This window comes from Roseimaritima sediminicola, assembly GCF_009618275.1.
GTDB classification, from domain to species: Bacteria; Planctomycetota; Planctomycetia; order Pirellulales; family Pirellulaceae; genus Roseimaritima; species Roseimaritima sediminicola.
The window spans coordinates 1-57,671 of sequence record NZ_WIAD01000007.1 but is presented as its reverse complement, the minus strand read 5'-3'; the positions used below and the strand labels follow the sequence as shown (position 1 = coordinate 57,671).

Here is a 57,671-nt window from a genome sequence, read left to right as displayed (position 1 = left end):
GGCAGTTCGTTGGTGACCACGATGCGCACGCGGTCGCCTTGATTGACTTCGATCGTAGGCCCCGGCATGCTGCCGTTGTATCCGTACACATTCATGAAATAGCCGGGCAGGAACTCACGCTGGACGGCCTGCGGAACCAAGTGAAATTCCTTGACACCGTCGACCATCTTCCAGGGCAGCTTGGTCAGGTCGGGAGCTTCGAAGGGTGCGGGGCCCGCGGCAGCCGGCCGGAAGCCTGGCATCATTTTGCCCAGGTAGTAGGGCGAATCGGGATCGTTGCCTCGAGAGGGTTTAAAGCGGCTGAAGCCCTCCATTTCGGCTTCGACCTCGGTTCCTTCGGGAAGATCCGGGGCGGCATTCGGCTGGCCCACCGGCTCGGGCGCCTTGGGATCCTCGGGCAGGGGCTGGTTCTGCTGTTGCGCGGCGTCCTGGGCGAGAGCGTTACCGGCCACACTAACCGCAGCGGCGATGCTGCCGACTTTCAAGAACTGGCGTCGATCATCACGGTTGCTCATCTCGTTCTCTCGGGTTCGCGTTACTTTAGGTCGGCCCCACGCAGGCGGAGGGCGTTGCCGATGACCGACACGCTGCTGAAGCTCATCGCGGCGGCGGCCAACATCGGGCTGAGCAGCCAACCGAAGACGGGGTACAGCAAACCGGCTGCGATCGGCACGCCCAGCGCGTTGTAGACGAAGGCGAAGAACAGGTTTTGGCGAATGTTTCGCATGGTTTTGCGGGACAGTTTGACCGAGCCGGCCACACCGCGCAGGTCGCCTCCCACCAGGGTCACGCCGGCCGATTCCATCGCGACACCGGTGCCGGTGCCCATTGCGATCCCCACGTTCGCTTCGGCCAATGCCGGTGCGTCATTGATGCCGTCACCGGCCATGGCCACCACTTTGCCCTGGTCCTTCAGGTCCCGAACGAATTGATGTTTCTGTTCCGGCGTGACGCCGGCTTCGAAGCGATCGATGTTCAATTGGCGGGCCACCGCGCGGGCCGTGGGTTCGGCGTCGCCGGTCAACATCACCACTTCCAGTCCCAACCCATGCAGGGTCTGCACAGCGCTGGGTGTCGAGGCTTTGATGGGGTCACTGATCGCGATCATCGCGGCCAGTTTGCCATCGACCGCCACAAACACGGCCGTCGCTCCGTCGCTTTGGTGCTCGCCGGCACGCTCGGTCGCGTCGCCGGGGACGGGGATTTCGTGTTCCTCCAGGAGGCCAGCTTTACCGATCAGGAGCTCGCGACCCTGCACGCGGCCGCGAACGCCGCCTCCGGTGATGCTGTCGAACGCTTCCGCGTCGAATGTGGCGACGTCGTCTGTCGAGGTCGATTCGTGGTACCGAACCACCGCGCGGGCCAGCGGATGTTCGCTGTGTTTCTCGACCGCCGCCGCCCAGGCCATCACGTCGGCTTGGCTGTGCTGGCCCAAGGCTTCCACGGCGGTCACTTCGGGCCGGCCCTCCGTCAGTGTGCCCGTTTTATCGACGACGACCGTATCGACGTTTTCCATCACTTCCAGCACTTCCGCGTTCTTGATCAGCACGCCCTCCTTGGCGCCGCGGCCCACTCCGACCATCACCGACATCGGCGTGGCCAGGCCCAGAGCGCACGGGCAGGCGATGATCAGCACCGCCACAGCCGCCACGAAAGCATGCGCCAGTCGCGGCTCCGGCCCGAACAGAGACCAACCGATGAAGGCTAGAATCGCGGTCACAATGACCGCCGGTACAAAGTACTGTGCGACCACATCGACCAGTTTTTGAATCGGAGCTTGGCTGCGTTGGGCGTCGGCGACCATCTGGACGATCCGGCTGAGCACGGTTTCGTTGCCGACGCCGGTCGCTTCGATCACCAACGAACCGGTCTGATTCAACGTCCCGCCGGTCACGGCGTCGCCTTCGGATTTGGTGACGGGAACGGGTTCGCCGGTCAGCATGGATTCGTCGATGCTGCTGCTGCCGCTTTTCACACGACCGTCGACCGGAACTTTCTCGCCGGGACGCACGCGCAGTGAATCGCCGACCTGGACCGCATCCAAGGCGACCTCCTGTTCCTGGCCATCGGGCTCGATGCGGTGCGCCACGTCGGGCGTCAACTGCATCAGCTCGCGGATCGCTCCGCCGGTCTGTTGACGTGCTCGCAGCTCCAGGACCTGTCCCAGCAGGACCAGCGTTACGATTACCGCCGCGGCCTCGAAGTACAACGGCGCGACACCGTCTTCGTAGAAGGCCCGGGGAATCCAGTCGGGAAACAGCACCACGAACACGCTGAAGGCATAGGCCGCCAGGGTGCCCACGGCGATCAGCGAAAACATATTCAGATTCATGCTGCGAAAGCTCTTCGCGCCCCGCACCAACAACGGCAGGCCGCAGTAAAAGACAACCGGCGTGGCCAGCAGCAGCTGCGTCCAGCCAAAGGCCGCGGGCGAGAGCCAATCGGCGACCGACAAGCCGATCATCGGCCCCATGGCCACGACCAACAGCGGTAACGAAAGGACCGCACCGATCCAGAACCGCCGCTTCATGTCGGTGTACTGAGGATCATCACCGTGGTCCGCCATATCGACGAACTTCGGCTCCAAGTCCATGCCGCAGATCGGGCAATCGCCGGGCCCCACCTGCTCGATTTCGGGGTGCATCGGGCAGGTGTAGATCGCATCGGGATCCGCCGGATGATCTCCCGCTCTGGACGCCGAATGGCCGCTGCAGCAACCACCGCTTTCGGCCCCGCTGTCCGCCGCTTTCGCGGCTTCGCGCTGGGCGGCTTTGGCCAGCACGCCCGCGGGGTCCGCCTCGAACTTTTTCTGGCATCCTGCACAGCAGAAGTAGTAGCTCTGTCCCTCGTGCTCGCTGGACAGGCTGCCCGCCACTTCGACAGTCATGCCGCAAACCGGATCGGTGGCCTTCGGCTGAGCGGTTGGCAGGTCGAAGGAAGGGTTTTCAGAAGTAGCCATGAATCTCTCGAAAGGCATCCGGACAGAAAGGCAGCTGCAAGAATACCCTCTACCGGTATGCAAGTATTGTGCCAACTCCATTGTACAGCGAGCGGTAGCGGTGCTCGTTACAATGGACCGCTTCTCGACCCCGCAAATCGGAAGTCATCCGTCCGCAGGCAAACCATTTCGTATCCGCAGGCCAACTCAATGAATACGACGCCGATATTCACGCAGACTGGGCGAGTGCACTCCTTTGTTGGCCGGCGGACGCTTCTCCCGGGGGCCGTTTGCCTGGCGGTAGCGTTCTTCGGTTTGGCCTGCCCTTCGCTTCTGAACGCCGACGAATTGCGCTACGCCATCTCGCCGGATCAGCTGGTTGCCTACGAGGTCACCATTACGATTGAAAAACCGACCGAGCGTATATCGAGGACTATCGTGAACGGACAAAAGCGTCGGCGCCGACCAACCCTTTTGAATGACCAGCGATGAACCAAGATCCCGACCAATCCGAACACGACAGCGCGAACGACCGGACGCTGATGGCCGAGGAACGGACCTTCAGCGCCTGGGTACGCACGGGGCTGACCTCGATGGCCACCGGGTTGGGGATCGTCAAACTGCTGCCTCAGGCGGAAGCGTCCTGGGCGATGAAAGCCCTGGGCGTGGTGCTGATCGCCGTGGGCGGACTGGCCTTCGCGTTCGGTTTCGCCGGCTATCGGCGCGGCCGCAAGCACTGGTCGGGAGCCCACGGCCGAGCGGTGCCGCTGTGGATGCTGAGCGTGTTCAGCGTGCTGTTGATCGCGGCCACCGTGTTGGCCTTTCTGGCGTTGTTACCCAACTGAGCGGCGTTGTCGTCTCGCTAGACCGTTTGTCCTTCCGAGGAAAGCTGCGAGCGGGATACGTCGATACAGGTTAATCCTTCCGCTTCGGCGACCTGGATGGTTCTCGCGTTGGCATCCTGCAGGCAGTGGATGGCAAACGGTCGGCTGTAGGTGGGCTGTAAGCCGGTCGAGAAAGCGAGGGATTGTCGCTGGGCAGGCGAGAAACGAGCGAGCAATTTGTCCAGTCCGGCCAGGGGATCATCCAGACCGATCAAAGCGACGCGGTGGCCACGATGCAACAGCCCGGTGAGCCGTTCGACCAACGGTGCTGACATCGGTGGGCAGTCGCCGCGCCATCGCAGCGGCGAGCCGGGTAGCGAAAAGCGGGACAACCGGCCGTCGCTGCGAACCGGACGCAAGGTCAATCCGCCCAGCGCCAGCGCGGTTCGCGCCACGGCCGTTGCCATTGCCCCATAGGCTCGGAACTGGGGCGTGCGAAGCACCAGGAATCGCGTGACGATGTCTTCCCCGCCGCGACTGCTGTACTCCGGTCCGCCGCACATCGTGCGGCTGATCGCCACCCGCTGGCGATCGATGGGGAAATAATTGATCGAGTCGCGGTTAGCGGCCGAGCCGGGCAAGCGGGTCGGCGCCCAGCGACACAGCTCCGTCGCCACACGCGGATCGATTCCCGCCGACTTGGCGACCAGTTGATACCCTCGGATGCCCGGGCGGCAGGACGACGCGTAGATCGCTTGTTCGACTTCGATACCTGGCATAACTCAGCCCAGAGGCGGACAACGCGGATGCAAACAACGCGTTCTTACAGACAAAACCTACGCGACCAGCCAACGCAGCGGTTCGATGACTCCTTGCGGCTGGATGTGCAGCGGAAATCCCTCGCGACGTCCGCGGTCGTCCAGCATCGTCCCGGAGTTGCCCGCAACGCTGGCGGCAAAGAAGGCATGCTTGTCGAAGGTCCGTTTGCAGAACTCAGCCAAGCGCGGCGTGTTGTTGGCAGCGAAACGCTCGGGGGCTTCGGTGGCTTCGGGACACGCGTCGCTTTTTGTAAATACCACGGCCAATGCAGGCGGCGGGGCCGAGGATTGTTTGCCGGCGCCAAAGGCATGGGTTTCGGCGATGTAGGAAGCCAACTTCAGGGCGAACAGGTCTTCGCTGGAGCCGGCGTCACGTACGCGCAGCGAATCGCACAACAACATCACACCGGCGGATTTCAATACCGTGTGGCGGACGGCGGGATAGGTCCCCGGGTGCTCGATCTCCATCGCGATGGCTTCGCCCGCCAAGTCGGGCGAGATCAGATCGAGGTAGCGACGCGAGGACTTTTGCTGATGGGTCAATTGGCAATGCACCCATTTCCAGGTCTCGGCTTCGGCCGGTGTCTTTTCGGGATACCGACGATGTTCCAGCGCGTTGACCACCTGTTCCTGCAGAGCAATCGTGAACGGGCTGGTCGTCGTCCCGCGAAAGGATTCCTGGGCATTACTCAAAATGTCTAGCAGCAGTCCCAGATAGACCGTCTTGCCGGCTCCGCTGGCCCCCAGGACCGATAAAAACGATTTGTCGCCGCTCCGCGAGGCGACCGTTCGCGACAAACTTGCAGGGGTCAGACATCGTGAACAATAGCTGTGATCGTCGGCCAAACGCTGGTCGCAGCAGGCACAGTAGACGGTGATCGGCGGACAACCGCCGGCAAGCTGTTCGGGCGTGGTGATCATGGTGACTTGAGCAACGAACGAGTATTGAAAGGATCTAACGGTGGCCTATGCCACAAAGTAGCTCGGCTGTCCCAGCCGAGAGGTTGGTCGTTCACGGCTGAGACAGCCGTGCTACTATCCACAGGCTGGAAGCCTATGCCACAAAGTAACTCGGCTGTCCCAGCCGAGAGGTTGGTCGGTCACGGCTGAGACAGCCGCGCTACTATTCACAGGCTGGAAGCCTATGCCACTGGCAGGGCGGCGGACTCCAGGCAGCAGCGAAAACCGACGTTCGCCGCTCGGTAGGTCATCGGGTGTCCGCTGCGGAACCGGCAGGTGGCCTGAGAGGCAAAGTACGTGTCGAACGCGCCGCCGCGCACTTCGGCCAGGGTTTCGTTGCCGCGGACGCTGGTCTGCGCGTCGGCTTCGAAGGTCAGTTCCGTATCGGTCCATTCCCAGACATTGCCGATCAATTGAGCGATCCCGTTGGGGGTGTCGCCGTCGGCGAACGCGTCGACGGCAACGGTTTGCCGCTGGCCGCTGGACCAGAGATTCGCACGCTGCGGTTCGAAGGCGTGCCCCCAGGGGTAGCGGCAACTGTCGGCCGGATCGCTTTGATCGAACCAGCTGGCCGCGTGCTGCCACTGCAGCGCGGAGGGCAATCGTTTACCGGCCCAGCGGGCGTAGGCGTTCGCTTCGTGCCAGCAGATGCCGACGACCGGGTGATTTAAAAGATCCTGCGGCGGCCGCCCATCGATCCAGAAGCGTGGCCCCTGGTGGTCGGTTGTGTCGACGAAGCGCAACAGCAGCGGCAGCATCTCGGCCGGCCAGTACTGAGGGTCTTGGTAGCCGCCGTCGTCGACAAAGCGGGCGTACTGGGCATTGGTGACGCAGTGTCGATCCAGGTACATCTCGGCCACGGATATCGCTTCGCCCTGAACCGACTCGATCGTGAACACTCCATCGTGGCAGGAGACCCACGGGCAATCCAACACCACACGGCCGGCCGGTACAAATGCCATCTTGTGTTCGAGCATCTGCCAAGCACAACGGGTCGAGACCTCGTCGAAGACCACGCTCTCTGGATGAGCCAGCACCTGGCAATACCGCCCGTCGCGAATCAAACGACGGCTGTCCGGCGGCGCGGCCGATAGGTCCGGCTCGGTACCGTTCGGCGACGAGACCGATTCGGCGGTGGCCCGCCGCGAACCCACGGCGTTGGCGATTAAAGTTGCGAGCGACAAGGAAGCTGACTCCCGAAATGGGTGAGATCGATCTAGGGTTTTTCTTGGTTTGGTTTGGTTTGGTCGGCAGCATCGGATGCGGGCGGAAGACTTCGAACGCAACAAGCGTCAAGGACGCAGCGGCGATGATCGCGGCCTCAGACCGAACAGGGACCGCAACCGGGGCGGAGGATCGGCTGTCCTGGGGGCTTGGCAGGGGGCAAAGACGCGCTCGCTCAATCGCTCCGGTGCCGCCGCTGGCGACTCGGCCGCGGGGGTGGTTGCCGGCCTATCGACGGGCTCCGCCGTCCCCGCTGGCGGAGTCGCCTCGTTTTGCGCCGGGTACGGTGTTGGTGCTGCGGGATTCGCGTTCGCCGCGAGGGACTCGGCACCGGCCGTTTCCGCAGCCACGGTCCGCGCCGGCCGCGAGTGGCCCTCGCCGGCCTGTGGCAGTTTGGCTCGCTCCTGCAACAGTTCCCGCTGTTGCTTCTCCAGTTCCAGCCAGCCTCTGGAAAGCTGCTCGGCCTCTGCCTGCAGCCGAGCGTACTGCGTCTGCAGGGCATGACTGGCTTCATCGCCACCGCCACAGTGGGGACAGTGGGGATCCGGCGAGTGGCCAGAGGCGTCTGTTTCGGAAGGAGAGTTCACTGGGACGGACCCTACTGCAAGCGATTCCAGAGACGGGACAAGCGGCCGGACAAGGAGGCTTCGCGACGGACCGAGTCCGCCGCCGATTCCTGCTGGTGGATCTCGCGAAGATGCTCGCGGAGGGCATGGATGCGTGTTGCGGCTTCCTTGTCGGCACCGGTTTGCGTTTTGGGCAGGCTTTCGAAGTCGGCCAGTTTGCTGGAGACCTCGAAGCGGAGCCGAGACAGTTCGGCATGCTGCTTGGCCAATTCGGCCCGCTCCTCGCGCAGCCGGGTGTCTTCGGTGGTCGATGCACTGGCCAGTTTCCGGTTCAGTTCGGCGTTTTGTTTTTCCAACGCCAGAACTTGGAGCTGCAATTGTTGGTTCGTGGCCTGCAGTTCTTCCAAGGTATGGGTATCGGCTGCGGCGGCGCCGCCTTCGGTGGCGACGCGGTGCAGTTTTCGCTGCAACTGGTGCACCTGCTGTTCGCCCGTCTGCAGCCGCGCTTTCAACGATTCGGTTTCGGCCAGGTGTTCCTGTTCTCGTTGGCCGACGCGTTTCTCGATGTCGCCCACCCAGGCTTCCAGCTGCGCCCGTTCCTCCTGCTCGAATCGATTGGCCAACTCGGCCGCTTGCAACATCTCTTCCAGAATGGCGACGCGTTCGTCACTGCGGTTCGCCTCGTCGATCAATTCTTCCATGCGCCGCAGGCATGCGTCGGGCTCGTCCCGCTCCGCGGACGACTCGTTTGATAGTGGGTCGCTGGAAAACGAATGCTCTGCGTCCCAAGCCGCTTCGGCGTCCGAGTGATCGCGGTCGCCGGGCTGCGGATGGGGGCGATGCTGTGCCTCCTGGGCCGCCAGGGCGGCTTGCAGGTGCGCAACTTCGGCTCGCAACAGATCCACGGTCTCGCGATCGAACATCTCGTCCTCGTCGGAGGCCATGGCGTCGAATTCCGAGTCGAGCATCGAGATGTCCAGATCCAAGTCCGGCGTGAGACTGTCCGGCGTGAGGTCGGCGAGGTTCTCCTCGGGGGCTGCTTCGTCCGCAGTGGCTTCGGCCGCTGCGGCGGCCGGTCCGGCGTCGCCCGGGCTCGGACGTGCCTCGGTTGGCGTCTGCACGCTGCGGTTGACGGTGATGCGATAGGGCCCCACCTCCAGACAGTCGTCGGCCTCCAGGACGTGTTCGCCATCGACCGTTTGGCCATTGACGCGAGTTCCGCAGGCATGCATCCATTCTTGAACCGTCAGGCAGCCGTCCTGATACGTGATACGGCAGTGGATCTCGGCGATCTCCGGGCCGCGCAGGCGAAGACCACATTGATGGGACGCGCCGATAAAGACGCCCGTGTTCGGCTGCAAGGCGACCGAACGTTGTTCACCGGCCGGCCCGGTAGCGAAGAGCTGAAGGGCTGCGGCGGACTGTGAATCCAGCGGAGCCGTGTGCGGAATCGAACTCATGCTTTCCCTCCTACCAGTGCGGCTGGCGCCTGTTGCGCTGGAGCCTGTTGGACTGACACCTGCTGGGCTGGCGGCTGTTGGGCTGGAGCCTGTTGAGGGGGTTTGGTGGTTTGCACGGCTTCCAGCAGGTCCGTTGCTGTGCAGGGCTGCGGTAGCACGATGTCGGGAACGAAGCCCAAACGTTGTTGCCACAGGTCGTCCGACATCTGCCGCGGGTCTTCGATCATCGCGATACGCGTGATGCGGGCGAAGGCTTCGGGGTGTCGCTCGGCCATCTGATGCATCAGTTGGCAGACTTCGGGAACATCCGCGGCGAACACCAGGTGTCTCGGCGGATTGCGTTTGAAGACCAGTTGCAGCGCCAAGCGGTCGCGTACGACTTTGCCGCGGTGCGTCGAATCGGCTTTGTCCAGCGACGCACGCAGCGTCCGAGCCCGGGCAGCGTCCGGTTCGAACACGACGAATGGCGTGCCACTGCTCGCCGATTGCGGCTGAACCAGATCAGCCTGGACAAAAGCCTGCAGGACTTGTGTGACCTCTTCCCGTTGCCAGCCCAAGGCGGCGACCAGTTCATCGACGCTGCGCGGCTCGGCCAGTGACTGCAGCAGTTTCAGATGTCGCGCGCCCAGTCCCGAACGATCCAGGTTCTGGCCGCGGATCGCGACACGGGCGTAACGTCGATCCTCGGTCGCCGTCTCCTGGACGTTGCCGGCGATCAGTTCACCCTCGACCAATAGCGCCAACAAGCTGATTTCCAGCGGTAGGTTCTGATGAAGGGTATTGGTGCTGGGAGTCGTTTCAAAGCGGAAGGCGTCCAGTTTTTTGGAGAACGCCAGGCGGACCAACATGGCGGCTTGGAACCGCAGCAGCTTGCTCATCAGCCGCGGATCCAAAACCTTTTGATCTAGTAATTGAACAAAGCCGTCCACCTCGGCGCAGCTTCGTCCGCCAATGGTCATCTTCAGGACGGGCGCGAGCGTGGCCAGGGACGCGGGCAACTGGCCGGCGATCGCCTCGATTTGTTCGCTGCTCAAACCCGTTGCGTAGACCGCTTGAATGCGTCCCCGACCGAGATGAAACCGCAATCGCACCCGGTCCGCTTCCACTTCCAGCGTGCCGGTTTTCTGACCGTTATTGAGAAAATCCAACAGCTCCCGAATGCCAAAGCAGGCCAACGATCCGGACAGTGCCGCTTCGCCCGTCTGATGGATGACCTCCGGAACCGCCGTGCCTGCGGCCTGGGAGGTTACGATCATCGCGGCCGTATCCAGGGCGTTACCGACCGTCGTGCGAAGCAGTTCCTCGGTGTAAGGTTTGGGCAACATGTCGACCACGTTGTCCATCTCCACGTACTCGGCATACGCCTTTTTACGCAGAGTGGAACTGACGACCACCGGCACCTGACACAGCTCGGGCGTATCGACCAACTGGCGACAGACCTCGTATCCGGTGGTCCCGGGCAGTTGATGATCCAACAGGATCAGATCGGGCAGAATCTCTTTGGCGATCTCCAGGCCCTCCTCGGCATTGGCCGCCAGGACGACATGGTAGCCGGCCGGACTGAGGTGCGTATCGACAAGCTTGCGAATCGTCGAGCTGTCGTCGATGACAAGAATGGTCTTTTCGCTCATACGGTCACTCCAGCGGGTTTCGGATTGAGAGGTTGGGGGGGCGCCAGGCGATTCTCTTGCGAGAGCGACTGAACGGTGGCGTGCAGGTCTTCGGCGCGCAAGGGTTTGGGCAGGTACGCCGCCGCCCCTCGGCGTCGGGCTTCGGCGCAGATGGCAGCGTCCTGCCGGCTGCTGATCACCACGACTGGGGTGCCGCGGTGGCGGTCCATCGCCGCAACGGCTGACAACAGTGCCAGCCCGTCGACACGAGGCATTTCCATATCTGTGAAAACCGCGGCCACCGAAGTGGTCCGTAGCAGCGCCAACGCTTCTTCGCCGTCGGACGCCTCGAGAATGTCCCAGCCGTAGTCTCGCAGCGCACGAACGGTGCACCGTCGAGCGCTTTGCGAATCGTCGACGACCAGAATCGTGCGCTCTCGGTGACGGGCGATCGAGCCGAGCGCAGTGCTGCCGGCTGGACTGACGGTGTCGCGGCCGTGGTTGCGGTCCGGCACCGGCGAACCCGTCGCGGTTTTTGGCAAGCGGTGTGGGTCGACCAACAGCATCACCTCGCCCTGGCCGGACAGGGTGGCTCCCACGCAGAACGGATGCGTCTGCAGCAGGGGCGGCAGCGGGCGAACCACGACTTCCTCAGGACCGACGACCTGATCGACCAATACATTGACTCCGTCTGCGGGCACTTCCCCCGCCTCGCGGACGTCGCTGTGCGCCGCAGGGCTGCGGTTCAGCCGGATCGTTTGGGCGGCCAGTTTCGGCGTGGTGGAACCGGAATCGAGCAAGCCGGAAAAAACGATGGAGCTGGCCGTTCGCTGCGCGGTCGTCGTTTCGCCGGCTCCGCCAACCGCATGGGTGGGAAACGCAAACCGTTGGCCGCTGGACTGGAAGACCATGACGTGCTGGATCAACGAGGGCAACGGAAAGCGGAGGCGAATCGAAGTGCCTTGGCCGGCGACCGAGTCGATCTCTAACCAGCCTCGCATCCGCCGCAACGTATCGGCCACGACATCCATGCCCACGCCTCGGCCAGCCATCTGATCGGCGGTGTCGCGGGTGGAGAAACCGGGGTGAAAGATCAACTGGGCCAGTTGCTGATGCGAGGGATTCGCATTGCCCGCGAGAAGGCCCGCCTCGGTGGCTCGACGACGGATCGCCGCATAGTCCAGCCCTCCGCCGTCGTCCTCGACGTCGATCGAAAACAGGTCGGGACCGGCCGTGGCGGTCAACGTGATCGTCCCGGTCGCCGATTTACCCGCCGCAGTGCGCCGGTCCGGCGATTCGATGCCGTGACAGACCGCGTTTCGCACCACGTGCAGCAGCGGCTCGTACAGACGTTGCTGCAACGACCGTTCGACGCAGGCCTCCGTACCCAGCAGACGCAGTTGAACCTTCTTGCTTTCGCTGTGCGACGCATCGCGAACGACGCGCTGTAGTCTCTGGAACAAGCCTTCGATCGGCGAGCGACGCAGGGCGACCAGCTCCTGACGGAACTGGCCAATGAACTGAGTGATCGCACTGTTTTGTTCGGCCAGCGGTCGACTGCAATGCTGTATCGCCTGAGCGATCTCGAGCACATCGCTGGCAACTTCCGACATCTGCAGTGCCCCGGCGGCAGCGTCGCAGCGGTGCTGGTCGCCCAGGACCCGCAGTTTGGAGACACACCCCACCAAGCTCCGATGCGCCTCCTGGAGCACGGCGGTTTGCGATTGCCGGCGGTTTTGCAGCATGACCAGTTCGGCCAGCATGTCCATCAGACGGTTCAACTGGGACGTTTGCACTCGCACGACTGACTCGCCGGATTCGTTCACACCGGAGGGCGTTTCGCTGCCACTGCCCCCCGGGACGCTTTGACGACTGGGCGTTTCGCGGCCGCTGGGCGTTTCGCGGCCGCTGGGCGTTTCGTGGCGGTTGGGCGTTTCGCGGCGGTTGGGTGATGGTTCGCCTGTCGGATCGGCGGGTTCCGGGTGTCGTACCGCCGGAGGTGCAGGTTCGGCGCGGCAGTGGGGCGAGGGTGTGGCGGCATCCGTGCCATGGTGGGATGCATCCTGCCATAGACTGCGTCGTACTTCGTCAAACTGCTGCAGCAGACTGTCGACATCCGCTGGGGTTCCCTGCTGTTGGTGGTCGCGGAGCGTGTCTTCGGTGCGGTGCAGTTGGTCGGCCAAAGCTTCCAGCCCCACACTGCCGGCGGCGCCCTTCAGCGTGTGCAACTCCCGACAGATCTGTTGCTGCGGCGCGGTGCCGCCCGGATCCGACTCCAATTGCAGCAGCGCCTGCTCGATCGTGGCAAGACAAGACGCGGCGTCATCCAGGAATGCGGTTCGCAGTTCGGTGTCCAGACTTTGCAGCGCGAGTTGAACCTGGTGTGCGTCGGCGGTCGGCGGTGTGGGATGATCCGGGACGGGCGGCGTCAACTGTCCCAGCATCGCTTGGATCTGTTCCGCGCTGGGGGCTTGGACGTCGTCACCGGTTGCGTCGCCGTCGTCCCACAGGCCCTCAAAAGAGCCTTCACCGACGGTCGGGTCGTCGTCGTCCCACTGCACCGATTGCCATGCGTCTTCGCTCGGGTCGATCATGAAGGCGCTCCTACGGCTATCGGGGCCGAACTCGAAACCACCGCCCCGGCCCGCGCCGGCGGTTCGACATCAATCGCCCCAGACGACGGTTCCGGGTCGGCTGGCAGAATCAATTCCTGCCGAGGATCGCAGGCGAGAAAACGTTGGCTGGCCGCTTGCAGCTCCGCCGGCGGTTTGCTCAGCGTACGCAGCGTCCACCCCAACCGGTCCGCATTGTTCCGCTGGGACTTGGCGACCTGTGACAACTCCTCGACTTTCCGCAGGACGTCTTCCAGCAGGGTCTGTTGCCCGGCCGCGTGTTGCTTCAAGCGTTCGCAGTCGGTACGTTCCGTTTGAACGTCGCGAAGTCCTGTTTCGATAGCCGCGCCCAAGCGTTCGGCCAACTCGGCATGGCTTTGCAGGCGTGCTTGATTGCGGCGGAGCCCCTCACCGGCTTCGCCCGTGATCAACTGCATGGTATCGATCAGGCTGGTGATCTCGGTGACGGCGCTGCTGGAGCGTTCGGCCAGTTTGCGCACTTCGTCGGCGACGATGGCGAACCCGCGACCGTGCTCGCCGGCTCGGATCGCTTCGATCGACGCGTTCAGCGCCAACAGTTCGGTGCGCGAGGTGACATCGGTGATGGTGTCCAGCAAACCGCTGATCTGCTGGACGGGGTCGCACAGTGCGCGCAGCTTTTGTGCGCCGCCCTTGGCGTCACCGGCGGCTTGGGTTAGCCCCTGGGTCAGCCGGCCGGTCATCTCCAGACAGTGCTCCGCGGAGCTTTCACGTCGGCCGATCGACTCGTAGTGCTCGTTTGCGGACTGTTCGATCGTCTGAACCGCTGCGGACAGGTTTTCGACATAGGTGCCGGTTTTGACCACGGCGTGCCCGTGACGCTCGGTGGTGTCGGCGATCTGTCCGATCGCTGCTTGCGCCTCGTCGGCGTGTTGTTCCAGCGACTGAAGATGGTTGTGCAACGTGCGTCCCAAACCGGCCAGAACGCCGCGCATCTGTTGGCTCAGCGGCGAGTCGTCGCCCGCTCGACGATCCAATAATTGCAGGACGGTTTGAATCTCGTGGGTTTGTTTTCGGGTCTCCGCTGCGATCTGTTCCCAGCGTCGCGATTCATCGGCGATCCGTTGGGTGTGCTGGTCGAAATCGTTCATACCGGTTCGCGCCGGGGCGTATTCGCCGTCGGCGTCTGCGACAGCCCGCAGCGCACCGGCCGCACGCTGCAAGCGAATCGCCAACAACCAACACGGAACGCTCGCGCCCAGGACCGCCATTCCCACCAAGGCGTTTGCCCAGCGATCGTTCATCAGAACCGATCCAGCAACGGCCACCGATGCCGATAGCAGGCTGAGGCTACAGCACAGCAGGGACAAAGTTTTTGTGTTCAATTAATCGCTCCCTGCAACATGGCTGATTCCGCTGGCGGCGTGGATGCCGCCGACCAGTGACGCCGCAAAAGTGTCTCGGCGTGGCGGTACAACGTCGTCGGGTCCAGCACGTTCACGATGCGGTCCTCGTACATGGCCGTCGCCAGAACCAGACCGGCCAAGTGGTCCTCGGCTGCGGCCCCGCCGATCGCCAGGGTTTCCAGCGCAGCGATTCCGGGCGCTTCGGCGATTCGGATGCCCCAGGTGTGTGGAACGTCCAGGACGATGATTCGATTCTCGGGATCTGTAACCGGTCGCGGCTCCGCCGACAGGAGTGCATCGATGGCCAGGACCGGCACAAACTGGCTGCGAATATGTCCCATGCCAATCACCACCGATGCGCACTGCGGAACCGCAACCAGCGGCGGCGCCACGGTGATCTCCTGAACCGCTGTCGCCGGCATGGCATACCAGTTGCCTCCGGCTGAGAAGACGCAGTGTTTGGCAGCCGGCGGAACGGATCGGGCCGAAGCGACGCCAGCGATGCTTGTAGCCGCATTCACGAAACGTTCTCCAGTTGCCTTACGGAGGCGGGACGAAACGACCCGAGCAAGGCGCGAACGGTCTCGACCAATTGCTGCTCGCAGACAGGTTTGGGCAGGTAGGCGCCCAGTTCACTACCGAGTGCATCCAGGTGCTGCGCCGTATCGCGAGTCAAAAACACAATCGGCAGCGGGCGCCGGCCGAGGTTGGCCGCGAGAATCTGCTGACAGGCTTCGTAACCGTCCATTTCCGGCATCTGGATATCCAGGATTACCAGCTCCGGTGCATGCTGGCGAAACTGGGCGACGGCCGCTACGCCGTTGTCGGCCGTGACGACTTGAAAGCCGGCGGCGACCAGAGCTCGTCGGACAAGCGTCCGGACCGTGCCGCTATCGTCGGCGACCAGGATGGTTGCAGATGCCATGAGAAGCTCCTCTCGATCGAGGCAATGGATCGACTCCACTACACCAATCAAACGGTGGGTGTCACCGTGACCCAATCCGCGATTCGGTCCCAGCGTAAGAAAAGATGTTCGTCGTCCCCGTGAGAAGAGCCGCGAGCGGCGCGTCCAGCTGAAATATGGGTTACCTAGGGGCCGAGTCAAGCAACTTGCGTAAAGAATTGTGGGACCACCGTCGGCCGCACGACCGCGGCCGGAAAACCGCCAGAAGACTTGTCACACCCTGTGGGCCCGGAGCCACGCAAGCGGATTTCATCGAGTATGATTGCAGTACCCACATAGCATCACCGAACCCGCCTTTTGGGCGGCTCCTCGCCCACCACACCGCTGCAACCGCATGACGTTTTTCAAACTATCCTGCCCAGGCTGTAACAAGTCGCTGAAGGTCTCTGAGAATTTGGCTGGCAAGAGCCGTGCCTGCCCGTACTGCCGCGAAACGGTTCGCATTCCCGACGCCGTACCGGTCGAAAGCGAACCGGTCTTCCCCGGAATCGATGTCGCCGAGCCAAACACCGCTCGCAACCGAACCAAACGCGTTGCCGCGACGGGCGACAAAGCAAGCGCGACCTCGCGCAGCGATTCGGCGGTCACCGCGCCGGTGGTCGTGACTGAAACCGACGGCCCCAAGCCGACCAAGCAGGCCAAACAACCGGTTCGCAGCCGGCGACCGCAAAAGAGCTGGTTCAGCAGCAGCAGCGAATCGGCCAGCAGTGACGTCAGCTTGGTGCTGAGCTTTCTGATCGGTGCCGTGGCGACGCTGCTGTGGTACGGCCTGACGTTTCCGCTGCGGGAAACCATGTTCGGGCAACTGTTCTGGCAGCGGGGTCCGATTCCCTTTCCCACAACCTTGCTGCTGTTTTGGGCGGTGGCCATCCTGGTGCTGAAGTGGTTGAACCTGAAGAAGCAAAAGGACGCCATGCTGTTGGATGTGTTGCCGACCGAGATCTCTGCCGAGATCACCGTCGGCTCCATCGACCGCTTCATCGAGCACATCAACCAGTTGCCCGGAGCCAGTAGCGATACGTTCCTGGTCAACCGCGTGGTCCGCGGGATCGAACACTTTCGGGTTCGCAAAAGCGCGGCGGAAACCGTCACCATGATGGAATCCCAATCGGCCATCGATAACAACAACCTGGCCGGCAGCTATTCGATCCTCAAAGTTTTTATCTGGTCGCTGCCCATTCTGGGATTCATCGGTACCGTGATGGGGGTCAGCTCCGCCGTGGCGAGCCTGGCATCCAGCCTGACCGATGGCGGTAGCCTGGATGCGATGAAGGTGGCACTGCGGGATGTGTTCGCCGGCTTGGGGACGGCGTTTGACACCACCCTATTGGCGTTGATCATGAGCATGTTGGTCAAGATCCCCACGTCGGCCCTGCAGAAGAGCGAAGAAGATCTGATTACCAGCGTGGATGAGTACTGCAATGAGAACCTGCTGCGGCGGTTGAACGACGGCCGTGAGGGCGGGGCCCAGCGCGGCGACCAGGCCGCGACCGATTCGGCCGCCTTCCGCGAAGCGGTCGAACAGGCGCTCGGTACCCACCATGCCGAAATGGAACAGTGGTTAGAGAAATTGGACGCGATCGGTGGCGGACTGACCGAACAGGTCGCCAGCGGTTGGGACCAGGTAAACCGCCGGATCGAGAAACAACAAGAGAAACACGTTCGGGTGTTGCACGAACAACAACTGGACCAACAGGCGCGGCTGCAGGCCCAACTGGATCAAATGGCCAACGCCGCCGACAAGATCCAACAAACCCTGAACGGACTGGCCGAACAGACCGTCCAGCTGCAGTCGGCCGTCAACGATACCTTCTCGCAAACCGGTCAAACGCTGTCGACGCACCTGGACGGCGTCGAGAACGGACTGTCCCGACTGGGAACGGTGCTGAGCCAGCTGGGCGAACAGCAAGTCGTAATCCAGCAGGTCGCCAGCGAACCGCCCTCTCGCCGCGGCGGGTGGTTCGGTGCCAAACGCTCGCGAAACGGACGGGGGCACTGACCATGGCGCGACGAGCACGAGCGAACGATGACGACATTTCGCTGTTTCCCTTTCTCAGCATCATCGCCAGCGTGATCGGTGTGCTGACCATGATGATCGCGACCCTGGCGCTTGCCCAAACCGACAATCCCGATATCGCTCAGATCGAACAGTACCAGGCGGCCCAGAAACAGGTGCAGCAGCTGGAAGAGAAGATCGAGACGCTGCAGCGAGAAATCGCGGTTTCCAACAACACGGGCCTGCAGCTGCGTGAAGAAAAGCAACTGCTGGACATGACCCTGGAAGAGCTGGAAGAATTGCTGGCCGAACAGGAGGCGATCGACCAACAGTTGGCCGAACAGGAAGCCATCAAAGTGGTCATACCCGAGATCAAACCCCGCGACCGAGAGACGGTCGCGGAGATGCAGACCCAGCTGCAAGAGCTTCGCGAACAACTCGCCCAGCTGGAAAAGCGTGCCGAGGACGCCGTATCCGCCAGCCAGACCGATGTCACGGTCCTGCCGCAGGGCAGCGGACTGGATTTTGTTCCCCATTTTGTCGAGTGCGACGAGGGGTCGCTGGTCCTGCATCATCTGCAGCCCCCCAAACGCATTCGCGCCGCCGAGATGACCAAGGACGAAGATTTTCTCGCCCTCCTGGAGCAAACCCTGAACGGCAAAGACGATACGATCGTATTCCTCGTCCGCAGCGATGCGTTAAACGTCTATCGCGCGGCTCGCAAACTGTGTCGTGACCGCGATATCCGTAACGGAAAAATCCCGGTCGTCGGCGAGGGCCGAATCGACCTGAGCGCCTTTGGCCGCGACGAATCCTCCACCGCACCGCCCGCCGAAGAGGATTCGCAATGACCCGACGACCCAGCGAAGCCGATGACGACGGCGGTTTGGACGCCTTGCTCGATACCATGACCAACGTGGTAGGGATTCTGGTATTGGTCCTGATCGTGACGCAGATGAGCGTGGCCGACGTGGTGACTCGCGTCACTGCGGAAGTGGAGGTGAACGAAGAAAAGATCGCTGACGTCCAGCAACAGTTGCAACGCAAACGGGCCGAAGTGGACGAGTTGAATCAGATCCTCGTCGACCCGCTGGATATCGACCCCGAGGCCCAGCGAGAAGAACTCCGCCGCAGCAAAGCCCTGCTGGAGCGTCGCAAACGATTGCTGGAACAAAGCAAGCAGCAGAAGAACCAGCATGCCCAGCGGATCGCGGCCGAGCGCGAGATGGCCGAGCAGAAAAGCCAACAACTGAAACAGTTGTCAACCGAACGCGAGACGCTGTCGAAGCAGATTACCGAATCGCTGGAAAAGAAAGCCCAGCTGGAGTCCGTGCTGGAGGAAGCCAGCGCCGCGCCGCCAGCGGAAGACGTGCAGGTCAGCATCCCCAATCCGCGACCCGCGCCGCCGGGAGCGAAGGAGGTCGTGTTTGTTTGCTCGGAGAATCAGATCTTTCCGGTCAATGCCGAACTTTTTCGCCAGCGTGCTCAGGCTCGAGCCAAAACGATCATCGCCCGCGGCCGGTTGGACTTGAATCCCCAGCAAGGAATCGACCCGGAGAAATTCACCGCGGCCTACGAGCGGTTGAAGGATCGAGACGACTTCTTCGATGTCGAGTACTACGTCCAGTCCGAGACCTGGCCCAGATTGCGTTTGATTCCTCGAGAAGGTCGCGGGGCCACCACGGCGATGCTGGCCACGCCCCGATCTGATTTTCGCCAACGCGTGCTCAGCCAATTAAATCCCAGCCAGTACTACGCCCGCTTCTTCGTCCTTCCCGACAGCTTCGAAATCTATCTGGACGCCCGCAGCCTGTTCACCAAGCAGGGGTTCCTGGCCGGTTGGGAACCGCAGAACGAGGATTGGCTTTACACCACGGGTATCGGAGGCGGAATCCGTTTGGGACCGCCACCCCCGCCGCCGACAGACCCACCCGACCCCAACGCTCCCAAGCCCAAGCCGCCTTCGGTGATCGACTGATCTGCTGCGCTCGGTAGATTTAGCGGCGGCTATGCCCATCCCCGCCGACGCTAACGCATGCCCGCTGCGATCAAATCGTCCAGCTCCGCTTCACTGGTCATCGCTCGCAGTTTGGCGACCGCCCGCAGTTCCAATTGCCGCACCCGTTCGGTACTGATTCCCAGCCCCGCCGCGATCCGTCGCAAGGTGTGCGGCTGGCGGACCGATCCCACCGCGTAACGGCAACGGATAATCCACTGCTCGCGGTCGTCCAATCGGTCGATCATATCGAGCATCCGTTGCCGCAGACGCTGCCAGCACCGTTCGTACTGGGCCGACGAAGCGCTGCGTTCGTCCTGCACATAGGCCCATTCGCCGGGCTCTTCGATTTGCCTGGCCTGTTGCCGGCGGGCAAACCGAACGCGTTGGTACAGAGCCCGCGCGATGGAGCGATAAGCATACGTGCTGAAGCGAAACCCACGACGATAGTCAAAATGCTCCACCGCGTTGATCAACGTCTCGATGCCATCGCTGAGCAGTTCATCGAAAGGCAGCGAAGCGGTGGCGTAGCGTTTCACCAGGGCCATGACCAACCGCATATTCGCTTCGACGATCTCGTTGCGAAGCGTTTGGCTGTGGGCGAGCAGGGCCAGGACGTGCGCGTTGCGATCCGCGTCGGTCGAGTCGTCCGGATCCGTCTGCAGCACGCGGCCGGCGAGAAACTTGGCGTAATTCATCTCCCGGAACAGCTCGGTTTCCCGCTCGGGGTCCAGCGGCGGCGCATCTCCGAGGGCTGTGTGCGAAGCTCTGGGCCCGCTGGCCTCGCCGTGGGAAGAGGTTGCCGGCAGCGGGCTGTCCAGCGAGCCATCGAAGAATTCGGGGCTGAAGACAAAGGCGATCGGCGGGACCGTCCCCGCGTCCGTTCGGCCGGAGACGTTCGCGGCAGCCATTTTCGAGCGTGCCGGGGGGCTCTCTGCACGGCTCTCTGCGCGGTTCTCCGCACCCCCGGGCCGCAGCGGTCTGCTCGGGCGGCAACGGGAGCGACTGGCCGGCCGTTGCATCCGATTCGATTGGCGGGTCGAGGTCGAAATCATGGCGGGCTCCCCTTCAACAGGCAAAAAACGTCCAAAACGGTCATCCGGCGAGGAGTCAACCGCACGCGGCGGGCCAAAACAACCCAGAAAACGTCAAAAACGTTCAATCCGATGCCAGCAGCCTGCTCGGCCGACGCCCGTGGGTTCACGGCCCGTCGATGGATTCGAGAACGCACTGTTTAGGTGAGCCGCTTGGGCGATAGCCCGGTTTTCTTTGGGCGATCGCCCCGGTTTTGCGGTGACGAAACCGAGGCTAGCCTCTACACGGCTCAATAAATCGACGGGCGGTTCAAGCGCGGGACGGGCCCAAAGACCGTCGGTTTGGTTCTGCAAATCGAAGTTTCGAACGAGAAATCGGCTTGCCGCTCCGCTAGGATGACCCTGCGAGACCGGCACTAAATCATTCATTTCGTTCAGGAGCATGCCTGGAGATGCGCGAGCAATTAACTCCCAAACAGGTGGCCCGGGCGCTGGAGGTGAGCGAATCGTCGGTCAAGCGGTGGTGCGACCGCGGCTTGATTCCCACCCAGTACACCGCCGGCGGGCATCGGCGGATCGCCCTTTCGGATCTGCTCGTCCGCGTTCGTGACGGGCGGTACCGTTTGGTCCATCCCGAGGCACTTGGTCTGCCACCGACCAGCGGCCGGTCGCTGGGGGGCCGTCAGCGCGCCGGCCAGCGGATCGGCGAGGCGCTGCTCGAAGGAGCCGAGCAGCGCTGCCGGCAGATCGTGTTCGACCTGGTCCTGGCCGACCAGCCGTTGGCGGCCATCTGCGATGAGGTTTTGGCCGAGGCCCTGTGCGAGATCGGGCACCGCTGGGAACAGGGCGAGGCCGAGGTGTATCAGGAGCGCCGGGCGTGTGAAATCGTCCTGCGGATCCTGCACGAGTTGCGGACGATGATTCCGGCCCCGCCGGAGGACGCTCCCGAGGCGCTCGGTGGGACGATGGCCGGCGACCGATACGTGCTGGGAACGACGATGGCGGAGCTGGTCCTGCGCGAGGCGGGCTGGAAAGCGATCTCGCTGGGCGACAACCTGCCGGCGAGCACCTTGGCCGCGGCCCTGCAAACGCATCGGCCCAGCCTGTTCTGGTTGAGCTGTTCGCATATCCCGGACGAGACGGCTTTCTTACAGGCCTACCAGTCGCTGTACCAGAGCCACGGCCAGCGGGCCGCGTTCGTCGTCGGCGGCAACGCTTTGACCGAATCGCTGCGTGGGCAAATGCAATACGCCAGCTACTGCGACAAGATGCAACACCTGGCCAGCTTTGCCAACTCGCTGCAGAGGATGAGCAATCGTATCAGCGGTGAGAAGCACGACGAATCCCAAAACCCAACCCTGGAAAACTGATGGTCGATGTTCCCGAGATCCGCATCCGGACCCTCCGCGACTGCGCTCCGGCGGCCGATGGGCAATTCGTCCTTTACTGGATGATTGCTTATCGCCGAGGCCGCCACAATTATGCTTTGCAGCGCGCCGTGCAGTGGGCCCGGAAATTAAAACGGCCCTTGGTCATTCTGGAGGGTTTACAGTGTGACTATCGCTGGGCTTGCGACCGATTTTCGGCAAGATCCGCTACATGAGCAGCGACAATACTCGCAAGAAGCTTCGGATGAGCCGGTATTTGGAACGGTTTGGTCCGTAGCTCGCCCTCACCAACCAAAGCCTGGCGCGATCAGCTACGGTTGGCGGGACGTTTGGGGAGGACCCATTCGGGGCGGGGGAAATGGCAGGTGTAGCCGTTCGGGATCCGTTCGAGATAATCCTGGTGCTCGGGTTCGGCTTCCCAGAAATCACCCACCGGTTCGACCTCCGTCACCACCTTGCCGGGCCAGTGTCCGGACGCTTCCACGTCGTCGATAGTCTCCAGAGCGACTTCCCGCTGGGCCTGGTCGGTGTAATAGATCGCCGAGCGGTACGAGGTGCCGCGATCGTTGCCCTGGCGATTGGGCGTGGTCGGATCGTGGATCTGAAAGAAGAACTCCAGCAGTTCGCGGTAGCTGATCTGCTGGGGATCAAACTCCACCTCGATGCCTTCGGCGTGGGTGCCGTGATTGCGATAGGTTGCATGGGGCACATCGCCGCCGGTGTAGCCGACGCGGGTCTTCAAAACCCCCGGCAGCTTGCGGATCAGATCCTGCATGCCCCAGAAACAACCACCGGCCAGTACCGCGCGTTGCGTCGTCATCTTCGAACTCCTTACCAGGACTGGATCATTTGATTCAGCCAGAAAGCCAGGGCGGCCACCAGCAACGTGCCCACAAAGGGAAGAATGATCATCGCGTTGAGTTCCAACTTGCTTGGACTCGGTTCTTGGTGCGTCACGGCGACTGTTCCTTGGACAGAATGAGAAAGCAGAAAACCAAACGGTACAGGGCGGGGCGGCGGTCTGGCAGACGGCCCGCCACAAGCGCCATTTTAGAATTGACCGCGTTTCTGTGCAGGGGTTCGCGCCGCGATTCGGCCGAGCCCCCCCCGGTGGGGATTTACCACGGATCGGCCTGTCGATTGCTTGGCCCGTCGATTGCTTGGCCCGTCGATTGCTTGGCCCGTCGATTGCTTGGCCCGTCGATTGCTATACCGCTGGCCGCATGTGAATCGGTGACCTACGTTTAAGCTCGGTCGGCAAGTTCGGTTGACTTCCCCGCCGGGGTCTTGTACCAAACGCAGACGCGACTTGCGGTTCGCAATGCAACAGAAGGAATCAGGGATCTTAAAATCGGAATCTAACACCATCGACGCCTCCAATCTTCAACGTCCCGAGACCGTTCCGCTGCCGCTGCAGCCGATCGATCGGCTGCTGCGGCCGGTGGCCCGGATCTTGCATGTCGAAGCGACCAGCGGGATTTTTCTGATCATCTGCACGGCGATCGCCCTGGCGGCGGCGAATTCGCCGTACCGCGAAGCCTATTTGGCATTCTGGGAGCAGACGGTCACGCTGGCGTTCGGAGATTTTTCGTTCCAGCACAGCCTGCACCACATCATCAACGACGCGTTGATGGCGATCTTTTTCTTCGTGATCGGGCTGGAGGTCAAACGAGAACTGGTTCATGGCTCGCTGGCCGACCTCCGGCAAGCCTCGCTGCCGATCGCGGCGGCGATCGGCGGGATGGTGGTGCCGGCGGGACTGTACCTGTCGCTGCAGTATGGGGAACCCGGCCAGCGCGGCTGGGGGATTCCGATGGCGACCGACATTGCCTTTGTGGTCGGTTGTTTGGCGTTGCTGGGGTCGCGCGTGCCGCACAGTTTGCGGGTCATGCTGCTGACGCTGGCCATTGTCGACGATATCGGTGCCATTTTGGTGATCGCCATCGGCTACACCGAATCGCTGGACCTTCGCTATCTGCTGTTGGCCGGCGTCGCGATCACGGTCGTCCAGCTGTTTTCGCGGTTGGGCGTACGCCGCTTTCCGCCCTACATCCTGATGGGAGCCATCGGTTGGTATGGACTGCACGAGTCGGGTGTGCATGCGACCTTGACCGGAGTGATCCTGGGATTGATGACGCCGGCCCGCTCGGTTCTGGTGCCGGAGCGTTTTCGCGAATACTTGCAGTACAAACAGGATGACTTCATCGAGGAGCGCTGGGTTAAACGCAAACACCGGGCCGCGTTGGTCAAGGAAGTGCAGAAACTGACGCGGGAGACGGTCTCGCCGCTGGAGTATCTGGAGATCACGCTGCATCCCTGGAGTGCTTATGTGATCATGCCCGTCTTCGCTTTGGCCAATGCGGGGGTGGTGATTCAACCGGAGCATATCAGCGATTCGGTGGCGGCCGCCGTGATGTTGGGCCTGGTCGTTGGCAAACCGCTCGGGATCGTGCTCTTCAGCTGGGTGGTGATCCGGATGGGTTTGGCGCGGTTGCCCCGCGGGCTGTCCTGGCCGATGTTGATCTCGGGCAGTTTCCTGGCGGGCATCGGGTTCACGATGGCCCTGTTTATCGATGGATTGGCGTTCCGAGGTCAGAGCATGGATACGGCCAAGGTCGGCGTTCTGATCGGTTCGGCACTTAGCGCGATCCTCGGGATGGGGCTGCTGTTCTGGACCTCGGTCCTGCACCGCCGCCACCGCGAGCAGGCCGAGGCGGAAGCCGCCAAAGCGGTGGATACAGCGGAATAAATCCGCCGGCCGGGTCAAGCCAATACATCGCCGATGACGTGACCTTCGACGTTGGTCAATCGGCGCTCGATCCCGTTGTGCTTGAAGGTCAGCCGCTCGTGATCCAGGCCCAGCAGATGGAGGATCGTGGCGTTGAAGTCGTACAGAGGATGCACGTCCTGGACGGCGGCCCGGCCCAGTTCGTCGGTCAGGCCGTGGCTGACACCCGCCTTGACCCCCGCTCCGGCCAGCCAGCAGGTAAATCCGTTGGGGTTATGGTCGCGGCCCTGCGAGCCTTTCTGGAAAAACGGCATCCGCCCGAACTCGGTGCACCACACCACCAACGTATCTTCCAGCATGCCGCGCTGTTTTAAATCCTTGATCAACGCGGCCACCGGTTGATCGAGAATCGCGGCATGTCGATCGTACTGCTGTTTCAATTTATTGTGGCCGTCCCAGTTCAACTCGCCTCCGCTGGCATAGGCGCCGTTGAACAACTGCACGAACCGCACGCCGCGTTCGACCAGGCGCCGGGCAAGGATGCAGTTCTTGGCAAAGGCGGCCCGCAGCGGTTGCGTGGTATCATCGGCACCGTAGGCCTTGAGGACGTGCGCCGGTTCGTCGTCCAACGCCGTGACTTCGGGAACACTTAATTGCATCCGAGCGGCCAACTCGTAACTGGCGATCCGTGCGGCCAGTTTGCTGTCGCCGGGGTTCTGTTCCAGATGCCGCCCATTCATCCGCCGCAGCCAGTCGCGGGCCGCCGTGTCGCGCCCCGCCGGGCCGGCACCGCGGAGGTGACGGATCGGTTCACGAGAGCTCATCATCACGCCCTGGAACGCCGCGGGCAGAAAACCGGCGCCCCAGTTATTGGCTCCGTTCTGCGGGACGCCCCGGGGGTCGGGGATGGCCACGTAGGCGGGTAGATTCTGATTCTCGGTTCCCAGCGCGTAACTGACCCAGGCGCCCAGACTGGGGAACCCGTCCAGTTGAAACCCGGTGGAGAGGAAATTTTCGGCCGGCCCGTGCGTGTTGCTGGTGCTGGTCAGGGAATGGACGAATGCCAGGTCGTCGGTCAGTTCCGCAAGATGCGGGATCATGTCGCTGACCCATTTACCGGACTGGCCGTGCTGGCGAAAACGATATTGGGGCCGCGCCAAATTGCCCGCGGGGCCTTGGAACGTAACGGCCGGACCGCCGGGCATCGGTTTGCCGTCCAGCCGAATTAATTCAGGTTTGTAGTCCCAGGTCTCCAGTTGACTGACCGCCCCGGCACAGAACACAACGATCACGTTCTTGGCCTTGCCGCCGTAATGCCCGCTACGGGCGGCGAACGGTTTTTCCGGATCGACCTGGACGCTGGCCCCGAGCGACTGCTGTTGGTTCAGCAATTCCAACAGCGCGATCGAGCCCAACGCGGTCGCCGATTCGGTTAGGAATCGGCGTCGATCCAGCAGCTGCGAACCGTTGGGAGAAAGGTCGGAAAAGGTCATCGAACGACTCACGGAGAGAACAGGAATTCGTTGCAGTTAAACAGGACGCGGCACATCGTTTCCAAACCGTGCTGGGCTGCGAGCCGGCCGGCTTCCTTCTGTTCCGTTGGCGTGGGCGACCGGCACAGCACCAGTTCGAAGGCGCGCGCGACCTGCGTATCGACGTCGCTGCCGCATTCGCGCCGCAGCCGCTGGGAAAGCGCCGCCGATTGTTCCGCCGTGAACGTGCTGTTGAACAGGTTCAGGGCCTGGATTGGCGTGGTCGATTCGCTTCGCCGAGGCGCGCTTTGGCCGCCGTCGGGACAATCGAATGCGCCAAACACCGCATCGGGTTCGCGTCGCACTTTGTGTGCGTAGATCATCCGGCGCAGGCCCTCGCCCTCGAATGATTCCACGGGCGTAAAACCGCTCAATCCGCCGCGTTTGTTAAAGCGATCGAAACCGCGTCCGCCCATGGTTCGCTCCAAGCGTCCGCCGACCGCCACCATCGTGTCGCGGATCACCTCCGCTTCCACCCGGCGCCGGGGGAACCGCCACAACAACCGCACATCGGCGTCGCGCTGGGCCGCAAACGCATTGTGCTGAGCCGATTGCCGATAGGTACTCGACAACACGATCCGCCGGTGCAGCTGTTTGAGCGACCAACCGCTGCGGATGAACTGGTCCGCCAGGTAATCGAGCAGTTCGGGATGTGACGGACGCGACCCGTTGCGGCCGAAATCGTTGGGCGTGTCGACGAAGCCGATGCCGAAGTGCCATTGCCAGATGCGGTTGACCAGGACGCGGGAGGTCAGCGGGTGATCGGGCCGGACGATCCAGTCCGCTAACGCCAGGCGGCGAGTTTGTTCGTCGCAGTCCGGCGCCAGCGTCTGCTCGCCGAATCGGCTCAGCACCGCCGGTGGCACCCGATCGCGGGGTTGTTCGGGATCGCCGCGGCTGAGCAGATGGATGGGGTCGGGGGTGCGGAATCGCCCGGCAAAGGCCACGGGGCCCTGCTCGGCCTCCGCCGCGGCTTTTTCCAGCGACTGTTTTTCTTTCCGTTGACGCTCGACCTGACGACGCCCTTCATCGGACAATCCGCTCAAACGCAGTTCGTCGGCGAGCCGCGTCGGTGCCGCATCCGCATCATAGCCGTGTCGGTCGCCGGCGTCGGCCACACGCCGCCAAACGCCATCGACCAACGCTTCGATGTGGTAGTCGGTGGCCAAACGATCGTGGAATTGACCGTTTCGATCACGGCTCCAAACCACGCGGTCGATGGTCTGCAGGTCGGCAAACTGTAATTCGATCGTGCCGGCTCCGTCCTGGTTGCTCAGCCAGGACCGTTCATTGCCGTAGCGTCCATCGTGAACAAAGTGGGCTTCATGGCGATTGGCGACCATGGTTTCGCCGGACACCATCAGGCCGGTACCACGCTCCGCGGCCGCGACGTTTTCACCCTGGACGTTAAAAACTTCGAGCTCGTCGATACAGGGTTCCAGGGTGTTGGTCGCCGCCACCACGAAGCGCACACGGTCGGTCGTTACCGGGGCAAAGCGATCGATGTTCAACAGCGCATCGACCGCGGTGCGGCGCGCCTCCTGAGGTGGGAAGGATTCGCGGTCAAGCTTTGCCGAGGTGGTCCGCCCGGCGGCGTGAGTCTGGGGACGGGCCAGCGGCACGTGATCTGACAGACGCTGGTCGATGGCGGCAATCCGCTCGCGCAGCTCGGCAGCACGCCGGCGTCGCTCCTCCGCATCGCCCGTCTCCACCCGGCGTTCCTTGTATTCCACCCCGGCCACGAAGGCCTGCATGCTGTAATAATCGCGAGCGCTGATCGGATCGAACTTGTGGTCATGACAGCGGGCGCATCCCACACTCAATCCCATGAACGTTTGCGACACGTTGTTGACGATCTCGTCGAGCGCGTCCTGGCGCGCCAAGCGTTTGGAGGCTTCGTCCTTGCCGATCTGACCGGGCAGCAACACCGAAGCGGTGACCAGAAAACCCGTGGCCGGATCCTGGTCGAACGCGTCGCCGACGATCTGCTCGCGGACGAAGCGGTCGTACGGAGTATCGGAATTCAGCGCCTCGATCACGTAGTCACGATAGGGCCAGGCGTTGGGGCGTTCGGTGTTGACTTCGAAACCGTGTGTGTCGGCATAGCGAACCAGGTCCAACCAGTGCTGCGCCCACCGTTCGCCGTATCGCGGTGAAGCCAACAAGCGGTCGACCGCCTCTTCATACGCGGTAGGGCTGGTGGCGACGCGCTCGAGGAAACGCCGAGCCTCGTCCGGGGTCGGCGGCAGACCGGTCAAATCGATCGAAACCCGACGCAACCATGCCAGCGGCTCGGCCGGCGCCGAGGGTGATAGACCGGTTTGCTCCAGACCCGCCAGCACAAAGCGGTCGATCGGGCCTCGCGCCCAATCCGCAGTGGCGACCGCCGGAGGCGACGTAACGACCAGCGGCTTGAAGGACCAGTGATCCATCCGGTCTTCCAGCTCCGCCAAGTCGACGCCGTCAGGCCAATGGGCGCCTTCGGCGATCCAACGCCGCAGCACCGCAATCGCTTCGGGCGGCAACCCGTCCTTGCCAGGCGGCATCCGCATGTCCCGATCGTCGGCGGTGACCAGTTGCATCAGCGGACTCTCTTCGGGATCGCCCGCGATCAGGCTTTCGCCCCAGCCATCGCCGCCCTTGAACGCTTCGGATTTGATGTCCAGCCTTAGACCGCTGCGCTGACGCTGCTCGCCGTGACAACGATAACAGTGCTGCTGGAGGATCGGCCGCACATCGCGAACGTAGTCGACCCGCTGGGCAAAAACCGAGGGTGAGAATGCGTCCAGCAGACACCAGAAGCAGACACAGCAGAGCAGCCAGCGAAACATCGGCGGGATCCGGGCGGGCACGGCGACACAGAGGCGAGGGGGAACCGGTCCCGCCCAGTATAGTCCTTCCGCGGTGCCGATTGCGAATCGACACCGCGATGCCCAGAGTTTCCGCTTACGACGATGCTTCCACGGCGTCGGCTAACTGCGGCGTCTGTGCGGCCGAGTGCGCGACTTGCGGCCGTATCTCGCCATCACGACCGAACGGTTGCTGCAGGCGGTCCCGTCGTTTGGCGAACCGTCGCAGCAGGACGTAGAACACGGGGGTCAAAAACAAACCGCACAGGGTCACTCCGACCATGCCGCTGAACACAGCCGTGCCCAGCACACGCCGCATTTCGTAGCCCGCTCCGGTCGCCACCAACAGCGGAACCACGCCCAGGATGAACGAAAAGGCGGTCATCAAAATCGGCCGCAAACGCAACCGGCAGGCTTCCACCGCCGCAGCGAAGCGATCCTTGCCGGCATCCTCTTCGCTCTTGGCAAACTCCACGATCAGAATCGCATTCTTACAGGCCAATCCGATCAACACGATGAAACCGATTTGCGTCAGGACGTTGTTGTCCATCCCGCGGAACCAGACGCCGACCAACGCAAACAACAAACACAGCGGCACGATCAGAATGATGGCCAGCGGCAACAACCAGCTCTCGTACTGGGCGGCCAGAGCCAGGAACACAAACAGCACGGCCAGGGGAAACAGGAACACGATCGTATTGCCGGCCTGTTTCTCCTGGAACGCGATCTCGGTCCATTCAAACCCAAAACCCGGCGGCAGATTCTGAGCCGCCAGGCGTTCCATCGTCTCCAGCGACTGGCCGGTGCTGTAGCCGGGCATGGTCGAACCGTTGATGTCGGCCGCCGGAAACAGGTTGAAACGCACCAGGCGATCCGGGCCGGCCGTATGCCGCACGTCCACCACCGACCCCAGCGACACCATCGCCCCGCGGTTGCTGCGGGTGCGGATCTTGGCGATGTCGCTCGCCTCGTCGCGAAACTCCGGTTCGGCCTGAGCCGTTACGCGGTAGGTTCGTCCGAGGAAATTAAAGTCATTGACGTACATCGATCCCAGATACACCTGCAAGGCTTCGAACACGTTGCTGACCGGAACGTTCAACATTTCCGCCTTGGTCCGGTCGACGTCGGCATACACCTGCGGCACGTTCATGTGCAAGTTGGTAAAGGCCTGAACGATGCCCGGTTGGCTGTTGGCTTCCTTCAGCATCACCTGCGTGACTTCGTTCAAAGTTTCCAGCCCCGCACCGCTGCGATCCTGGACATACATCTTAAAGCCACCGCCGCGACCGATACCGCGGATCGGTGGCGGGGGGATGATGAAGACTTGGGCTTCGTTGATGCCAGCGACGGCGCCGCGCATCTCTTCGACAATCTTCTGAACGCTTCGCCCCCGTTCGGCTCGCTCCTTGGCGTCCTCCAGTGGCAGAAAGGTCACGGCCGCGTTGGGGCTGATCGTGAACGTCGAACCCGATAGGCCGGCAATCCCCACGGCGTGGGCCACCCCGTCGATCTGGCCGCCGATCTCGGCAACCTGGCGCGTCACCTTGTCGGTTCGGGCCAGCGAAGCCCCGTCGGGAAGATTAATACTGACGATGATATAACCCTGGTCCTGTTCGGGAATAAACCCGGTCGGCACCAGCGAGAAGCTGAATCCGGTACAGACCAACAGCACCGCATAGATTCCCAGGGCCACGCCGCTGGTGCGCACCAGGCGGCCGATCACTTTGGCGTACACACCGCTGGTGAAATCAAACGTCCGGTCGAACAGCCGGAAAAACCATCCGAACAGGCGATCGATGATTCGTCCGAACAGGTTGCTGGGAGCATCCTTGGGACGCAGCAACAGCGCGCACAGTGCCGGGCTGAGCGTCAACGAGACGAAGGTCGAGATCGCCGTAGAAATCGAGATCGTCAACGCAAATTGCTGGTAGAACTGACCGCTGATGCCGGGAACGAACACCGTGGGTACGAACACCGCAATCAACACCAGCGTCGTGGCGATCAATGCCGAGCCGACTTCGTCCATCGCTTTGTGGGTCGCCTGCCGTGGCGAGAGCCCCTTGGCGATCAGCCGTTCGACGTTCTCCACCACCACGATCGCGTCGTCCACCACGATCCCGATCGCCAGCACCAGCCCAAACAGCGACAGGGTATTGAGCGTCACGCCCAGAAACTGCATGACCGCAAAGGTACCGACCAAGGAGATCGGAATCGCGATCACGGGGATCACGGTCGGCCGCCAGCCGTGCAGGAAAAAGAACACCGTAAAGACCACAAAGACGGTCGTGATGAACAGCGTCTGGAACACTTCGCTGATCGATTCTTCGACATAATCGGTGGGGTTGTAGGCGATCTCATAGCCCAAGCCTTCGGGGAAATCCGCAGCCATCTCCTGCATCCGCTGCTTGACCTGCGCCGCGGTGTCGACCGCGTTGGTGCCGGGGCGCTGGTAGACCAGCACTGCGACGGCCGACTGGCCATCGAGGTAACTGCGGCGCGAATAATCCTGGGCGCCCAGCTCGATCCGAGCCACATCTCGCAGCCGCGTCACCTGTCCGTCGGCGCCGCGTTTGACGATGATGTCGCCGAACTCGTCCTCCTTGATCAAACGCCCTTGAGTGGTAACGTTTAACTGGAAGTCGCCGGTTTCGTCGATCGGCGGCTGGCCGATCACGCCGGCGGCAACCTGGACGTTCTGGCTGCGAATCGCCGCCACGATCTCGCCCGCGGTCAGATCGACATGGGTCATCTTTTCGATGTCCAGCCAGACCCGCATCGCGTACTCGTTGCCGCCGGCGATGCGGATCGCGCCCACGCCGTCCAGCCGCATCAGGGCGTCGCGGATGTGCAGGAAGGCGTAATTGCTGATGTACAGGTTGTCGCGACTGTTGTCCGGGGACTTCAGGTGAACGACCATCAACATGTCCGGAATCTGCTTGGTCGTCGTCACGCCGATCTGCCGCACCGCCTGAGGCAATCGCGATTCGGCGATCGCCACGCGGTTTTGAACCAGGACCTGCGCATCATCCAGATCCGTGCCCAGCTTGAACGTCACGGTCAACTGCATTGTGCCGTCGCTGCTGGAGGAGGACTCCATGTACAGCATGTCGTCAACGCCGTTCATTTCCTGCTCGATCGGCGTGGCCACCGTATCGGCGATGACCTGTGGGGTGGCGCCGGGGTAACTGGCGCGGACCAGCACCGTCGGCGGCGCGACGCTGGGATACTGGGATACCGGCAGCGTAAAGTAGGTGATGCCGCCGACCAACACGATCAAAAACGACAACACCGCGGCGAAGATCGGCCGCTCGACAAAGAAGTGAGGAAATTTCATCGTGCCACCTCTTGCTCGAGCAAGGCGACGGGGACGGGAGTCGGTGGCGGCGAGATCCATTCCGCTTCGGGAACCGGTGCAAAGTCGTTGGGCAAACCGTCCTCGACCGCTTCGATGCGGCCTTCATTGGTCACCACGTTCATCCCCGGACGCGCTTTTAGTAGCCCCTCGATCACCACCTGTTCTCCGGGCCGGACGCCCTCGCGGACGACTCGGAGGCCATCGGATATCGGCCCGAGCCGAACCGCCCGACGCTCGACCACGCCTTCCTCGACCACGTACACGTACTGTGACGACTGGTCGGTGCCGATGGCCGAGTCGGGAATCAGCACCGCGTCGTAGGGGGCGCTGCCGGGGATCCGAATGCGACCGAACATCCCGGGCAACAGCAACTGGTCGTCGTTGCGAAACACACACCGGGCTCGGAGACTGGCGGTTTCCACGTCAAACCGGTTGTCCACAAAATCCATATGGCCTTGACGAGGAAAATCGGTTTCGTCGGCCAGCCCCAGATAGACGGGATTCTTGGCCACCCGGGAACTCTCCCGTTGGCCGGCCTGGGCCAGGCGGACGTACTTCAGCACGTCCTGCTCGGTGGCATCGAAGACGCAGTAGATCGGGTCCAAGGAGGTGATCGTGGTCAACAGCGAGGCGGTATTGGTGCCGCCCGCGATCAGGTTTCCTTCGGTGACCTCTTTGCGGCTGATCCGGCCGCGGATCGGCGCCCGGATTTGGGTGTACTCCAGATTCAACTCCGCCGCCTCGACCCCGGCGGCCGCCGTTTCAATCGCCGCCTCGGCCGTCGCGATCGCCGCAGCGGCCGAATGCATGCCGGCCCGAGCTCCTTCCAGATCCGCTTCGGCCTGCAGGAACGCCGCTTCGCGTTCGTCCAGTTCTTGCTGGGATGAGGCGTTTTGCGAACGCAGGTTTTTGACCCGTTCGTACCGCACACTGGCCAACCGCAGTTTGCTGTTGGACTGCAATTCCCGAGCTTTGGCTTCGTCGGACAACGCGCGAGCCTGCTTGAGCTTCGACTGGGCCTGCTGCAGTTGACTGCGAGCCGCATTCAATTCCGCTTGAAACGGCCGCGGATCGATCACGAACAGCAAATCACCTTGCTCGACGACCTGGCCTTCGTCGAAGTGGACCGATTGCAGGTAGCCGCCCACGCGAGCCCGGATCTGGACCAGATCGACCGCTTCGAGGCGTCCGGTATAGGCGTCCCATTCGACGATCTGCTTGCTGATCGCCGGCGCCACGGTCACCTCCGGGGGCGGCATCTCGCCGCCTCCGGCCGCCGCGCTGGAGTCGGAACCACAGCCCGCGGCGAACAGAATCATCAGCCCGGCGGCCGCCACAGCGCCGGCGGTAAACCATCGTCTTGTCATCGTCTCGAAGTCCTTCGTAATCTCTAGCTACGTTTACCGCCCTAAACAATGGTTCCCGCAGGCCCCGGGCCGTCCCCGGCAATGACTGTTTGCCCCTCACCACCCGCCAACGGCGGGCTTACAAACATTTTCCAATCGAGTCCCGGGCTTTTTCTAAGAGGCCGATCAACTGCTTTTGTTCGGATTTGGTCAGGCCTTTTAGCAGTTGACGTTCCAGCTGCTGCAAAGCGGGCATCACCGATTCGACCAGCTCGCGGCCCGCGGCGGTGATCTCCACATGGACGACCCGGCGATCGCGCTGACAACGTTTTCGCTGGACCAAACCCTGGCTCTCGAGATGGTCGACCAGGGACGTGATCGCCGGAACGATCTGGATCATCCGCTCGCCGATCTCGCCGCAGGTCAACGGCTGGTCGGCCAAAATCAGGTTTCGCAGCACGTTGAAGCGGGAGACGGTCAAGCCGTGTTCGCGGAACAGACGCGACAGCCGATTCTCCAGCTGGTCGCCGGCCCGCAACAGATTCAGCAGCGTTTCCTGCTGGCTGGAGGCGAACGGTACCGGCCGCTTGAGTTCCTGTTGCAATTTCACGGGATCCGCTCCAGTTGCCGGCCGACGAAAACCCTCCGGACATCTGACCGGAAACCTTTTGATCAATAAGATATTTTGCAGTGAACGTTCGATCAAGCCGAAATCTAGAAACGGCGGCGGCGGCGGAGCGGGGCAGAGGCGTCCAGCCTGAGAATCAGAGACGCGTGGCCTACACTGTTTCCACCGGCAATCCGGCGGCTTTCCACTCGGGCACGCTGAACCGCAGCCGCTGCGACTTGTAGCGTTGCTCGCGGAGCCAGCGGTTGCCTTCGAAGGCCGCGGCGCAGAATGGGCCGCGGCAGTAGACCAACAGCGCGCGGCGGCGAGGCAGTTCCGCAGCCGCTTCGGAAAGCGTTGCAAAGGGAACGTTTTGGGCCCGCGGCAGGTGTCCCTGCTGGAATTCCGAGGGGGAACGCAGGTCGAGCAGGGAGACGCGTCCGTCCGCGAGCCGGTCTGCCAGATCCGTCGGGCCCAGCGGCGACAGGCCCTCGTCGTTATCGAACCGCGTCCGCATGATCTCGCGAATCTCCGGAACCACGGTTTCGCCCAAGTCCCGGAAACGCAGCCAGAGATCCGCCGCACGCTCGTCGGCCAACCGACAGTAGACGCTGCGGCCGCGTTTGTCGGTCTCGATCAGATGGCTGTTGCGCAGGACTTTAATGTGCGAACTGGTCAGCGCCAGGGACTGGCCGGTCAACCCCGCCAGCTCGTCGATCGTCTTTTCGCCTTGGGCCAGCAGGGAAATCATCTTCAGCCGATGCGGATTGGACATCGCGCCACCGAGCTGGGCGAGTCGCTCATAGATCTGTTGCTGCTGCTGCTTCTCGGCCATCGCTTTTTCCCGGCAAGATCTCTCAGAGCTGTTCCGCTGCGGCCCCCCCGCTCAATCGACGCCTGGATTGTACCCGCCCATCGATAAACGGTCAAAAAACCTTTTGACAAAAGCGGCGGACCCGGAGCGGACCCAGTCATTGTTCAAAAGGTTGTTTGACCTTTTGAACCACTGGCCGCCCTCCGCGGCGGCTGCGGAACCGCGTATTGGGAGAAACCGACATGACGCATGTGAATCGCCGCGAGATCCTTCAGCATTCCGCCGCCCTCGGGTTGGGCACGGTGTTACTGCCCGCCACCGGACGGCTCCACGCGGCCGAGAGCCAATCGACCCAGGTGCCCGCGGGGATCGTGCTGGAAACGGTTGTGTCCGGCGGACTGTCCCACTATTCCTACTTCCTCGCGGACCCAGAGCGCGGCCAGGCCGTGGTGATCGACCCGCGGCGCGACGTGCAGGTCTATCTGGATCTGGCCAGCCGGTACGGCGTGACGATCACCCACGCGATCGAAACGCACATCCACGCCGACTTTGTTTCCGGAGCTCGCGAATTGGCGGCGCAAAGCGGCACGGCCAAGGTCGCGGCCAGTGCCGAAGGCAACGCTTCCTACGGCTATCGCGTCGATCGATTGCTGAAAGATGGCGACCGAATCACAGCAGGCCGAATCGTCCTGCAGGCGATTCACACCCCCGGCCACACCCCCGAACACCTGTCGTTTGTTGCGGGCAGTCAGGGACGGGGCCGGCCCTGGGCGCTGTTCACCGGCGATTTTCTTTTCGTCGGCAGCGTTGGCCGCCCGGACTTAATGGGGGTCGAAAACACTGATCGACTGGCCAAGAAACTGCACGATTCGGTGCACAGCGCCTTCCGTGAACTGCCGGGCGAGCTGACGATCTACCCGGCTCATGGCCCCGGTTCGCCCTGCGGCGCAGGCATCCAGAAACCCGAGGGCGACCCGACACTGGCCCGCGAGCGAAAGGGGAATCCGTACTGGCGGATGAACGATCAACAGGTCTTCATCGAAGCGTTGCTTCGCGCCCAGCCGCCGATTCCTTACTACTGGCCGCGGATGAAGCAGATCAACACGGCCGGTCCCGAAGTGCTGAACGGATCGCTGCAGCCGCAGATGATGAAGCCCGCCCAATTCGACCAGTTTGTGGCGTCGGGCAACGTCCAGGTATTGGACACTCGATCCCAGTTCGCCTTTGCCGGCGGTCATATCCGAGGCAGCTGGAACATCGGCTACAACGAAGTGATGTCGATGTGGGGCGGCTGGATCCTGGCTCCGGAGACACCGATCGCGCTGATCAAGCCCGCGCAGGGTTCGGTCGACGATCCGGTGGCCTGGCTTTCCCGAGTCGGACTGACGAACGTCGCGGTCGCTTTGGATGGCGATCTGTCGCCATGGGTGAAATCCGGCCGACCGTTTGATTCCTACGAAACGATGTCTGTCCACGAGGTGCATCGGCGGCTGGGCGACGAATCGTACACCCTGCTGGACGTGCGCCAGCCATCGGAATGGGATCAGGGACACCTGCCCGGAGCGCGTTACCTGTTCCTGCCTGAAATCCTCCGGCGGCATCAGCAATTGGATAAGAGCAAGCCGGTCGTCGTGTACTGCGGCAACGGATACCGGGCCAGCATCGGCGCCAGTGTGCTGCGGAGTCTGGGCTACGACGCCCGCACGGTGCCCGGATCCTGGGACGCTTGGAAGGCTGCGGGTTACGACACGGTCCGGCCCGCCAAGCCTGGATTGGCAAGCGATACAACGCGGGTCGCCTAGTTCGCGCCGCGCCGAATCGCTGTTTTCTCGGTCGCGCCGGAGCGTGGCGAGAACGAATTCAATCGTTATCCAAAGGGTTATTCCATGTTCTTCACTCGTGGCTTTTCCGCAATAGTCGCCGCGCTGCTGATCGCCGGCGGCACGCTTTCGGCCGCCGATTCCGCACGGCCGGTTCAAGATCAAACGGCCCAGCGGCGGGCGTTCTCCATCGCTTACTTCAATGACATCCACGGCCAACTGGAGCCGCATCCGGAGCTGTTTTGGGACGGCAACCGCGACGCCCAGCGGGTGCATCGTGCCGGCGGACTCAGCCGCATGGCGACGGCGCTGAAGCAGCTGGAGGCGGAACGCCCGCACGGCATGTTGCGAATCGACGGCGGCGACACGTTTCAGGGCAGCGGCCCCGGCGCCTGGACCCAAGGCGAAGTTATGGTGCGTCCGCTGAACGCTTTGGACCTGGACGTCGCCGTGCCCGGCAACTGGTCGGTGGCCTACGGCGCCGACCAACTGCGTCATCTGGCCACTCAGCTGAACTATCCATTGATCGCAGCCAATATGTTTGATGCGGACACCGGCGCACGCACCTTCGCTCCCTACCTGGTCCGCGAAGTCAACGGCGTCCGGATCGGTCTGTTGGGCTTTACCGATCCGGATGTCCCCTCGCGACAACCGCCGCACATGAGCGCTGGGTTGACCTTTCAAGCGACCTCGGTACTGCAGCCCTTGGTGGACCGGTTGCGAAACCAAGAGCAGGTCGACGTGGTAATTCTGATCACGCACATCGGGTTGCACAAAGCGGTCCCGTTGGCGAAGCAGCTTCGCGGAGTCGACTTCTCGCTGTCCTCCGACACGCACGAACGGACCTACGAGCCGATCGAGGTGGAAGACACCTGGGTGGTCGAAGCGGGCGCCTTCGCATCGCTGCTGGGCGTTTTGGATGTGGTGGTCGAAGACGGCCAGATCGTCGAGCGGCAGTGGAAGCTGCACGAGTTGCGCGAGGAGCGGTTCGCCGAGGATCCGCAGGTGAAGCAGATCGTCGACGAGGTCTTGGCGCCGCACCGGGAACGCATGAACCACCAGATCGGGCACACCGACATTTGGCTGGAACGCTACAACGTGATGAGCACGTCGATGGATCGCTTGATCGCCGACGCCATCAAGGAATCGGCCGGCACCGACATCGGGCTTTCCAACGGATACCGATTCTCGCCACCGACCGCCCCCGGGCCCATCACCGAGCAGGACCTGTGGAACTGGTTGCCGACGGTGATGCCGTTGAAAGTCGGGCGAGCTCAGGGCCACCAGTTGGCCGAGTACTGGGAATCGGAGTTCGAGAACGTCTTCTCCGACGATCCCGAACGCCTCTATGGCGGCTGGTTGGCTCGCCCTTCGACAAACATGGCCGTCGAATTCGATTCAACGGCCGCTGCCGGCGAACGTCTTCGCAGCCTGAAGGTCGACGGCGTTCCGTTGGATCCGAGTCGATGGTACAGCGTCGCCGCCGGGGCTCGCAAAGGCCAACCGGAACACCAAATCCATCGGCTGAAGCAGTGCCGCGTCGACGGGATCCGGTCTTTGAGTACGCACGATGCCGTCCGTCGTTACCTGGCGTCCACCAAAACTATCGCGCAGGACAGCGAGCCGCCGCTGCGCTGTGTCGTGCGACCGGACATCCTGCGTTCGCAATTCTTGAATTGGCTGGAGCAGCAACGCGACGCAGCCAACGAACCACTGCGCCGGGCACAGCGTCCGACGCCGGTCAAGTAACTCGCCTGTTTTTCTACTACCAAGGAATTTTTATTATGCCCCGTTTCGCCTCCTACGTTATCTGTGCGGCTGCCGCCGCAATGATCTTTGTCTCGGCTTCCGCTGTGACTGCCAGGGCCGCTGAACCCGCTGGGACTGAGAACGTCGACCCCGCAAGTCGTCCCGTAATCCAGTTGCAATACGAAGGTCCCATCAAGGTCGTCTATCAGGTATCTCGGGACGAATACAAAGAGGGCGTCAGCAAGCCGCTGTTGTATCTGAAGAATCTGCGTGGCTACTACGCCCAGCAGGGATATGACGCCGAAGACCTGGAGATCCGAGCGGTCTTTCATGGCAGCGCGTCGACCCACGTATTGACCGACGAAGCCTACAACCGCGTCAAAGGCACCGACAACGGCAACCCCAGCACGCAACTGCTGAGCGAGTTGGCGGACCTGGGCGTCAAGGTCGAACTGTGCGACGTCCGCCGGCAACGCGAAGGATGGGCCAAAGCCGACATCCATCCCGACGTTTTGCTGGCCAGCGCGGCCTACGCTCGGATCATCGATCTGCAGCACCAGGGTTACGCCTACATCCGCTTCTGATCCAGCTTTCTCATAACCTGTCCGTCACGATTTATTTCTCTGGAGCCAACGATGGTCACCTATCCTCAACACGGAAGCAAACCCCACAACAACGCCCGCCCTGCCACCCCGGTGGGCTCGTGGACCCGGCCGTTTCTGTCGGCCGGAATAGCCGTCGGCGTTGTGTTCGCGTGGTTTGTCACCCAGCGACCGACATCCAATGCAGCCGAATTCGAAAGGGCGCCGATTCCTACCACCTCCCAACAGTCGGCCGGTCCGATCCGCTGGCTGAAGCACCCCGAGAGAGCTTTCGCCGAGGCGCGGCGAACCGGACGACCGGTGTTGATCGACTTTACCGCTTCATGGTGTGTTCCCTGCGGGATCATGGACGAACAAACCTGGTCCAACCGGCGGGTACGAGCGGCGATGAACAAGGTGATTCCGCTGAAGATCGACATGGACTCCGACATCGCCCCCGCCCAGGCGGCGAAGTACCGGGTCGAATTCATACCCACGATCCTATTGGTGCGTCCCGACGGGAGGCTGGTGTGGCGCTCCGGATTCGTCAACGCCGAGCAGCTGGTTGAGCTGCTCGAGCGAAAACGTTAACAGCCGAGCGCGTCGCTGTCGGGGCCTGCGGTGCCTATTCGGGCACGTAGGTCTGCGGAGCTCCGTGCGGCGGGTGATACCGAACGTTGATCAGGTTGTGAGGATTGCGAGCCCCGGCTTCGATCGCCAGGTCCATCGCGGCTTGCCATTGTCGCCAGGTATCCACTTCGCCACGGAGGATCACGACGCCGTCGTGGACTTCGAACGTGACGTCACTGCTGTCGTCGTAGAGGGTATAGCGAAGTTTGCGCTCGAGGTCTTCGCTGATCGCCTGATCCGATTTATCGCTCTCGGGGTCGGCAACGACCAAGCGGTTGTTCACATGAACGACACCGGGAACTCCACCGGCCAGGTACTCCGCCACGCGTTTCTGCGTCTCGCTGTCCACGACGCCGTAGAGACTGACGTGAGCGCGTTGGCAATGCACGCGAATCTCATTGCGATCCAAGTACGCGCTGCGGGCCAGCGCTTCCTGAGTCTGCTGGATCATCTGCATATCGCTGATGTCGCGGTCCGGGTACTCGACGCGCAGTCGATTATCCACCTGCTGAACGCCTACGACGTCCCCGGCGACCTGAGCGGCGCGGTGTTTAGCGCGTACGCGGTCGACGGTGCCGGCCAGCGTCACGACGCCTTTTTCGACCTCGGTCTCGATCGCATCTTGCTGGTGGAACAGGATCGGATCGACGTGAAAAGCGCGGTCCAATCGCTGGGCCAATTGTTGGTCGTCGATGTCGGCGTAGCGAGCTTTTCGTTTTTCACCGCTTCGCAGGTTCGGATCGACTTTCAGTCCGCTGGTATCGACGGCGGAGACGCCCCAGATTTCGGCCACCCGCTCGGCACGATCTTTGGCCGCTGCCGAGGGCACGCTGCCGGTCAGTTTGGCGATGTGCCCCTCGACGTTGACGCGCACGTCGGCGTCGTCCAGATAGACCGACTGGACCAGCAGGGCACTGATTTCTTCTCGCAGTTCTTCGTCGGTACGGTCGCTGGAACGTCGTACGACCAATTCGCTTTGGACCTCCGTGACGCCGCGGACACCACTGGCGGCAAACATCGCGATCCGCTTCTCCGCCAGCGATGCGAGTCGTCCCGAAAGGGTGACCACGCCGTTCTCAACGGCAACCTCGATCCGGGACTCGGGAACGCTCTGATTAATCCGCAGGACTTTTTCGACATCGCTGCGAACCTGTTGGTCGCTTCGATCCGAGGCGGTCACGATGATCTGGTTCAAAACGATCTCGACGCCGCGGGTCCGTTTGGCAATCCGGGAGGCCAAGCGTTTATCCAGCAGGCTGTTGACCGTTCCCGACAGCCGCACGGCTGGCCCGTCGACTTCGACGCTGATTTCGCCCGAGCCGACCCGTTCGGCGTCTTCCAAATCTTGCTCGATCGTGGCCCGGATCTGCGTGCCATCGCCGGCCGCAGCGTCCTCGTTCGGCTGGGCCCCGAGCGGGGTGAACGTCAGCACTGCCAATCCCAGCGCCGTCATCAATGTTTTTCGAATCATGGAAGCTCTCTCGCTTGTTTCAGGAAGGAAGTTGCGAGAGAACAGCCTTGCAAATCGCATTCCAGAGGCCGAAACCCATTCTGGCGTCGTGGGCATCGGTACACGCCGAGACCGGATCGATTCTAGAATACGCGGTGCAGGAAAATTAATTCTGCACGCCGAATTAATTCTGCACGCCGGGCGGAGCTTCTTCGTTGCGATTGCGGCGGTGCAGGTACAGCTTGATCGGGACCTCGCCAAAGGGCAGGTGGTCGCGCAGCACGCCCAGCAGGTATCGGCGGTAATCGTTGGCGAACGCTTTGGGTTCGTTGCACATCAAAACCACCGTCGGCGGTTCGGTGGAGACCTGCGTCGCGTAGTACACCTTGGGGCGGCGGTTTTGGTACATCGGTGGCGGGTGTTGATCGATGGCCGCGTGAACCAACCGATTCAGTTGCCCGGTGGATACTCGCGTGCGGGCCTGCTTGTACAGCATCTGCGAATGATTCAGCAACGCTTTGACGTTCTTGCCAGTCTGACCGGTGATGAAGGCGATCGGTGCGTAGGACAGCGTGGGAAACTGGTGACGCAGGTAGCGTACCCAGCGATCGGTCGTGACCTTGCCGGCCAACTGATCCCATTTGTTGACCACAAACACGCACGGCTTGTAATTCTCGATGATGTAACCGACCAACTGCTTGTCGACCTTGCTGACCGATTCATTGGCATCGAAGAACATCAGGACCACGTCGCCGCGGCGGACCGATCGTTGGGCTCGGTGCGTACTGTAGAATTCCAGGTCCGTGCGGACGCTTTTACGTTTTCGCAGCCCCGGCGTATCGATGGCCACAAAGCGTTGGCCGTCCAGTTCGAACTGCACGTCCACGCTGTCGCGGGTCGTGCCGGCCACTTCGCTGACGATGACCCGTTCGGCCTGAGCCAGGGTGTTGGTGAAGGTACTTTTGCCGACGTTGCGGCGGCCGACGATGGCGATCTTCATCTGCGGATCTTGATCGGGCCGCGTCTCGGCACCGGCGGGCAACCGATCGACGATCAACTCCAACAGCTCTTCGCGGTTGCGGTTCTGTTGGGTGCTGACACAGACCAACCGTCCCCGGCCCAGCCGATAGAAGTCATTGGCCTGCGGGTCCAGGGTGTCGCTGTCGGCCTTGTTGGCCACCAGGATGACCGGCACGTCCAGGCTCCGCAGTCGCTCGCCCACTTCTTCGTCCAGCGAAACGACACCGGCGCGGATATCCACCACAAACACGATCACGTCGGCCGATTCGATGGCCACATCGATCTGGTGCCGCACATCCGCCGTCAGGTCGTCTTCATCGACGACGCCCATGCCCCCGGTATCGACCAGTTCAAAGTAGCGGTCGTCGTGTTCGATCAGGGTCGCCAGGCGATCACGGGTCACGCCCGCGTGGTCGTCCACGATGGCCAAACGCCGGCGGGCCAACCAATTAAACAAACTGCTTTTGCCAACGTTGGGGCGTCCGACGATAACAACTTGGGGGACCGCCATGATGAGAAACCTGAGCCGATGCTGCGGAGAACGAAGGGGATGATCGCGATGGATCGGGAGCTGTGAGTACTAGGATTCTGTACTGAACCAGCCGTTTCTTCCAGCCGGCACCGATTGGAACGTCGCCGCGGCAAAGTTGATGGTTCCACCGAGCCGCTTTGTGGTTAGCGACTTGTTCCGCGGTGCGTTGCCCATCGGCGAGGCAGCCACCGCCGTAGTCTTGCTCGTAGGGAGGTCGCGGCGGAACGAGGCTCGGCGGTTAAACGCAAGGGACGCCCATCGGACAAGGCCAACAATTGATCGGCAATGTCTGCCGCCCCGATCGGGGGTTGCCGCGGCACGGGCTCGGCCGGCCAAGCCGTCCGGTTCGCGCTGCCTAGGACGCTCAAACACTGCTCGTGCTGGCGTTGACACCACCGGGAAAACACCGCGGCTGCCTCCGCACACGGCTGGTCACCCACCGCGGCTCCAGCCGCCAACCGGACGCGCAAAAGACACTGCGACGCGAGCCGCAGCAACGCGGCGACGTCTCGAGTCTGTTCTCGCAAGAGACGCCCGCGTTCCTGATCCGCGTCTGCTGGACGCCTCCCTTCGGCCTGGAGATTCGCCGGATCGACGGCCGGCGGGAAATGCCAATCCCACTGCGTTGCCGGATCGGGAAAACCGAATCCGGCGTCGACGATCCGCAGCCCGCCGTCGTGATCGCGCAGCAGGTTCCGGGGGTGCAGCGTTCCATGAGCTAATCCCTGTTGGTGCAGCGCGGCGACGGCAAACCCGACATCGGCCATCGACCGGAGCAGCGCCGCAGGTCGCCCCGACGCCGGAGGCCCGCCCTGCGAGCCCTGCAGGTCCGGACGGCCCTGACTATCCACAACCTGACTGTCCACAAAGCGATCGGTCCATAGCGTGCCGGCAATCCAGGGGCGGACCATGACGATCTGCGTGTCGCTCTCGACCAGTGCCAGCGGGCGAATCCAGGCTGGGTGCTGCCAGCGGCTGAGGGTTTCCAAACGGTCGCCAATCCGGCTGGCGTGATCGCTGCCGGGCGTATCCCCGTCGCCGACCAGCGAGCCGGCGGTATCACAAAGCCGACGTTTATTGACGACTTTGATCAGCACCGGCGTTTGGTCATCGGCGAGGCCGCGAAGACAGCTGACGTCCTGGCGGAGGCTGAGCAAGCCGCCGGGACGGATGTCCTCGGGCAGGTCCACGCTCAGGTACCGCGTCCAGTCGAGCGGTTCGGCGGGATCGCGGCCGGACTTGGGCGCCGAGGCTTCCGGCCGGGGCTCGTCCACCGAGAACGCCGCTGCCACCGAATCGTCTGCCGGTGAAAAATTCGACTCGATCGCGTCGATGTCCAGCAACCGTTGGATCTGCGACGCCAGCTCCGGAACGAGTGCGGTGTACTGCGACGCATCGACCGACTCGTTCCGCCCACGCACCACGCACACATGGGCGTCGATCACGTCCAACAGCGCTTCGGGATCCTGGCGCAGCACCGGGAAGGCGCGCAAGTAATGCGCAAACGGCGGCAGGGCCTGCGACGCAGGCAGGCGCAAGATGTCCGCGCACACCCGCTCCAAAATCTCGTCCGGTGTCTCCTGCAAGATTATCTGCCTCTTTGCTTAGGACGAAGATTCGGAGGGATCGTCCAGCCACATCGCTTTGACCTCACGCACCGCGCGGCGGTAACGCATCCGCGCGGTATCCGGCGCGATGCCCAGTCGCTGGCCGATCTCGGACCAAGTAAAGTTCTCGAGCACCATTTCCAGGATCGGCGCGTCGCGCTCGCCCAACTGGTCGCGGACGCGGGCGATCACCTCAGCCCGCACCATACGTTGACTGGGCGAGGTCTGCATGGCTCGCAGGGGGTGGTCGTCGACGGGGGTGGATTCGTTGCGGCGGAAATCGCGTCGCTGGCGGCTGAGCGTGCGAAAGGTATCTCGCACCTGATTGTCGATCGCGCGCAACAGATAATGAATCACCTCGGCGGGCTGGTCCAAATGGATCTGGCCCTGCTTGGCCAAGTCGGCCAGAACCGCGTTGCACACATCCATCGACTCGGCTTGTCCGGTCAGCCCCATTTGCCGCAGCCGCGAACGAGCACGACGCCGCAGTTCCGGACCGAACTGAGACCACAACTGGTCCAGTGCCTCGGGATCACCGCGGCGAAGTCGGTCGGTCAGTTCGGTTGGATCGGTCACGGTCTGGTTTTGCAAAAGGAAGCGGTTTCGTTTCAGCATAGCCCCCACCCTGGCGGCAAACAAAGGGCCGTAGCAGGGTGTTTCTGCTGGCAGAATAGGCAATCTGCAAAGCGGGTTCCGGTAATGTTTTTTCGCACGAAGAAAGCGGTTGCAGGGATCCGAAGTAATCAGTCAGTGCTGGTTGCTCCGACTCTCTTGTGGCGTAGAAGATTATGACAAATTCGCAACGGCTGGCCGCCGTGCGGGAACACCTGCGAGCCTGGTACGATCGCCAAGCCAATGCCCAGCCCTGGGAAGCCACCGAATCGATCCTGGTTCGCGAAGGCTTCTACTGCGGCCGTACCTTTCGCTTTGCAGACCATCGTGCCGTGTGGTTCGTTGAGGAAGAGGAGGTCAAGATCTACGCAGCGGACGGTTCTCTGCTGGAAGTGTTCTCGACCGAAAACCTGACCGAGCCGGCCCCGAGCGTCAAACTGTTCCAGAGCGACGCCGAAGAGGAATCGGCTGCGGCCGACGAGGTGGCCGAAACGCCCCGCGAGACGGTCGACGACCAGCCCTCCCGCCGCGCGGCCTAAAGGGCGTGCTTCGCTGCTGGCCCATTGCAAACCGGCATAGTAAAAACCGAGGCTAAGCACGTCGCAACATTTCATTCGGCTTTACTCTCCCACTGGGAGAGTCGGGCTCTTAGGCCCGGAGAGGGTTTTCGTGGGGCCCTCCCCGGGCCTAAGAGCCCGACCCTCCCGCTGCGCGGGAGGGTGTTGTCGCGAGGTCTCACCGAAAGATTCATGCCGACGTGCTTAGCGCCTAAACGGCTCAGTAAAAACCGAGGCTAAGCACGTCGCAACATTTCCTTCGGCTTTACTCTCCCACTGGGAGAGTCGGGCTCTCAGGCCCGGAGAGGGTTTTTGTGGGGCCCTCCCCGGGCCTAAGAGCCCGACCCTCCCGCTGCGCGGGAGGGTGTTGTCGCGAGGTTTCACCGAAAGATTCATGCCGACGTGCTTAACGCCTAAACGGCTCAGTAAAAACCGAGGCTAGCGCCTAAACGGCTCAGTAGATCGACAGGCCGAAACGCCACATAGTAGCTCGGCTGTCCCAGCCGAGAGAGCCGATCCCTCGCGTCCGACACAGCCACACGACGCTGCCTGGCTGTCCGCCCATGCCAGGGGTGCGGATTGCAGCAATCAGGCAAACTTTGCCGATTCTCTTCACGGCCCGCTGATCGGCGTGCCGATACTGCTCGACAGGTTCCGTTAGACCTCGAGGCTTTGCCGCCGCGGTATGCGCTCACGCTGTTAGCGCGGGCCATGGCTAGTGCAAAGGCAGCTCGGGGCCGATAGGCGTCTCCAAGGGGGAAGCGGTGGTTAGGTTATTGATGTTGTTGGCTTTGTTGTCGGGCGGTGTGGCCTCGGCGCAGGTGCCTGCCGGCAGCCGCGTGCTGCGACTCGAGCCCATCGACGGGCATGCCGTCTCGCCGGTGGTCACGGCGATGGCGGTCGATCCGCTGGGGCAGGTTTTGGTGGCCGCCGGAGACGATCACTCGATCCGCGTGCTGGACTTGCAGACCCTGGCCCAGCGACAGGTGCTGCGGCAGCACCACGGCTGGGTCCGCTCGCTGGACTTTCGTCGCGACGGCCGGCGTATGGTGTCGGCCGGCAACGACGGCCAGATCGTGTTTTGGCAGGGTCGCGATGAGTGGTCGACGGCCCAGGTTCTTGACAAAGCGCCGGCGATCGCGTGCGTTCGCTACAGCAGCCGCGGTGATCTGTTGGCGGCTGTGGGCTTCGACCCTCAGCTGTTTCTGCTGCAGCCCGCGACCGCTCGCCGTCCCGTGCTGCACTGTGGCTGCAACGACATGCGGGTCGTGGAGTTCAACGAGGATGATACCTTGGTGGTGGCCGCCGGCCGCAGTGGTGACGTGCACTGCTTTGATCCCGCGACCGGTGAATCGGCCGGCGATTTTGCGTTGCATTCCGGACGCGTGCGTGATTTGACCTTCATGCCTGGCAGTTCGCTGTTGGTTTCCGTTTCCGAAGATCAAAAAGTGGTGGTGTTCGATTCGCGGCAAGGCCGTGTGCTGCACACCATCCCCGCCGGAGGAGGCAAGTTGTTTGCTGTGGAAGCTTTGGATTCGACCCGTGTCGCTGTGGGCGGGGCGGACAATTTGGTGCGGATCGTCGACATCAGCCGCGGATCGGTGATCCAGACCCTGCCCGGACATGACGGTTCGGTGGCGGTGCTCGCGACCAGTGACGGATACCTGTTCTCCGGTAGCTTCGACGCCACGATCCGGCGCTGGAGCATCGACCAGATCCTGCAGACGCCGCGCACCGTCCAGCTTCCCGATCCCGAAACCGCTCCCCAGCGATAGAACTCGCCGCCTTCCGCGACCGAACTCGCTCGAACCGACTACGCACATGGAGGTGCGAACTGTGTGGTACCGAAAACGGAACCGTGCTCGAACCCGTTCATCCGCTCCCGCCATCCGACGGACGATGCAGTCCGAGGCGCTGGAGCCGCGGGTATTGATGACGGCCGATCCGATCCATGTGGGGTTGGTGTATCTGGAAACCGACTACCTGGAGTCCGACGCCGACGTCGGTGGCGACTCGCGGCCGGATCGCTTCATTCTGTCCTTTACCGGCGGTGCCGCCGACACCGAACTGACGGAACTGCGCGTACGGACCGATAAGGCCGGCGACGGGCCTTCCATTGGCGACCCCATTTTCGACACCGAACCCGGCGGTCGCGGCAAACGCGGCAGCCACGGCTTCGAAGTCTTTCGTGTCGAATCCGACGATCCCGTGCAGGTCACCGCGTCGGTCGAGGACGGTGGACAGGAATTGATCATCCATCTGCGTGGCTTCCACGCCGGAGATCGACTCGAGTTCACCCTGGACGTCGACGAGATCCTTAGCAACGCCACCGACCTGGAACAGTTCAACAAGAAACTGGACGTGATCACATCGGGGCAGGAATTCGAAGATTCGATCCTCGAAGCCACGTTTGACGCTCCGCATTTCGAAACCGCACACGCCGACGCGCTGTTCGTCAATGAGTTCGGCGACCCGGCCTCGCAGTTCGGATTGGATCTGCCCCCAGACGACTCCGATCACATCGATAGCCGGCCCAACCGATCGGCCGCGGCCGTGGCCGCCACGAATCAGGTCCCTAAACCGATCTCGATCGCTGGGACCGTGTGGGTCGACAACGACCTGAACCTCCAGCAGGATCCGGGTGAAGTGGGATTGGCCGGAGTCGCGCTGACCCTGTTGCAATTGGATGCGGCCAGTGGACGTTTCGTCGATACCGGATTTCGAGCGACGACCGATGCCAGCGGTCATTACAAATTTGACACAGACCTGGGTCTGATGCCGGGTACGTTTCAAGTCGTTCAAGACCAACCCGATGGCTACTTCAGCGTGGGCTCCGTCCCCGGTTTCATCGCCGGTGAAACGGTCGGGACATCGCAGAGTGCCGACATCTTGACCGGCATCCTGATTCCCAAGGGCGATCTTCACGCGGCGCGATACGATTTTGCCGAAGCGCAGGCCTCCTCCGTGTCGGGGTTCGTCTATCGTGACGACAGCGACGACGGGATCCGCGACGCGGACGAACCCGGTTTGGCGGGTGTCCGGATTCGGTTGGTGCCCGAGCAAACCCTCGGCACCCAGGCGACCGTTGTCCAGACCACCGACGAGAACGGGTTCTATCGTTTTGAAAACCTCTCGCCCGGCCAATACCGGATCGAACAACTGGACCAGTTCGACGGCTTGACCGATGGCTTGGACACCGCCGGCACGGTCGACGGACGCACGGTGGGCCGTGCGGACAATCCCGGCGACACGATCCGGGGTCTGGTTCTGGCGGGCAACCAGCGCGGCTTGGAATACAACTTTGGCGAACTGCCGCTCGGTTCCATCGGCGGCATGGTGTACCTGCTGGGCCCCGGCGAGGACTGCGACGGATACACGCCGGGCGTCGATCGACCTCTGCCGGGCGTGACGGTGGTCCTGCAGGACGATCGTGGCGAAACCGTGACCCAGACCACGACCGATGCCCAGGGTGAGTACCTGTTCGATCAGGTTCCCAAGGGCACCTATACGATTCTCGAGTTCACGCCCGATGGTCTGCTCGATGGCCAAGCCATGGTGGGCCGAGTCGCCAACGTTTCCGTCGGTCAAGCGGTCGATGGCGGACGCATCGAGCACCTGGTGCTGCCGGCCGGCGGCAATGCCGTGCGGTACGACTTCTGCGAAGCCGCCCCGGCCACGCTCGGCGGATTCGTGTACCACGATGCGGACGACGATGGAAACCGTGACTCGGGCGAACAAGGCATCGCCGACACGTTGATCGAGCTGGTCGACGAGAACGGCCAAGTCATCGCGACGACGCGGACCGATGCGTCGGGCCAGTACCGCTTTGTGGACATCCTGCCGGGCACCTACCACGTCCGCCAGCAGCAACCCGCCGGTTACTACGACGGACTGGACTCGGCCGGCACGGTAGACGGCACACCGACGGGACGAGCCGAGAACCCCGGTGACCGAATCGTCGGCGTGCACCTGCGGCAGGGCCAACAGGGCATCGAATACAACTTTGGCGAACTGCGTCCGGCCAGCCTGTCGGGAACCGTACACGCCGACACCGACGAAGACTGCGAAGTGGATCCCGGCGAAACCCGTCTCGGCGGCGTCATCATTCGCTTGTTCGATGCCAACGGCAATCAGGTCGCTGAAACACAGACCGACGCCGACGGCAACTACCGCTTCGACAACCTTCGGCCCGGCCGCTACACCGTGGTCGAGCTGCAGCCCGAGGGCTACTTCGACGGTGGCCAGAAAGCGGGTTCCGCCGGCGGCGACGACTCCGTGGCCAACCGTATCGCGGACGTCCAGCTCGGCTCCGGCGAAGTCGCAGTGGATTACAACTTCTGCGAGCATCCGCCGGCCGAAATTTCTGGCGTCGTGTTTGTCGACAATGATCAGGACTGCCTGCTGGATGCCGGCGAAGCTCGCCTGGCCGGCGTCCGCGTCGACCTGCTGGATGCCAGCGGGCGGGTCCTCGCGTCGACCACCACCGGCGCCGATGGACGGTATCGCTTTACCAACCTCAAGGCCGGTCAGTACACCGTCCGGGAAACCCAGCCGACCGGATATCTGCAGGGCGGCCAACGGGCCGGATCCGCAGGCGGCGACGACTCCGTCGACGACGTAATCTCCGCAATTCCGATCGGCTTCGGCGATCGCCTGACCGACTACAACTTCTGCGAACTGGAACCGTCGTCGTTGTCTGGGTTTGTGTATGTCGACAGCGACGGCGACTGTGTGTTCGACAACGGCGACGAAATGCCACTGGCCGATGTCGAAGTGGAACTGCTGGACGCCGGGGGCCGCGTCGTCGGTCGTACCCGCACCGACGCGGACGGCAACTATCGCTTCGAAAACCTGGCCCCCGGGCGCTACAGCGTTCGCGAACTGCAACCTGCCGGATACTTCCATGGCGGTCAGGTCGTCGGCACCGGCGGCGGTGTCGTCCTGGGCGACGACCATCTGGGCCGGATCGACGTCGGTCCGGGGCAAACGCTGGAACAATATAATTTCTGCGAACTCGAGCCCTCGTCGATCGGCGGCGTCGTCTACGTCGACCGAGACGCGGACTGTGTGTTTGACGCCGATGAACCGGCGCTCTCGGGCGTTCAAGTTCAATTGTTCGACGAACAGGGCAACATGGTGGCCACGACCGTTACCGGTAACGACGGCCGGTATCGCTTCGATAACCTTCCGCCGGGACGTTACAGCATTCGCGAACTGCAGCCCGAAGGCTATTACCAGGGCAGCGAGAAAGTGGGCGATGGGGGCGGCGAAGTGCTGGGCGCCGATCATCTGGGCAACATCGATATCGCGCCGGGACGGACCCTGTCCGGGTACGACTTCTGTGAACTCGAAGGCGGTTCGATCAGCGGGCGGGTGTGGAGCGAAACCGATCTGGACCGGTCCTTCGATCCCGGCGACAAGTTGCTCGACGGCGTCGTCGTGGAACTGCTCGACAATCAGGGGACTGTCATTCGGCGGACCATAACCGGCGCCGACGGGGCGTATCGGTTCGACGATTTACCGCCGGGAACCTATGCCGTCCGCCAACAGCAGCCCGATGGTTTCTTCAACGGGGGACAACTAGTAGGCTCGATCGGTGGCCGCGTCGGGGGCGAGAACCTGATCGAGCAAATCGTGGTGGCCGGTGGCCAGCACGGCGTCGCTTACGATTTCCCGGAAATTCCGCCGGCGACAATCTCCGGCTATGTCTTCCAGGACGGTCCGGCCATTGCCAGCGGCGAAGCTCCGCGGCCGGAAGACCTGCGGGATTACCGTGACGGAATCCGCAGCGAAGGTGACAAGGCGATCGGCGGTGTACGGCTCGAACTGCGCAACGTCCTCGGCCAACCCTTCACGTCCGACCGGGCCCTGCCCGGCGTCTATGGCGACGGCGTCATTCAAGTGACGACCGATGCCGATGGCTACTATCAATTCACCGGTCTCCGCCCGGGTACGTATCACGTTTACCAGGCCCAGCCCGAAAACTATTTGGACGGACTGGATACGCCCGGAACGACCGGCGGCGCCGCGGTCAATCCGGCCGACCTGCCGGACGATATCGAACTGCAGTTCATCGTGCAAACCTTGGCGGCCAATGAGGCGACCGACCCTGGTGATGACGCCATCCTGAACGTGTTGCTCGGTGCCGGCCAGCACTCGGCCGAAAACAATTTCAGCGAGATCATCGTCAACGAACTGCCTCCGCCGTTGCCGCCCATCGATCATCCTTGGCCGGAAACGCCGGCGCCGGTCTCGCAACCGATGCCGATCATCGATCGCGTGGCCAGCTTTGGGATGCCCGCCTACCAGCCTCGCCCAGCCTTCTACGACTTGGCCTATCCGGTTACCTGGCACCTGAGCATCATCAATGCGGGCAGTCCTCGCAGCGAGGGCGTCGGCCAGGCGGTGGGCGAAGCCGTGGTGCGCCAGGCCAGCAAGATCGGTGACGACGTGTTCGACGAAAAGAATCATCGCCGCGGTCGCTGGACCCTGGTCACGCCCGACGGAGAACGTCTGGAAAGATCCGACGCAATCCTGCTGGGCGACCTGGACGCCGTTCCCCTGTCCGGTGACTTTGACGGCGACGGTCGCGACGAAGTGGCCATCTTTGTGGGCGGCCAGTGGTTTGTCGACCTCAATGGCAACGGCCGCTGGGATGCCGGTGACCTATGGATTTCGCTGGGCACCGGCCTGGACCGCCCCGTCGTCGGCGACTGGGACGGCGACGGCAAGGACGACATCGGAATCTTCGGCCGCCAGTGGCAACGCGATCCGCAAGCCATCGTGAACGATCCCGGTTTGCCCGCCGCCACCAACCAACGGCCGACGCGCCCCAAAAACCTGCCGCCGACCGAGCCCGAGGCCACCGACGGTGCCCGCCTGATGCGTCGCGAAAATCAACCACTCAGGGCCGATCTGATCGACCACGTCTTCCGCTACGGCCAGCATCAGGACACGCCGCTGGCGGGCGACTGGAACGGCGATGGCATCGATACGATCGCCGTCTTCCGAGCCGGCATCTGGCGGTTGGATGACGATGGCGACGGGCGAATGACCTCCAACGATTCGCGTCACGAGTTCGGCAGCCCCGGCAGCCGGCCCGTGGTGGGCGACTGGAACGGCGACGGCATCGACGACCTGGGTGTTGTCGAAGGCGACGTTTGGATCCTGGACTCCAACGGCGACCGAAAACTCTCCGACGCCGATCTGCGGATTCGCATCCCGGCAAACGGTCCCGATGCCCAGCCCGTCACCGGCGACTGGGACGGCGACGGACGCGATGAACCCGGCTGGTACAGCACCGGCGGCGAGGACGAGTCACCGCCGCGGGACCGCGCCGCCTAGCGGCAACACCAGGGTCACCACCGCAAGCCTTCTTGAAGCCCTACGGCGACAGTGGTACAAACGTTTGCGACGGAGCACCTTCTGTTTACCAACAGAACGTCGCGACGCGTACTGGATGGTCAAGCTGTGCTGAAAGGACCCGGGCAATGAAGGCTGGCACATCAGGAGCCGAATCGGAACCGAGTTCCAACGCAGAAGATCCATCTGCTGGTCAGGCTCGGCAATCGCGTGGCCCGAGAAAATTCGGCCGTGGGGCGATCCTGTTCGCGTTGTTTCTGGGCATCTTTGCAGGAGCAGGCGTGTTTACGTTTGGTTACGGCAGAGGTGCCAGCTACCTGAGCAATGACCCGCAGTCCTGTGTCAACTGCCATGTGATGCAGGGACATATGGACTCTTGGCAGAAAAGCAGCCATCACGGGGTGGCTGTGTGTAACGACTGTCATCTCCCGCACGACCCGATAGGCAAATGGGTCGTCAAAGCGGACAACGGATTCTTTCACTCACTGGCCTTCACAGTCGGCGGTTTTAAAGATCCGATACGCATCAAGCCGCGTAATCGACGCGTGACACAGAGCACCTGCGTCGACTGTCATCGCGACTTCGTTCACAATCTGTTGCCGGCCACCGAAAACGGCGACATGCAGTCCTGCGTGCACTGCCACGCGGACGTTGGTCACGCCGGTCGATGAAGGCGCTCTCGATCGTTCGATTCAAACTCTAACAGCGAACTTTGTCTCATGGCTACAGACCACAAACGCGGGTTCGGATGGCTGGCGCTGTTGACGCTGCTCACTGCTGCGGCCACTGTCGGCGTGGTTGCCCTGTTGATCAATATTTTTGAACGCAAACAGGAAGCCCGTACGCCGTTTACCAAAGTGGTTGAGGTGACGGAGGTCAGTACGGATCCTGAACCCTGGGGAAGGAATTTTCCTCAGCAGTACGAGGATTATCTTAAAACCGTCGACGATCCCTATACCGACTTCGGCGGCAACCACGCGTTGCCACCGAGCAAGCTGGAGGAAGACCCCTGGCTGAAACGCTTGTATGCCGGTTACGCGTTCAGCATTGATTACCGTGAGGCCCGAGGTCACGCGCACATGCTGACCGACCAAGAGGTCACCAAGCGGGTGACCGAGGTCCAGCAGTCCGGAGCCTGTTTGCACTGCCACGCGTCCATCATCCCGACCTATCGCCGAATTGGCCTGGAGAAAATGGGCGAAGAAGCGTCCCCGCAGAAGTTGGCGGAGGATTTCCATGTGCAGGCCGTGATGGTGGGTTTCGAAGAGGTCAGCCGGAAAGCGTATGAAGAGGTCCGGGCCGAAGTCGAACAAACGCCCGACGGAATCGACCTGGCCACTGGGGATCCCCACCTGGGCGGCGCCCATCCGGTTTCCTGCGTCGATTGTCACGATCCGGATACGATGCAGATTCGTGTCACCCGCCCGGGCTTCATCCTAGGGATCGATAAACTCGCCAAGAGTGACGCTCCGGTGCCGCACCTGCCCAGTATCGAGCGGTGGCGGAAGGACGGTGGCAAAGGATCGTACGACCCCAACGCCATGGCATCTCGACAGGAAATGCGCTCGTTCGTCTGTGGCCAGTGTCACGTGGAATACTACTGCGCCGACAAAATGACCCTCACCTATCCATGGTCCAACGGCCTCAAGGCGGAGGACCTGGAGGCCGAATGGGAGGCGACGGAATTCCCCGAAGGGGGCGAGTTCTACGATTACGTCCACAAAGAAACCGGCACGAAAGTCTTCAAGGCACAGCATCCAGAGTTTGAACTTTGGAGCCAGGGAATTCACGCCCGCAGCGGGGTCAGTTGCAGCGACTGTCATATGCCGTACGAAAAGAAGGGCGCGGCAAAGGTCAGTAGCCACTGGGTCCGCAGCCCGATGATGAACATCAACAAAGCTTGTCAGACCTGCCATAACATCCCCGAACAGGAACTCAAGGATCGCGTCGATTTGATCCAGGACCGTACCCGCGGGATGATCGATCGCGCGGCAGTCGCCATGACCGAAATGCTTGATGCCATCGTTGCGGCTCAGCAAGCCGGCGCGACCGACGAGCAATTGGCGCCGATCCGCGACCTGCAGCGACAAGCGATGTGGCGACTGGATTTCATCGCCAGCGAAAACAGTAAAGGCTTCCACGCACGCCAAGAAGCCGCCCGCCTGCTCGCGGAATCGATCGACTTCAGCCGGCAAGCCATTGCCGCCAGCCTTAGACTACAGTGAGCCTTGTGGCTCGCATTGTCTCCGGCTGCCGCAATACCAATCGAATAAGGCGATGACTACTCCCGCGTTTACCATCTGGACCATCGGACATTCGAATCATCCCTTGGAACGATTCACCCAGCTGCTGCTCGACCATCAGATTCAAGTACTGGCCGACGTGCGGCGTTTTCCTGGTTCGCGCAAGTACCCACATTTCAAACAGGAAAACCTCGATCAGACGCTCGGCGAACACGGTCTGACGTATCGCTGGTTCGAGGGCCTGGGCGGACGCCGCAGCAAGGCCGCGGCGAAGGACGATTCGCCCAACGAGGGGCTGCGTAATCAGAGCTTTCGCAATTACGCCGATTACATGTTGAGCGATACGTTTCGCGAAGCGTTCAACGAATTGCGCAGCGTCGCCAGCGAGCAGCGCACGGCCATGATGTGCAGTGAGAGTGTGTTCTGGCGCTGTCATCGGCGTTTGGTCAGCGATTATGCTTTGGCCAGCGGTGGAGGCGTGAACCACATCTTTCCGGACGGTCGCATCCAGCCTCACACGTTGACTGTCGAAGCGGTCGTCCAGCCGGATCCCGAGACGAAAGTCCTCTACCCCGGCGATCCCAAGCTTTTCTAACCGCGTTGTCGGCCCTCCCACCGCCGGCGTGACGCTCGGTTGACGCCGGGACCTGCGGTTGACAGTGCTCGGGACCATGAAAAAGCGCAGCGGCAGAGAACCCGCAAAAAAAGCACGGTTTTCTGTAGGCAAACCCGAGCGAAATCGCCGCGAAACGCGGTTCGGCGCAGCGTTTGTCAATTGTTTGGCACATCGATTGCTATCGATTGCTAACTGCTAGGTTGCTAACTGCTAAGCACGTCGGCATAAATCTTTCGGTGAAACCCCGCGACAACACCCTCCCGCGCAGCGGGAGGGTAAAGCCGAATTAAATGTTGCGACGTGCTTAATTGTTCGGCACACCGATTGCCTCTATCGCTAGAGGTGTTACCGGTGCCCAACCACATGACCGTCCTTGCCACGCTCTTTGCGGCTCGGGTGATTTGCTTTTCTTGGTGATATTCCGCCGGCGCTGGTCCGGATTGCTTTCTCGGTGTTGAAGTCCTACGAAGGTTGTTCTGATGGCTCGCAAACGCAAAATCGTTGTTACCTCGGTGGATCGCGATCGCTTGGAAGAACTGTTCGCCAGTCCGTTGGCCCAGGCGTTTTCCGATAAACCCTACCTGCACGGATTGCGGCAGGCGCTCGACTCGGCCCGGATCATCGACACCTCCGAAATGCCCAACGATGTGATCACGATGAACTCGACCGTTCGCCTTATTGATATGCAAAGTCGCGAGAGCGAAACCTTTACCTTGGTTTATCCCGAGGACGCGGACATCGCCGAAGGCAAACTGTCGATCCTCGCGCCGTTGGGCACGGCGATCCTGGGCAACCGCGTCGGCGATACGATCCGCTGGAAGGTACCCAGCGGAGAAGGCCGCTGGCGCGTCGAAGAAGTTGTCTACCAACCGGAACGCGAAGGCGTCGCAGCCTGAACCGGATTGCCCCGCCACCGGCGTCTCTTTAGAAAAACCCTACCCATTGCCAACAAACTCTGTTGGTCCCTATATCGAGAAAAATATGTCGAAGAAGAATCTTGTCGTAACCCGACCCGACCTACAACGTTTGCAGGAATTGCTCCGCGGCGCTTCCGATAGCGCCGAGGGAACCGCGCGGCCTCACCTTCAGGAACTGCGCGACCGACTCCTGCGGGCCACGGCGGTCGAAGCCCAACAGATGGTTCCTGATGTGATCACCATGAACTCGACCATCGAACTGTTCGACCCGGACCGCAAAGACACCGAGACGATCACGTTGGTCTACCCGGACGAGGCTTGCAGCGAGGAGGGCAAACTGTCGGTGCTCTCCCTGCTCGGATCGGCCCTGTTCGGTTGCCGCGTGGGCGACGAAGTGAATCTGCAAGTTCCGCCGCGAACGATCCGGCGGCAGGTCCAAAAGGTAACATTCCAGCCCGAGAGAGCCGGAGCGTTCAATCTGTAAGATGCGTCCCTGTGCCGCGTTTTAGGATCGAGCCGATCGTCTACCTGTTCCCGCCGCTCTCGATCGGCTTGGGCCCGCAGTTGTTCCTGTGCGAAGCGCCGTGCCTGCCGCAGTCGGGAACTGGCGTGGGAAGCCAAGGATGGTGGATTTTCGAAGGCACTCGCGGCGGTGTCCGAATGATTTGCGTGAGGAGTTTCCATCCTTTACGTTTAAATTGCCGCAAGAAACGGAAGCGAGCGCCGCGAGGACGGGGCTTGCCTGGGATATCGCGGTCGGGGTGGGTCCAGTGGTGTCTCTGACTGGCGGCAAGCATTGCCTGCCGCCAGCATTTTTGATCCGTTAGACCACACCCTTCGGACACCACCGCGGGTGCCTAAAAAAATCCTGCAGTAGGGCTGAACCCATGAGAATCCCGGATGGACCAGTTTTTCAGCGCATTCAAACGGATAGTCGCATTGGCACATGCGAATGTCCATGCGGGGAGT

The 57,671-nt window shown here is 62.4% G+C and carries 44 protein-coding genes (1 of these 44 running past the window's edge); 19 read left to right on the top strand and 25 right to left on the bottom strand.

All coding sequences use genetic code 11. From position 1 onward, the window contains the following. Positions 1 to 515, bottom strand: partial view of a copper oxidase gene (locus tag GE027_RS06015; protein ID WP_202617337.1) — the start only. Its footprint begins 988 nt before the window's first position; 515 of the gene's 1,503 nt are visible here — the first part of the coding sequence; the start codon lies at positions 513 to 515; its stop codon lies off the left edge, out of view. 20 nt (positions 516 to 535) lie between these two features. After that, a complete protein-coding gene (locus GE027_RS06010) occupies positions 536 to 2,959 on the bottom strand; it encodes a heavy metal translocating P-type ATPase (RefSeq protein ID WP_237607325.1) in 2,424 nt (807 codons plus the stop codon). Between the two features lie 467 nt (positions 2,960 to 3,426). Between GE027_RS06010 and GE027_RS06005 the strand changes: the two genes are divergently transcribed. Next, positions 3,427 to 3,783 carry a YidH family protein gene (locus GE027_RS06005; RefSeq protein WP_153556283.1) on the top strand — a complete coding sequence of 119 codons (357 nt, stop codon included), beginning with the start codon at positions 3,427 to 3,429 and terminating at the stop codon, positions 3,781 to 3,783. Positions 3,784 to 3,800: 17 nt separating this feature from the next. On the opposite strand, the gene GE027_RS06000 is transcribed toward GE027_RS06005, so the two are convergent. The 10 genes from GE027_RS06000 to GE027_RS05955 form a co-directional block, all read right to left on the bottom strand. Then, a complete protein-coding gene (locus tag GE027_RS06000; protein WP_153556282.1) occupies positions 3,801 to 4,541 on the bottom strand; it encodes a GAP1-N2 domain-containing protein in 741 nt (246 codons plus the stop codon). A gap of 57 nt (positions 4,542 to 4,598) precedes the next feature. Continuing rightward, positions 4,599 to 5,501, bottom strand: coding sequence for a TRAFAC clade GTPase domain-containing protein (locus GE027_RS05995; protein WP_153556281.1), 903 nt, complete (start codon positions 5,499 to 5,501; stop codon positions 4,599 to 4,601). A 221-nt stretch (positions 5,502 to 5,722) separates the two neighbouring features. Beyond that, positions 5,723 to 6,724, bottom strand: a complete 1,002-nt coding sequence (locus tag GE027_RS05990) for a formylglycine-generating enzyme family protein (protein ID WP_153556280.1) — start codon at positions 6,722 to 6,724, stop codon at positions 5,723 to 5,725. Between the two features lie 108 nt (positions 6,725 to 6,832). Then, positions 6,833 to 7,351, bottom strand: coding sequence for a hypothetical protein (locus tag GE027_RS05985; protein ID WP_153556279.1), 519 nt, complete (start codon positions 7,349 to 7,351; stop codon positions 6,833 to 6,835). A gap of 11 nt (positions 7,352 to 7,362) precedes the next feature. Then, positions 7,363 to 8,790 (bottom strand): FHA domain-containing protein, encoded by a 1,428-nt coding sequence (locus GE027_RS05980; RefSeq protein WP_153556278.1) that lies wholly within the window; start codon positions 8,788 to 8,790, stop codon positions 7,363 to 7,365. Continuing rightward, positions 8,787 to 10,421: a response regulator gene (locus GE027_RS05975; protein ID WP_153556277.1), complete on the bottom strand. Its 1,635-nt coding sequence runs from the start codon at positions 10,419 to 10,421 to the stop codon at positions 8,787 to 8,789. The genes GE027_RS05980 and GE027_RS05975 overlap by 4 nt, the downstream gene beginning before the upstream one ends. Then, positions 10,418 to 12,994 carry a hybrid sensor histidine kinase/response regulator gene (locus GE027_RS05970; protein WP_153556276.1) on the bottom strand — a complete coding sequence of 859 codons (2,577 nt, stop codon included), beginning with the start codon at positions 12,992 to 12,994 and terminating at the stop codon, positions 10,418 to 10,420. The genes GE027_RS05975 and GE027_RS05970 overlap by 4 nt, the downstream gene beginning before the upstream one ends. Continuing rightward, on the bottom strand, positions 12,991 to 14,295 hold the full coding sequence (locus tag GE027_RS05965; protein ID WP_153556275.1) for a methyl-accepting chemotaxis protein: 1,305 nt from the start codon (positions 14,293 to 14,295) through the stop codon (positions 12,991 to 12,993). The genes GE027_RS05970 and GE027_RS05965 overlap by 4 nt, the downstream gene beginning before the upstream one ends. A gap of 77 nt (positions 14,296 to 14,372) precedes the next feature. Continuing rightward, entirely contained in the window at positions 14,373 to 14,918 is a 546-nt protein-coding gene (locus tag GE027_RS05960) for a chemotaxis protein CheW (RefSeq protein ID WP_153556274.1), read from the bottom strand. Beyond that, positions 14,915 to 15,322 carry a response regulator gene (locus tag GE027_RS05955; RefSeq protein WP_153556273.1) on the bottom strand — a complete coding sequence of 136 codons (408 nt, stop codon included), beginning with the start codon at positions 15,320 to 15,322 and terminating at the stop codon, positions 14,915 to 14,917. The genes GE027_RS05960 and GE027_RS05955 overlap by 4 nt, the downstream gene beginning before the upstream one ends. Before the next feature lie 373 nt (positions 15,323 to 15,695). Between GE027_RS05955 and GE027_RS05950 the strand changes: the two genes are divergently transcribed. The 3 genes from GE027_RS05950 to GE027_RS05940 are packed head-to-tail and all read left to right on the top strand — an operon-like array spanning position 15,696 to position 19,335. Next, entirely contained in the window at positions 15,696 to 17,360 is a 1,665-nt protein-coding gene (locus tag GE027_RS05950; protein ID WP_153556272.1) for a MotA/TolQ/ExbB proton channel family protein, read from the top strand. Between the two features lie 2 nt (positions 17,361 to 17,362). Further along, complete coding sequence (locus GE027_RS05945) at positions 17,363 to 18,208, top strand: hypothetical protein (protein ID WP_153556271.1); 846 nt, start codon at positions 17,363 to 17,365, stop codon at positions 18,206 to 18,208. After that, positions 18,205 to 19,335, top strand: a complete 1,131-nt coding sequence (locus GE027_RS05940; protein ID WP_153556270.1) for a hypothetical protein — start codon at positions 18,205 to 18,207, stop codon at positions 19,333 to 19,335. Before GE027_RS05945 ends, GE027_RS05940 begins: the two co-directional genes overlap by 4 nt. 50 nt (positions 19,336 to 19,385) lie before the next feature. Here the strand turns inward: GE027_RS05940 and GE027_RS05935 are convergent, their stop codons facing one another. Then, positions 19,386 to 20,264 (bottom strand): sigma-70 family RNA polymerase sigma factor, encoded by an 879-nt coding sequence (locus GE027_RS05935; protein WP_162006594.1) that lies wholly within the window; start codon positions 20,262 to 20,264, stop codon positions 19,386 to 19,388. A 575-nt stretch (positions 20,265 to 20,839) separates the two neighbouring features. On the opposite strand from GE027_RS05935, the gene GE027_RS05930 reads away from it, so the two are divergent. Both GE027_RS05930 and GE027_RS05925 read left to right on the top strand, forming a co-directional pair. Next, entirely contained in the window at positions 20,840 to 21,757 is a 918-nt protein-coding gene (locus GE027_RS05930) for a MerR family transcriptional regulator (RefSeq protein ID WP_153556268.1), read from the top strand. Then, a complete protein-coding gene (locus GE027_RS05925; RefSeq protein WP_153556267.1) occupies positions 21,757 to 21,990 on the top strand; it encodes a hypothetical protein in 234 nt (77 codons plus the stop codon). The genes GE027_RS05930 and GE027_RS05925 overlap by 1 nt, the downstream gene beginning before the upstream one ends. Before the next feature lie 92 nt (positions 21,991 to 22,082). Here the strand turns inward: GE027_RS05925 and msrA are convergent, their stop codons facing one another. Next, positions 22,083 to 22,595, bottom strand: a complete 513-nt coding sequence (gene msrA, locus GE027_RS05920) for a peptide-methionine (S)-S-oxide reductase MsrA (RefSeq protein ID WP_153556266.1) — start codon at positions 22,593 to 22,595, stop codon at positions 22,083 to 22,085. Between the two features lie 11 nt (positions 22,596 to 22,606). Beyond that, entirely contained in the window at positions 22,607 to 22,732 is a 126-nt protein-coding gene (locus GE027_RS23560) for a hypothetical protein (protein ID WP_261344032.1), read from the bottom strand. Between the two features lie 364 nt (positions 22,733 to 23,096). Here GE027_RS23560 and nhaA point away from each other — a divergent pair, with 364 nt between their 5' ends. Next, positions 23,097 to 24,524, top strand: a complete 1,428-nt coding sequence (gene nhaA / locus GE027_RS05915) for a Na+/H+ antiporter NhaA (protein ID WP_153556265.1) — start codon at positions 23,097 to 23,099, stop codon at positions 24,522 to 24,524. Between the two features lie 14 nt (positions 24,525 to 24,538). On the opposite strand, the gene GE027_RS05910 is transcribed toward nhaA, so the two are convergent. The 6 genes from GE027_RS05910 to GE027_RS05885 form a co-directional block, all read right to left on the bottom strand. After that, entirely contained in the window at positions 24,539 to 25,996 is a 1,458-nt protein-coding gene (locus GE027_RS05910) for a DUF1501 domain-containing protein (protein WP_153556264.1), read from the bottom strand. A gap of 8 nt (positions 25,997 to 26,004) precedes the next feature. After that, complete coding sequence (locus GE027_RS05905) at positions 26,005 to 28,866, bottom strand: PSD1 and planctomycete cytochrome C domain-containing protein (RefSeq protein WP_153556263.1); 2,862 nt, start codon at positions 28,864 to 28,866, stop codon at positions 26,005 to 26,007. Between the two features lie 115 nt (positions 28,867 to 28,981). Continuing rightward, entirely contained in the window at positions 28,982 to 32,218 is a 3,237-nt protein-coding gene (locus GE027_RS05900; protein WP_153556262.1) for an efflux RND transporter permease subunit, read from the bottom strand. Further along, positions 32,215 to 33,606: an efflux RND transporter periplasmic adaptor subunit gene (locus tag GE027_RS05895; protein WP_237607324.1), complete on the bottom strand. Its 1,392-nt coding sequence runs from the start codon at positions 33,604 to 33,606 to the stop codon at positions 32,215 to 32,217. The genes GE027_RS05900 and GE027_RS05895 overlap by 4 nt, the downstream gene beginning before the upstream one ends. Positions 33,607 to 33,724: 118 nt before the next feature. Then, a complete protein-coding gene (locus tag GE027_RS05890) occupies positions 33,725 to 34,195 on the bottom strand; it encodes a MarR family winged helix-turn-helix transcriptional regulator (protein WP_153556261.1) in 471 nt (156 codons plus the stop codon). Positions 34,196 to 34,364: 169 nt separating this feature from the next. Next, positions 34,365 to 35,027, bottom strand: a complete 663-nt coding sequence (locus GE027_RS05885) for an ArsR/SmtB family transcription factor (protein WP_153556260.1) — start codon at positions 35,025 to 35,027, stop codon at positions 34,365 to 34,367. A gap of 221 nt (positions 35,028 to 35,248) precedes the next feature. On the opposite strand from GE027_RS05885, the gene GE027_RS05880 reads away from it, so the two are divergent. The 4 genes from GE027_RS05880 (at position 35,249) to GE027_RS05865 (ending at position 39,747) form a co-directional block, all read left to right on the top strand. Continuing rightward, positions 35,249 to 36,808, top strand: coding sequence for an MBL fold metallo-hydrolase (locus GE027_RS05880; protein ID WP_153556259.1), 1,560 nt, complete (start codon positions 35,249 to 35,251; stop codon positions 36,806 to 36,808). An 84-nt stretch (positions 36,809 to 36,892) separates the two neighbouring features. Next, complete coding sequence (locus GE027_RS05875) at positions 36,893 to 38,575, top strand: bifunctional metallophosphatase/5'-nucleotidase (RefSeq protein ID WP_153556258.1); 1,683 nt, start codon at positions 36,893 to 36,895, stop codon at positions 38,573 to 38,575. Positions 38,576 to 38,610: 35 nt separating this feature from the next. Continuing rightward, positions 38,611 to 39,159 (top strand): DsrE family protein, encoded by a 549-nt coding sequence (locus GE027_RS05870; RefSeq protein WP_153556257.1) that lies wholly within the window; start codon positions 38,611 to 38,613, stop codon positions 39,157 to 39,159. A gap of 51 nt (positions 39,160 to 39,210) precedes the next feature. Then, positions 39,211 to 39,747: a thioredoxin family protein gene (locus GE027_RS05865; protein WP_153556256.1), complete on the top strand. Its 537-nt coding sequence runs from the start codon at positions 39,211 to 39,213 to the stop codon at positions 39,745 to 39,747. Between the two features lie 34 nt (positions 39,748 to 39,781). On the opposite strand, the gene GE027_RS05860 is transcribed toward GE027_RS05865, so the two are convergent. The 4 genes from GE027_RS05860 to GE027_RS05845 all read right to left on the bottom strand — a co-directional run bounded on the left by GE027_RS05860 (position 39,782) and on the right by GE027_RS05845 (position 44,971). After that, entirely contained in the window at positions 39,782 to 41,257 is a 1,476-nt protein-coding gene (locus GE027_RS05860; RefSeq protein ID WP_153556255.1) for a BON domain-containing protein, read from the bottom strand. A 163-nt stretch (positions 41,258 to 41,420) separates the two neighbouring features. Continuing rightward, the gene (gene der, locus GE027_RS05855) at positions 41,421 to 42,767 is read right to left on the bottom strand and encodes a ribosome biogenesis GTPase Der (RefSeq protein WP_153556254.1); all 1,347 of its coding nucleotides are present in this window, start codon (positions 42,765 to 42,767) and stop codon (positions 41,421 to 41,423) included. Positions 42,768 to 42,931: 164 nt separating this feature from the next. Then, complete coding sequence (locus GE027_RS05850) at positions 42,932 to 44,374, bottom strand: protein kinase family protein (protein ID WP_153556253.1); 1,443 nt, start codon at positions 44,372 to 44,374, stop codon at positions 42,932 to 42,934. Positions 44,375 to 44,392: 18 nt separating this feature from the next. Then, positions 44,393 to 44,971, bottom strand: a complete 579-nt coding sequence (locus GE027_RS05845) for an RNA polymerase sigma factor (protein ID WP_162006593.1) — start codon at positions 44,969 to 44,971, stop codon at positions 44,393 to 44,395. A 212-nt stretch (positions 44,972 to 45,183) separates the two neighbouring features. Here GE027_RS05845 and GE027_RS05840 point away from each other — a divergent pair, with 212 nt between their 5' ends. From GE027_RS05840 to GE027_RS05805, 8 genes are all read left to right on the top strand, one after another. Then, positions 45,184 to 45,546 (top strand): hypothetical protein, encoded by a 363-nt coding sequence (locus tag GE027_RS05840; protein ID WP_153556251.1) that lies wholly within the window; start codon positions 45,184 to 45,186, stop codon positions 45,544 to 45,546. 782 nt (positions 45,547 to 46,328) lie between these two features. Beyond that, complete coding sequence (locus tag GE027_RS05835; RefSeq protein WP_162006592.1) at positions 46,329 to 47,339, top strand: WD40 repeat domain-containing protein; 1,011 nt, start codon at positions 46,329 to 46,331, stop codon at positions 47,337 to 47,339. A gap of 124 nt (positions 47,340 to 47,463) precedes the next feature. Continuing rightward, positions 47,464 to 52,908, top strand: coding sequence for an SdrD B-like domain-containing protein (locus GE027_RS05830; RefSeq protein ID WP_456320478.1), 5,445 nt, complete (start codon positions 47,464 to 47,466; stop codon positions 52,906 to 52,908). A gap of 146 nt (positions 52,909 to 53,054) precedes the next feature. Continuing rightward, positions 53,055 to 53,597: a cytochrome c nitrite reductase small subunit gene (nrfH, locus tag GE027_RS05825; protein ID WP_153556248.1), complete on the top strand. Its 543-nt coding sequence runs from the start codon at positions 53,055 to 53,057 to the stop codon at positions 53,595 to 53,597. Positions 53,598 to 53,645: 48 nt separating this feature from the next. Continuing rightward, the gene (locus tag GE027_RS05820) at positions 53,646 to 55,151 is read left to right on the top strand and encodes an ammonia-forming cytochrome c nitrite reductase subunit c552 (RefSeq protein ID WP_153556247.1); all 1,506 of its coding nucleotides are present in this window, start codon (positions 53,646 to 53,648) and stop codon (positions 55,149 to 55,151) included. Between the two features lie 52 nt (positions 55,152 to 55,203). After that, positions 55,204 to 55,764, top strand: coding sequence for a DUF488 domain-containing protein (locus tag GE027_RS05815; protein WP_153556246.1), 561 nt, complete (start codon positions 55,204 to 55,206; stop codon positions 55,762 to 55,764). Between the two features lie 500 nt (positions 55,765 to 56,264). Then, the gene (rnk, locus tag GE027_RS05810) at positions 56,265 to 56,681 is read left to right on the top strand and encodes a nucleoside diphosphate kinase regulator (RefSeq protein ID WP_153556245.1); all 417 of its coding nucleotides are present in this window, start codon (positions 56,265 to 56,267) and stop codon (positions 56,679 to 56,681) included. Between the two features lie 85 nt (positions 56,682 to 56,766). Further along, positions 56,767 to 57,186 carry a GreA/GreB family elongation factor gene (locus GE027_RS05805; RefSeq protein WP_153556244.1) on the top strand — a complete coding sequence of 140 codons (420 nt, stop codon included), beginning with the start codon at positions 56,767 to 56,769 and terminating at the stop codon, positions 57,184 to 57,186. Positions 57,187 to 57,671 lie beyond the last annotated feature (485 nt).

What these genes read in the sequence shown, in the direction of transcription:
- GE027_RS06010 (WP_237607325.1), bottom strand. Translation starts at nt 2,959, where the DNA reads ATGGCTACTTCTGAAAACCCTTCCTTCGACCTGCCAACCGCTCAGCCG.
- GE027_RS06005 (WP_153556283.1), top strand. Translation starts at nt 3,427, where the DNA reads ATGAACCAAGATCCCGACCAATCCGAACACGACAGCGCGAACGACCGG.
- GE027_RS06000 (WP_153556282.1), bottom strand. Translation starts at nt 4,541, where the DNA reads ATGCCAGGTATCGAAGTCGAACAAGCGATCTACGCGTCGTCCTGCCGC.
- GE027_RS05995 (WP_153556281.1), bottom strand. Translation starts at nt 5,501, where the DNA reads ATGATCACCACGCCCGAACAGCTTGCCGGCGGTTGTCCGCCGATCACC.
- GE027_RS05980 (WP_153556278.1), bottom strand. Translation starts at nt 8,790, where the DNA reads ATGAGTTCGATTCCGCACACGGCTCCGCTGGATTCACAGTCCGCCGCA.
- GE027_RS05975 (WP_153556277.1), bottom strand. Translation starts at nt 10,421, where the DNA reads ATGAGCGAAAAGACCATTCTTGTCATCGACGACAGCTCGACGATTCGC.
- GE027_RS05970 (WP_153556276.1), bottom strand. Translation starts at nt 12,994, where the DNA reads ATGATCGACCCGAGCGAAGACGCATGGCAATCGGTGCAGTGGGACGAC.
- GE027_RS05965 (WP_153556275.1), bottom strand. Translation starts at nt 14,295, where the DNA reads ATGAACGATCGCTGGGCAAACGCCTTGGTGGGAATGGCGGTCCTGGGC.
- GE027_RS05955 (WP_153556273.1), bottom strand. Translation starts at nt 15,322, where the DNA reads ATGGCATCTGCAACCATCCTGGTCGCCGACGATAGCGGCACGGTCCGG.
- GE027_RS05950 (WP_153556272.1), top strand. Translation starts at nt 15,696, where the DNA reads ATGACGTTTTTCAAACTATCCTGCCCAGGCTGTAACAAGTCGCTGAAG.
- GE027_RS05945 (WP_153556271.1), top strand. Translation starts at nt 17,363, where the DNA reads ATGGCGCGACGAGCACGAGCGAACGATGACGACATTTCGCTGTTTCCC.
- GE027_RS05940 (WP_153556270.1), top strand. Translation starts at nt 18,205, where the DNA reads ATGACCCGACGACCCAGCGAAGCCGATGACGACGGCGGTTTGGACGCC.
- GE027_RS05935 (WP_162006594.1), bottom strand. Translation starts at nt 20,264, where the DNA reads ATGGCTGCCGCGAACGTCTCCGGCCGAACGGACGCGGGGACGGTCCCG.
- GE027_RS05930 (WP_153556268.1), top strand. Translation starts at nt 20,840, where the DNA reads ATGCGCGAGCAATTAACTCCCAAACAGGTGGCCCGGGCGCTGGAGGTG.
- GE027_RS05925 (WP_153556267.1), top strand. Translation starts at nt 21,757, where the DNA reads ATGGTCGATGTTCCCGAGATCCGCATCCGGACCCTCCGCGACTGCGCT.
- msrA (WP_153556266.1), bottom strand. Translation starts at nt 22,595, where the DNA reads ATGACGACGCAACGCGCGGTACTGGCCGGTGGTTGTTTCTGGGGCATG.
- nhaA (WP_153556265.1), top strand. Translation starts at nt 23,097, where the DNA reads ATGCAACAGAAGGAATCAGGGATCTTAAAATCGGAATCTAACACCATC.
- GE027_RS05910 (WP_153556264.1), bottom strand. Translation starts at nt 25,996, where the DNA reads ATGACCTTTTCCGACCTTTCTCCCAACGGTTCGCAGCTGCTGGATCGA.
- GE027_RS05905 (WP_153556263.1), bottom strand. Translation starts at nt 28,866, where the DNA reads ATGTTTCGCTGGCTGCTCTGCTGTGTCTGCTTCTGGTGTCTGCTGGAC.
- GE027_RS05900 (WP_153556262.1), bottom strand. Translation starts at nt 32,218, where the DNA reads ATGAAATTTCCTCACTTCTTTGTCGAGCGGCCGATCTTCGCCGCGGTG.
- GE027_RS05895 (WP_237607324.1), bottom strand. Translation starts at nt 33,606, where the DNA reads ATGACAAGACGATGGTTTACCGCCGGCGCTGTGGCGGCCGCCGGGCTG.
- GE027_RS05885 (WP_153556260.1), bottom strand. Translation starts at nt 35,027, where the DNA reads ATGGCCGAGAAGCAGCAGCAGCAACAGATCTATGAGCGACTCGCCCAG.
- GE027_RS05880 (WP_153556259.1), top strand. Translation starts at nt 35,249, where the DNA reads ATGACGCATGTGAATCGCCGCGAGATCCTTCAGCATTCCGCCGCCCTC.
- GE027_RS05875 (WP_153556258.1), top strand. Translation starts at nt 36,893, where the DNA reads ATGTTCTTCACTCGTGGCTTTTCCGCAATAGTCGCCGCGCTGCTGATC.
- GE027_RS05870 (WP_153556257.1), top strand. Translation starts at nt 38,611, where the DNA reads ATGCCCCGTTTCGCCTCCTACGTTATCTGTGCGGCTGCCGCCGCAATG.
- GE027_RS05865 (WP_153556256.1), top strand. Translation starts at nt 39,211, where the DNA reads ATGGTCACCTATCCTCAACACGGAAGCAAACCCCACAACAACGCCCGC.
- GE027_RS05860 (WP_153556255.1), bottom strand. Translation starts at nt 41,257, where the DNA reads ATGATTCGAAAAACATTGATGACGGCGCTGGGATTGGCAGTGCTGACG.
- der (WP_153556254.1), bottom strand. Translation starts at nt 42,767, where the DNA reads ATGGCGGTCCCCCAAGTTGTTATCGTCGGACGCCCCAACGTTGGCAAA.
- GE027_RS05840 (WP_153556251.1), top strand. Translation starts at nt 45,184, where the DNA reads ATGACAAATTCGCAACGGCTGGCCGCCGTGCGGGAACACCTGCGAGCC.
- GE027_RS05830 (WP_456320478.1), top strand. Translation starts at nt 47,464, where the DNA reads ATGCAGTCCGAGGCGCTGGAGCCGCGGGTATTGATGACGGCCGATCCG.
- nrfH (WP_153556248.1), top strand. Translation starts at nt 53,055, where the DNA reads ATGAAGGCTGGCACATCAGGAGCCGAATCGGAACCGAGTTCCAACGCA.
- GE027_RS05820 (WP_153556247.1), top strand. Translation starts at nt 53,646, where the DNA reads ATGGCTACAGACCACAAACGCGGGTTCGGATGGCTGGCGCTGTTGACG.
- GE027_RS05815 (WP_153556246.1), top strand. Translation starts at nt 55,204, where the DNA reads ATGACTACTCCCGCGTTTACCATCTGGACCATCGGACATTCGAATCAT.
- rnk (WP_153556245.1), top strand. Translation starts at nt 56,265, where the DNA reads ATGGCTCGCAAACGCAAAATCGTTGTTACCTCGGTGGATCGCGATCGC.
- GE027_RS05805 (WP_153556244.1), top strand. Translation starts at nt 56,767, where the DNA reads ATGTCGAAGAAGAATCTTGTCGTAACCCGACCCGACCTACAACGTTTG.